General features: G+C 72.9%; 44 protein-coding genes (1 of these 44 running past the window's edge). 20 read left to right on the top strand and 24 right to left on the bottom strand.

What is annotated here, in order from left to right; all coding sequences use genetic code 11:
* Both ACIO9J_RS00870 and ACIO9J_RS00865 read right to left on the bottom strand, forming a co-directional pair.
* Window positions 1-682 carry the 5' end (the start) of an amino acid adenylation domain-containing protein gene (locus ACIO9J_RS00870; protein WP_401990401.1) on the bottom strand. It extends 3,278 nt beyond the left edge of the window, so the window shows 682 of its 3,960 coding nt (coding positions 1-682); the start codon lies at window positions 680-682; the stop codon falls past the left edge of the window.
* 53 nt (window positions 683-735) lie between these two features.
* On the bottom strand, window positions 736-2,037 hold the full coding sequence (locus ACIO9J_RS00865) for an MFS transporter (protein WP_401990398.1): 1,302 nt from the start codon (window positions 2,035-2,037) through the stop codon (window positions 736-738).
* Window positions 2,038-2,204: 167 nt separating this feature from the next.
* Between ACIO9J_RS00865 and ACIO9J_RS00860 the strand changes: the two genes are divergently transcribed.
* Window positions 2,205-3,089: an EamA family transporter gene (locus ACIO9J_RS00860; protein ID WP_401990395.1), complete on the top strand. Its 885-nt coding sequence runs from the start codon at window positions 2,205-2,207 to the stop codon at window positions 3,087-3,089.
* Here ACIO9J_RS00860 and ACIO9J_RS00855 read toward each other — a convergent pair.
* The 4 genes from ACIO9J_RS00855 to ACIO9J_RS00840 all read right to left on the bottom strand — a co-directional run bounded on the left by ACIO9J_RS00855 (window position 3,061) and on the right by ACIO9J_RS00840 (window position 6,966).
* A complete protein-coding gene (locus tag ACIO9J_RS00855; RefSeq protein WP_401990392.1) occupies window positions 3,061-4,137 on the bottom strand; it encodes a bile acid:sodium symporter family protein in 1,077 nt (358 codons plus the stop codon). The genes ACIO9J_RS00860 and ACIO9J_RS00855 overlap by 29 nt on opposite strands.
* Window positions 4,138-4,147: 10 nt before the next feature.
* Window positions 4,148-5,458, bottom strand: a complete 1,311-nt coding sequence (locus ACIO9J_RS00850) for an MFS transporter (protein WP_401990389.1) — start codon at window positions 5,456-5,458, stop codon at window positions 4,148-4,150.
* A 167-nt stretch (window positions 5,459-5,625) separates the two neighbouring features.
* Window positions 5,626-6,102 carry a VOC family protein gene (locus ACIO9J_RS00845; RefSeq protein ID WP_401990387.1) on the bottom strand — a complete coding sequence of 159 codons (477 nt, stop codon included), beginning with the start codon at window positions 6,100-6,102 and terminating at the stop codon, window positions 5,626-5,628.
* 81 nt (window positions 6,103-6,183) lie between these two features.
* Entirely contained in the window at window positions 6,184-6,966 is a 783-nt protein-coding gene (locus tag ACIO9J_RS00840; RefSeq protein WP_401990384.1) for an arylamine N-acetyltransferase, read from the bottom strand.
* Window positions 6,967-7,092: 126 nt separating this feature from the next.
* On the opposite strand from ACIO9J_RS00840, the gene ACIO9J_RS00835 reads away from it, so the two are divergent.
* Together ACIO9J_RS00835 and ACIO9J_RS00830 are read left to right on the top strand one after the other, a co-directional pair.
* Window positions 7,093-9,357 carry an ATP-binding cassette domain-containing protein gene (locus ACIO9J_RS00835; protein WP_401990381.1) on the top strand — a complete coding sequence of 755 codons (2,265 nt, stop codon included), beginning with the start codon at window positions 7,093-7,095 and terminating at the stop codon, window positions 9,355-9,357.
* 361 nt (window positions 9,358-9,718) lie between these two features.
* Entirely contained in the window at window positions 9,719-11,935 is a 2,217-nt protein-coding gene (locus ACIO9J_RS00830; protein WP_401990378.1) for an MMPL family transporter, read from the top strand.
* A 173-nt stretch (window positions 11,936-12,108) separates the two neighbouring features.
* Here the strand turns inward: ACIO9J_RS00830 and ACIO9J_RS00825 are convergent, their stop codons facing one another.
* Complete coding sequence (locus ACIO9J_RS00825; protein ID WP_401990375.1) at window positions 12,109-12,531, bottom strand: winged helix-turn-helix transcriptional regulator; 423 nt, start codon at window positions 12,529-12,531, stop codon at window positions 12,109-12,111.
* Window positions 12,532-12,642: 111 nt separating this feature from the next.
* Between ACIO9J_RS00825 and ACIO9J_RS00820 the strand changes: the two genes are divergently transcribed.
* Window positions 12,643-13,458 (top strand): NAD(P)H-binding protein, encoded by an 816-nt coding sequence (locus ACIO9J_RS00820; protein WP_401990372.1) that lies wholly within the window; start codon window positions 12,643-12,645, stop codon window positions 13,456-13,458.
* Here the strand turns inward: ACIO9J_RS00820 and ACIO9J_RS00815 are convergent.
* From ACIO9J_RS00815 to ACIO9J_RS00800, 4 genes are all read right to left on the bottom strand, one after another.
* Window positions 13,442-16,456 (bottom strand): NACHT domain-containing protein, encoded by a 3,015-nt coding sequence (locus ACIO9J_RS00815; protein WP_401990370.1) that lies wholly within the window; start codon window positions 16,454-16,456, stop codon window positions 13,442-13,444. The genes ACIO9J_RS00820 and ACIO9J_RS00815 overlap by 17 nt on opposite strands.
* 204 nt (window positions 16,457-16,660) lie before the next feature.
* Window positions 16,661-17,677: a zinc-binding dehydrogenase gene (locus tag ACIO9J_RS00810; protein ID WP_401990367.1), complete on the bottom strand. Its 1,017-nt coding sequence runs from the start codon at window positions 17,675-17,677 to the stop codon at window positions 16,661-16,663.
* A 25-nt stretch (window positions 17,678-17,702) separates the two neighbouring features.
* The gene (locus ACIO9J_RS00805; RefSeq protein ID WP_401990364.1) at window positions 17,703-18,110 is read right to left on the bottom strand and encodes a MerR family transcriptional regulator; all 408 of its coding nucleotides are present in this window, start codon (window positions 18,108-18,110) and stop codon (window positions 17,703-17,705) included.
* Between the two features lie 78 nt (window positions 18,111-18,188).
* Window positions 18,189-19,193: a DUF3048 domain-containing protein gene (locus tag ACIO9J_RS00800; RefSeq protein ID WP_401990361.1), complete on the bottom strand. Its 1,005-nt coding sequence runs from the start codon at window positions 19,191-19,193 to the stop codon at window positions 18,189-18,191.
* Window positions 19,194-19,546: 353 nt separating this feature from the next.
* On the opposite strand from ACIO9J_RS00800, the gene ACIO9J_RS00795 reads away from it, so the two are divergent.
* The 3 genes from ACIO9J_RS00795 (at window position 19,547) to ACIO9J_RS00785 (ending at window position 22,350) form a co-directional block, all read left to right on the top strand.
* On the top strand, window positions 19,547-19,894 hold the full coding sequence (locus ACIO9J_RS00795; RefSeq protein ID WP_401990358.1) for a YceI family protein: 348 nt from the start codon (window positions 19,547-19,549) through the stop codon (window positions 19,892-19,894).
* Between the two features lie 67 nt (window positions 19,895-19,961).
* Window positions 19,962-20,741 carry a PTS sugar transporter subunit IIA gene (locus ACIO9J_RS00790; protein ID WP_401990356.1) on the top strand — a complete coding sequence of 260 codons (780 nt, stop codon included), beginning with the start codon at window positions 19,962-19,964 and terminating at the stop codon, window positions 20,739-20,741.
* Between the two features lie 28 nt (window positions 20,742-20,769).
* Complete coding sequence (locus ACIO9J_RS00785; protein WP_401990353.1) at window positions 20,770-22,350, top strand: PTS ascorbate transporter subunit IIC; 1,581 nt, start codon at window positions 20,770-20,772, stop codon at window positions 22,348-22,350.
* Between the two features lie 29 nt (window positions 22,351-22,379).
* Here ACIO9J_RS00785 and ACIO9J_RS00780 read toward each other — a convergent pair whose 3' ends face one another.
* From ACIO9J_RS00780 to ACIO9J_RS00745, 8 genes are all read right to left on the bottom strand, one after another.
* On the bottom strand, window positions 22,380-23,261 hold the full coding sequence (locus ACIO9J_RS00780; protein WP_401990350.1) for an SGNH/GDSL hydrolase family protein: 882 nt from the start codon (window positions 23,259-23,261) through the stop codon (window positions 22,380-22,382).
* 149 nt (window positions 23,262-23,410) lie between these two features.
* Window positions 23,411-25,252, bottom strand: coding sequence for an ATP-binding cassette domain-containing protein (locus ACIO9J_RS00775; protein ID WP_401990347.1), 1,842 nt, complete (start codon window positions 25,250-25,252; stop codon window positions 23,411-23,413).
* Window positions 25,245-27,140 carry an ABC transporter ATP-binding protein gene (locus ACIO9J_RS00770; RefSeq protein WP_401990344.1) on the bottom strand — a complete coding sequence of 632 codons (1,896 nt, stop codon included), beginning with the start codon at window positions 27,138-27,140 and terminating at the stop codon, window positions 25,245-25,247. Before ACIO9J_RS00770 ends, ACIO9J_RS00775 begins: the two co-directional genes overlap by 8 nt.
* A gap of 5 nt (window positions 27,141-27,145) precedes the next feature.
* Window positions 27,146-28,345 carry a lanthionine synthetase LanC family protein gene (locus tag ACIO9J_RS00765; RefSeq protein WP_401990342.1) on the bottom strand — a complete coding sequence of 400 codons (1,200 nt, stop codon included), beginning with the start codon at window positions 28,343-28,345 and terminating at the stop codon, window positions 27,146-27,148.
* 295 nt (window positions 28,346-28,640) lie between these two features.
* On the bottom strand, window positions 28,641-28,844 hold the full coding sequence (locus ACIO9J_RS00760; RefSeq protein WP_401990339.1) for a hypothetical protein: 204 nt from the start codon (window positions 28,842-28,844) through the stop codon (window positions 28,641-28,643).
* 37 nt (window positions 28,845-28,881) lie between these two features.
* On the bottom strand, window positions 28,882-29,067 hold the full coding sequence (locus tag ACIO9J_RS00755) for a hypothetical protein (protein WP_401990336.1): 186 nt from the start codon (window positions 29,065-29,067) through the stop codon (window positions 28,882-28,884).
* Window positions 29,068-29,147: 80 nt separating this feature from the next.
* The gene (locus ACIO9J_RS00750) at window positions 29,148-31,754 is read right to left on the bottom strand and encodes a lantibiotic dehydratase (RefSeq protein ID WP_401990334.1); all 2,607 of its coding nucleotides are present in this window, start codon (window positions 31,752-31,754) and stop codon (window positions 29,148-29,150) included.
* Complete coding sequence (locus ACIO9J_RS00745; RefSeq protein ID WP_401990331.1) at window positions 31,751-32,665, bottom strand: thiopeptide-type bacteriocin biosynthesis protein; 915 nt, start codon at window positions 32,663-32,665, stop codon at window positions 31,751-31,753. Before ACIO9J_RS00745 ends, ACIO9J_RS00750 begins: the two co-directional genes overlap by 4 nt.
* 181 nt (window positions 32,666-32,846) lie before the next feature.
* Here ACIO9J_RS00745 and ACIO9J_RS00740 point away from each other — a divergent pair, with 181 nt between their 5' ends.
* On the top strand, window positions 32,847-33,623 hold the full coding sequence (locus tag ACIO9J_RS00740) for a response regulator transcription factor (protein WP_401990328.1): 777 nt from the start codon (window positions 32,847-32,849) through the stop codon (window positions 33,621-33,623).
* A 34-nt stretch (window positions 33,624-33,657) separates the two neighbouring features.
* Here the strand turns inward: ACIO9J_RS00740 and ACIO9J_RS00735 are convergent, their stop codons facing one another.
* Window positions 33,658-34,545, bottom strand: a complete 888-nt coding sequence (locus ACIO9J_RS00735; protein ID WP_401990325.1) for an alpha/beta fold hydrolase — start codon at window positions 34,543-34,545, stop codon at window positions 33,658-33,660.
* A 57-nt stretch (window positions 34,546-34,602) separates the two neighbouring features.
* Window positions 34,603-36,768: a tetratricopeptide repeat protein gene (locus ACIO9J_RS00730; protein WP_401990322.1), complete on the bottom strand. Its 2,166-nt coding sequence runs from the start codon at window positions 36,766-36,768 to the stop codon at window positions 34,603-34,605.
* 586 nt (window positions 36,769-37,354) lie between these two features.
* Here ACIO9J_RS00730 and ACIO9J_RS00725 point away from each other — a divergent pair.
* On the top strand, window positions 37,355-40,450 hold the full coding sequence (locus ACIO9J_RS00725; RefSeq protein ID WP_401990319.1) for an AAA family ATPase: 3,096 nt from the start codon (window positions 37,355-37,357) through the stop codon (window positions 40,448-40,450).
* A gap of 120 nt (window positions 40,451-40,570) precedes the next feature.
* Here ACIO9J_RS00725 and ACIO9J_RS00720 read toward each other — a convergent pair whose 3' ends face one another.
* Window positions 40,571-41,086 (bottom strand): lytic polysaccharide monooxygenase auxiliary activity family 9 protein, encoded by a 516-nt coding sequence (locus ACIO9J_RS00720; protein WP_401990316.1) that lies wholly within the window; start codon window positions 41,084-41,086, stop codon window positions 40,571-40,573.
* Between the two features lie 182 nt (window positions 41,087-41,268).
* On the opposite strand from ACIO9J_RS00720, the gene ACIO9J_RS00715 reads away from it, so the two are divergent.
* Window positions 41,269-42,045, top strand: a complete 777-nt coding sequence (locus tag ACIO9J_RS00715) for an aminoglycoside adenylyltransferase family protein (RefSeq protein ID WP_401990313.1) — start codon at window positions 41,269-41,271, stop codon at window positions 42,043-42,045.
* On the opposite strand, the gene ACIO9J_RS00710 is transcribed toward ACIO9J_RS00715, so the two are convergent.
* Both ACIO9J_RS00710 and ACIO9J_RS00705 read right to left on the bottom strand, forming a co-directional pair.
* Complete coding sequence (locus tag ACIO9J_RS00710; protein WP_401990311.1) at window positions 42,008-43,270, bottom strand: MFS transporter; 1,263 nt, start codon at window positions 43,268-43,270, stop codon at window positions 42,008-42,010. The genes ACIO9J_RS00715 and ACIO9J_RS00710 overlap by 38 nt on opposite strands.
* Window positions 43,271-43,304: 34 nt before the next feature.
* Window positions 43,305-43,820, bottom strand: a complete 516-nt coding sequence (locus tag ACIO9J_RS00705) for a GNAT family N-acetyltransferase (RefSeq protein ID WP_401990308.1) — start codon at window positions 43,818-43,820, stop codon at window positions 43,305-43,307.
* Between the two features lie 26 nt (window positions 43,821-43,846).
* On the opposite strand from ACIO9J_RS00705, the gene ACIO9J_RS00700 reads away from it, so the two are divergent.
* From ACIO9J_RS00700 to secD, 10 genes are all read left to right on the top strand, one after another.
* Window positions 43,847-44,383 carry a CGNR zinc finger domain-containing protein gene (locus tag ACIO9J_RS00700; protein ID WP_401990305.1) on the top strand — a complete coding sequence of 179 codons (537 nt, stop codon included), beginning with the start codon at window positions 43,847-43,849 and terminating at the stop codon, window positions 44,381-44,383.
* 107 nt (window positions 44,384-44,490) lie between these two features.
* Window positions 44,491-45,801 carry an ABC transporter substrate-binding protein gene (locus ACIO9J_RS00695; RefSeq protein WP_401990302.1) on the top strand — a complete coding sequence of 437 codons (1,311 nt, stop codon included), beginning with the start codon at window positions 44,491-44,493 and terminating at the stop codon, window positions 45,799-45,801.
* Window positions 45,798-46,784, top strand: a complete 987-nt coding sequence (locus ACIO9J_RS00690) for a carbohydrate ABC transporter permease (protein WP_401990299.1) — start codon at window positions 45,798-45,800, stop codon at window positions 46,782-46,784. Before ACIO9J_RS00695 ends, ACIO9J_RS00690 begins: the two co-directional genes overlap by 4 nt.
* A 12-nt stretch (window positions 46,785-46,796) precedes the next feature.
* Window positions 46,797-47,609, top strand: coding sequence for a carbohydrate ABC transporter permease (locus tag ACIO9J_RS00685; RefSeq protein WP_401990296.1), 813 nt, complete (start codon window positions 46,797-46,799; stop codon window positions 47,607-47,609).
* 33 nt (window positions 47,610-47,642) lie between these two features.
* Window positions 47,643-50,828: an alpha-mannosidase gene (locus ACIO9J_RS00680; protein ID WP_401990293.1), complete on the top strand. Its 3,186-nt coding sequence runs from the start codon at window positions 47,643-47,645 to the stop codon at window positions 50,826-50,828.
* 46 nt (window positions 50,829-50,874) lie between these two features.
* A complete protein-coding gene (locus ACIO9J_RS00675) occupies window positions 50,875-52,605 on the top strand; it encodes a class I mannose-6-phosphate isomerase (protein WP_401990290.1) in 1,731 nt (576 codons plus the stop codon).
* Window positions 52,602-53,480, top strand: coding sequence for an ROK family protein (locus ACIO9J_RS00670; protein ID WP_401990287.1), 879 nt, complete (start codon window positions 52,602-52,604; stop codon window positions 53,478-53,480). The genes ACIO9J_RS00675 and ACIO9J_RS00670 overlap by 4 nt, the downstream gene beginning before the upstream one ends.
* A 68-nt stretch (window positions 53,481-53,548) precedes the next feature.
* Entirely contained in the window at window positions 53,549-54,583 is a 1,035-nt protein-coding gene (locus tag ACIO9J_RS00665; protein ID WP_401990284.1) for a LacI family DNA-binding transcriptional regulator, read from the top strand.
* Window positions 54,584-54,751: 168 nt separating this feature from the next.
* Complete coding sequence (locus tag ACIO9J_RS00660; protein ID WP_401990281.1) at window positions 54,752-55,126, top strand: hypothetical protein; 375 nt, start codon at window positions 54,752-54,754, stop codon at window positions 55,124-55,126.
* 89 nt (window positions 55,127-55,215) lie between these two features.
* Window positions 55,216-57,546 carry a protein translocase subunit SecD gene (secD, locus tag ACIO9J_RS00655; protein WP_401990278.1) on the top strand — a complete coding sequence of 777 codons (2,331 nt, stop codon included), beginning with the start codon at window positions 55,216-55,218 and terminating at the stop codon, window positions 57,544-57,546.
* Window positions 57,547-57,671 lie beyond the last annotated feature (125 nt).

Raw genomic sequence — 57,671 nt, 5'->3', positions numbered from 1 at the left:
ACTGGATGCTGCCCGCGCTGTGGGCCGACACGACGGGACGCGGCCGGTCGTAGGGCAGCTCGAGCTCGGGCGGCAGCCCGCTCAGCGCGGACGTCCAGTAGCGCAACTGCCGTGCCTGGAGGCTGTCCTGGTCCTCCGGATCGCCCAGGAAGTCGCGCTGCCACTCCACGTAGTCCGCGTACTGCGCGGGCAGCGGCTCCTCCCAGTCCGGCGCCTCGCCCGCGCAGCGCGCCTCGTACGCCGTGGCCAGATCGGTGGTCAACGGGCCGACCGACCAGCCGTCGGCCGCGATGTGGTGGGAGAGGACGAGCAGCAGGTGGTCGCTCTCGCCGTACACGAACAGCTCGCAGCCGACGGGGAGTTCGGTGTCGAGGTCGAAGACGTGACGGACCGCGGTGTCGAGGTCCTCGGTCAGCCGCGCCGGATCGCCCTCGCGCACCAGGAACACGGGCCGGGCCCGCTCGCCCTCCCGTACCTGCTGGTAGGGCTCGCCGTCGACCTCCAGATAGCCGGTGCGCAGCACCTCGTGCCGCTCGACGACATCGCCGAACGCCAGAACCAGCGCGTCGCGGTCGAGGCGTCCGGTCAGGCGCAGTGCCAGCGGCACGTTGTAGGCGGAACCGTGTTCTTGGAGTCGGGACAGAAACCACAGTCGGCGCTGGGCGTAGGAAAGCGGGATCATTGGTTCCCCTATCCGATGGCGAAATGACGCGTGGTGCTATTGACGCGTTCGTCCTACGGCTTTTCGGCCACCGTTTCGGATTCGGCCTTGACCCGGGGCTCGGGCTCGTTGAGAGGAATGTCGCGCATGCCCCGCAGGGGCGAGAAGAACAGCCAGAGGCCCGCGCAGCAACCACCGATGACGGCGATCCACAAGGTGGTCTGGACGCCGAAGACGGTGGCGAGTCCGCCGCCCACCAGGCCGCCGACCGGCAGGGTTCCCCAGGTGATCCAGCGCGCCGCCGCGCTGACCCGGCCGAGCAGCTCCGGCGGGCAGGCGGCCTGCCGGTAACTGGTCAGCGAGATGCCCGCGACCGTGGAGGAGAAGGTCCACGAGATCCAGCCGAAGCCGAACAGCAGCACCCACCAGCCGGATCCGGCCATCGGGATGAGCAGACCGGGCAGGGACAGGATGGTCATCGAGATCCAGCTGATGCGGGCGGAGCCGAACTTCCGCGCGAGGTGCCGCGCCGCCACACCGCCCGCGACCCCGCCGACGGCCCCGAGCGCGAGGAGCAGCCCGACCAGGCCGGGGCGCAGGTGGAGCGTGCGGATCAGGAACACCGGACCCAGGGTCTCCACGATGATCACGAAGAAGTTGGCGGTGCCGTTGAAGGCCACCGAGTTGCGCAGGATGCGGTCGCGCAGGACGTAGTCGAGCCCCTCGCGGATCTGGGAGCGCATCGTCGGCCGCGGCCCGGGATCGGCCTTGCGGCGCGGTTCGGGGGTGCGGATCGCCGAGAGCGCGGTCGCCGACAGCGCGAAGGAGACGGCGTCGGCCGCCATCGCCCCCGCCGCGCCGACCAGCGTCACCAGGCCGGCGCCCGAGCTGGGCCCGGCGACCTGGGCGACCGAACGGGAGGCGGCGATCTTGCCGTTGCCGTCGAGGAGTTGGCTGTGTTCGAGGACCGCGGGCAGATAGGCCTGGTAGGCCACCGCGAAGAAGACGGACAGCACGCTGGAGACCAGCGCGACGGCGTAGAGGTGGACGAGGGTCAGGGTGTCGAGCATGTGGGCCAGCGGCACCGAGCCGATGACCAGGAAGAGTCCGACGTCGCACCAGATCATCAGCCGTCGCTTGGCGACCCGGTCCACGATGGCTCCGGCCGGCAGGGCGACCAGGAGGTACGCGCTCGTCTCCGCGGCGGCCAGCAGGCCGACCTGGAACGGGGTGGCATCCAGCAGCACGACGGCGACCAACGGCAGGGCGAGGACGGTGATCTGCGTCCCCATCTCGCTGACCGTCTGCCCGCTCCATAACAGCAGGAATTCGCGATTGCGCCAGATCGAGGAATGTTTTCTACTGTCGTCGACCATCCGTCAGATAGTGTCATCAGCCCCAACACATGTCCATGCCATCCTCAGTCGCAGCCGTCACCGAATTCCCCTTTGCCGGGGCCTCGACTCGCGGGTTCACCACCATCGGACGGGCGTGACTATGTGTGCGGACGGGCGTGTCTTCGAGTGCGGGCGGGCGTGACGAAATGGGCGCCACCGATTTCAGCGAGCACGAGGCACCCGTCCGGGGCAGGGGAAGCGCCCTCGCCCTCCTCCTCGGCGCCGATGTGGCCGTGCAGTTCGGGTCGGCGGCGGCCGCCCTGCTGATCCCCAGAGTGGGCGTCTGGGGCGTACTCGTCCTGCGCCTCACCGTCTCCGCGGTCCTGCTGCTCGTGCTCTGCCGCCCCACTCTGCGGGGGCGCGCCTCCGGAGACTGGGCGGTGGCGGGGCTGCTCGGTCTGACGCTGTGCGCCTGGAACAGCTGCTTCTACCTGGCGATCCTGCGCATGCCGCTGGGGCCGACCGTCACCCTGGAGCTGCTCGGCCCGCTGACCCTCACGCTGCTCGGCTCCCGGCGCGCCGCCGACCCGCTGTGGGCGCTGCTGGCCCTCGTCGGCGTGTTCCTGCTCGGCAAGGACGGCTTCAGCGGACTCGCCCCCACCGGAGTGGTGTTCGCGCTCTGCGCCGGGGCGCTGTGGGCCTGCTACATCCGTCTCAGCGCCCGGACGGGCGCGCGCTTCGAGCGGCTCGACGGGCTGGCGGTCGCGATGACGGTCGCCGCCACGGCGAGCGTGCCGGTGAGTCTGGCGTTCGGGCGGGTGACCCTGCCGGAGCCGGGGGACGTCGGCCTCGTCCTCGCGGTGGCCGTGCTCTCCTCGGTCGTGCCCACCGCCGCCGAACTCATCGCCCTGCGCACGATCGCGCCCGTCGTCTTCTCCGTCCTGATGAGCCTCGCGCCGCCCGCGGCGGCGCTGGCCGGACTGCTGGTCCTGGGGCAGTCGTTGGGCCTCGTCCAGTGGCTCGCCATGGCGCTGGTGGTCGTCGCGTGCGGCGGGGCGCTGCTCACTTCCCGCCAGGACCGGCGGCGTTGACGGCCGGAGGGCGCCGGGGCGGTCGTCCCGCCGTGCCCGCCGCCAGCTTCTGGAGCAGGCTGTAGGAGAGGATCGGCAGCAGTACCGCGGCGCGATGGGTGAACGACCCGGCGGCGAGAACCGCCGCCGCGCTGCTGTTGTTCATGCCGGCGGCGAAGGTCAGGGAGATGCCGTCGGGCCGGTCGCACCGCGTCCAGCGGGACAGCCACCGGCCGCAGCAGAAGGTCAGACAGCACACCGCGCCGGACAGCGCGATCGCCGCCGCCAGGAGGTCCGGGTCGGGATGGGCGAGCGCCTGGCCCAGCGCGCCCGAGGCGTTGATGTAGCAGAGCGCCAGGATGTTGAGGAGGTTGAGGGCCTTGACCGTGGGCAGCGTCGCACGGGCCCGATCCTCGCCCAGTACGGTCCGCACGGCGATGCCGGCAAGACAGGGCAGCACCACGGACACCAGCGCGAACAGCCCCGCCCCGGTCCTTGCGACCGTGTCCAGCGTCGTCGTGTCGTCCAGGGCGCCCGCGCCGTAGGGGCCGACCAAGTGGCCGGTCAGCTGCATGCCGAGGGGAACGGTGAGCGGACTGAGCAGCGTGGAGCCGAGCACCATCGCGACGACCAACGGGACGTTGCCCCCGGCGTTCTGCCCCCAGGACACGGCGCCGCCCGCGATCGGCATCGCGAGGACCAGCAGGAGCCCGACGACGAGACCCTCGGTCTCGGCCCGGTCGGGCCAGCCCCGCAGGGCCAGCGCGACACAGGGGAGCAGCAGCACGGGGAGCAGGGCGTTGGCCGCGATGCCGAGGGTCAGCCGCCAGGGCTGGCGCAGCACGACGCGCAGATCGGTGATGCGGACGCCGAGCCCGGCGTTGAACAGCATGACCGCCAAGAGCGCCATGGGCAGCGTCAGTTCGGCCGTGCCCGCCGTACCGACCGGGATCCGGAAGGCCAGCGCGCGCAGCGCCTCGCCGGGGGCGGGGCAGAGGCCCGCGAGTACGTAGCAGCCGAGCATCAGAACCAGGAGCCTGCGCTGCACGGCCGTGATTACTTTCGTCACTCAGCGCAGCCTAGCGATCACACCCGGCCGCGTCCCTCTTTTCGGCCGTGCCGACCCTCAGGGCGGGGTGCGTCACCGCTGCCGACGCGCGCGCCGGAGGCGCCTCCGGCCGCTCCGCCCCCGCTCGCTCCGCCCAGCGCACGGCGGGCCCCATGGCCAGCGAGGCCGCCAGGAAGACGGCACCGAGCAGCAGCCAGCCCGGCATGCCCCACACGACCAGGAGCCAGGTCAGCAGCAGCGGGCCGAGCGTGCGGGCGAGCGGCACGCCCGTGCCGAAGAAGCCCTGGTATTGGCCTACTTGATGGGCGGGGGCCAGCGCGAAGCCGATCTGCCACGAGCCCGCGGACTGCTGCATCTCGGCGATCACCTGCAGCACCGCGCCCGCGACCAGGACCGCGGCGGCCGCCCACGGCGAGAGGCCGGCGGCCGACAGCGCGAAGACCGCGCACGCGACGAACATGACGAGCCCGGAGCGGCGCACGGCGCCGACGGCCGTGCGCGGCCCGGTGACGCCACGGGCCATCCTGACCTGGTAGGCCATCACGGCAAGGGTGTTGAGGACGAACAGCGCGGACACCAGCCAGCCGGGCGCCCGCGTGCGCTCCACGATCCACAGCGGAATCGCCAGGCTCAGCAGCGGCATGCGCAGCAGGAGCACCGCGTTGAGCAGAGTGATCACGGCGTACGGGCGGTCACGGAGCACCGCGAGCCGGGGCTCGCCGCTGGCGCGCGCGGCCGGGGTCCTCGCCACCGAGGGCAGCCGGAGCAGCACCAGCGCGCAGAGCAGGAAGCCCGCCGCGTCCATCGCGAACACCGCGCGGTAGGCCGCCGCGGTGTCGAAGCGCAGCGCCAGACCGCCGAGGGCCGCGCCGACGGCGAGACCCGCGTTGAGCGTCGACTGGAGATGGGCCAGGATGCCCGTGCGGTCGGCGGGTGCCACGAGTCCCGCGAGCAGCGCCTGCCGGGCCGCGGCGAGACCGCACTGGGCCACGGCGTACCCGACCGTCGCGACGAGGAACAGCGGGAAGGAGCGGATGAAGAGGAACGTGGCGACCGCGGCGCAGGTGGCGAGCGCGAGCAGCACGGACGTGCCGCGCGGGCCGCGCCGGTCGGCGAGCGCGCCGAGCGGCACCCCCGCCACCGAGCCGATCGCCCAGGCGACCGTCAGGCCCAGGCCGATCTGGGTGGGGGACAGGCCCACGACGCGGGTGAAGTACAGCGCCGACGCCACGTAGTAGGCGCCGTCGCCGACGGAGTTGCTCAGCTGCGCGGCGGCGAGCACACGCGGTGCCCCCGGCGGCACATGGATACGAATCGACACGACGCTCCCCCTGGTCGGCGGCCGTGCGGCCGCCCCTGGTCCGACGCGTCGAAGGTATGCAGTGGGGGACGGCCGCGACTGGGCCAATCACCCGCCGCGGCCGTGTGCCAATTCGGCCTCTCGCCACCGTGCCGAGGCTCCGCCCGGGCGCCCTGCCCAGGCAGTGCCTACGCCTTGCCGTCGGCCGCCGCCCTGAGCGCGGCCACGTCGAGCTTCTTCATCCCGAACATCGCCTGCATGGCGCGCTGTGCGCGCTCCGGGTCCGGGTCCGCGAGGAGCTCGGGCAGGGCCGCGGGCACGACCTGCCAGGACAGTCCGAACTTGTCCTTCAGCCACCCGCAGGGGCCCTCCTCGCCGCCCTCGGACAGCTTGGCCCAGTAGTAGTCGACCTCGTCCTGGTCGGCGCAGTCGATGGAGAAGGAGACCGCCTCGTCGAAGGTGAACTCGGGACCGCCGTTGAGCGCCAGGTACGGGGTGCCGTCGAGCTCGAACTCCACCGTCAGGACGGATCCCGCGGGGCGCGGGCTGCCCTCCCCGTAGTACGAGATGTTCTTGATCTCCGAGTTCGGGAAGACCGAGACGTAGAACTTGGCGGCGTCTTCGCTCTGGGTGTCGAACCAGAGGTTGGGCGTGATCCGGGGCATGGCTCTCTCCTGTCGTCGGAGCGGCGGTCCTGTCCGCTCTCAGTTAGGACCGTCGCACCGCCCGGAACTCATCGCCACACGTCAGCCGGTTCCGCCGACGACCGGCTCCCGGTCGAGCCGGATGCCGAAGTGCCGGTCGTACGCCGCGAGCACCTCCGCCTCCGATGCCAGCTCGGTGACCTGGCGCTCGCCGTCCATGGTGGTGGTGAGCGTGCGCCCGCCGAGGGTGACGCGGCCGTTCCCGGTGAGCAGGGAGCAGACCAGGGACCGGGTGAAGTGCGATGCGGGCGAGGTGCGGTGGTACCAGGCGCCGATCCGGAAGTCGGCGAGCTCGCGCGGGCGGGTCTCCAGGAGGTACTGGGGCTTGCCGTCCATGCTGACCCGCAGATCGCCCTCCGGGGCGTCCTCCAGAAGGAAGCGGCCGCCCGGATCGTTCTGCTCGCCGCGTTCGCCGAAGGCAAGCGGCAGGTGGCTGTGCGTGCCGAACCCGACGTCCGCCAGCCAGTCGCCGCCGTCCTCGGTACGGACGCGCAGCGCCAGGTGGTCGTACGGGATGCCGGGCTGTCCCGCGTCGTCGCACACCCGGGCCTGGAGCAGCGTGACGCCGAAGCCGAGCGCGCCGAGCAGGGCGCCGAACGCGCCGTTGAGCTCGTAGCAGAAGCCGCCCCTGCCCGCCTCCACGACCTTCGTCACCAGGGCCTTCTCGGTGAGTTCGATGTTCTCGCCGAGGTGGATGGAGAGGTTCTCGAAGGGGACGGCCCGCAGGTGCGCGAGGTGCAGGTCGTGCAGGGCGCGCGCGGTGGGCGCGGCGGGGCGGTCGGCGCGGATGCGCCGCAGGTAGGCGTCGATCTGTTCGGAGTGCATGGGACCAGTCTGGTGGGGGCGGCCGGGGTGCGGCCACGGGCCGTGATGTTCGCGCCTCCATGGAGTCGGGAAGAAAACTGAGTACGGTGTACTCTTTTCCTTCGCCCCATCGACAAGGAGTGCTCAGTGACGGCCATCCCCGCCGACAGCCACCACGTCATCCAGGTGCGCGGAGCCCGCGAGAACAACCTCAGGGACGTCTCCGTCGACATCCCCAAGCGGCGGCTCACCGTCTTCACCGGAGTCTCGGGATCCGGTAAGTCCTCGCTCGTCTTCGGCACCATCGCCGCCGAGTCGCAGCGTCTGATCAACGAGACCTACACGGCGTTCATCCAGTCGTTCATGCCGAGCCAGGGGCGCCCCGACGTCGACGCGCTGCGCAATCTCAGCGCCGCGATCGTCGTCGACCAGGAGCGGATGGGCGCCAACTCGCGCTCCACAGTGGGCACCGCCACCGACGCGTACACCATGTTGCGGATCATCTTCAGCCGCCTCGGCGTGCCGAACATCGGCACGTCGGGAGCCTTCAGCTTCAACCTGCCCGACGGGATGTGCCCCGAGTGCGAGGGCACCGGCGAGGTCTCCACCGTCGACGTCGACCAGGTCGTGGACCGCGGGCTCTCGCTGAACGAGGGCGCGATCGCCGTGCCGTACTACGCGGTGGACTCCTGGAGTTGGCAGATCATGGTCAACTCCGGCTTCCACGACCCCGACAAGAAGCTGAGAGACTTCACCGAGCAGGAGTGGGCCGACCTCCTGCACAAGGCGCCGGTCAAGGTGAAGGTGGGGTCCAATGGCTTCACCTACGAGGGCCTGATCGCCAAGATGCAGCGGACCTGGCTCGCCAAGGACCGGGAATCGCTGCAGCCGCACATCAAGACCTTCGTGGACCGCGCCGTGGTCTTCGCGCGGTGCTCCGTCTGCGAAGGCACCAGACTCTCCGCGGCCGCGCTCTCCTCCAGGATCGGGGGGCTCAACATCGCCGAATGCTCGGCGATGGAGATCAGGGACCTGGCCGAGTTCGTCAGGGGCCTCGACGACCCGGCCGTCGCCCCGCTGATAGCGAGCCTGCGCGAACTCCTGGAGTCGCTCGTCGAGATCGGGCTCGGCTATCTGAGCCTGGACCGCACATCGGGCTCGCTCTCCGGCGGCGAGGCGCAGCGCGTGAAGATGGTCCGCCACCTCGGCTCCAGCATCACCGACGTGACGTACGTCTTCGACGAACCGACGATCGGGCTGCACCCGCACGACATCCGCCGCATGAACGATCTGCTCCTGCGGCTGCGCGACAAGGGCAACACGGTGCTCGTCGTCGAGCACAAGCCCGAGGTCATCGAGCGGGCCGACCACGTCGTCGACATCGGCCCCGGCGCGGGCGAGGCGGGCGGCCGGGTCTGTTACAGCGGCGACGTGCCGGGCCTGCGCGCGTCCGGCACGCTCACCGGGCGCCATCTGGGCCACCGCGCCGAGCTGCGCGACACCGTGCGCACGCCCAAGGGGCAGCTGTCCGTCAAGGGTGCCGACCGGCACAACCTCAAGGACGTCGAGGTCGACGTGCCGCTCGGCGTGCTCACGGTGGTGACCGGAGTCGCGGGCTCCGGCAAGAGCTCACTGATCCACGGCTACCTCTCCGGCAGGGAAGGGGTGGTGGTCGCCGACCAGTCGCCGATCCGCGGTTCGCGCCGCTCGAATCCGGCCACGTACACCGGACTGCTCGGCCCGATCCGCACCGCGTTCGCCAAGGCCAACGGCGTCAAGGCGGCCCTCTTCAGCGCCAACTCGGAGGGCGCTTGCCCGGCCTGCAACGGGCTCGGGCTGCTCTACACCGACCTGGCGATGATGGCCGGGGTCGCCTCCGTGTGCGAGAAGTGCGACGGCGAGCGCTTCACCGCCGAGGTGCTCACCTACCGGCTGCGCGGCAAGAACATCAGCGAGGTCCTCGGGATGTCGGTCGCCGAGGCGTACGACTTCTTCCCCACCGGGCAGGCGCACACCATCCTGAGCCGGCTCGCCGACGTCGGCCTCGGCTATCTGCGCCTGGGTCAGCCGCTCAACACCCTCTCGGGCGGCGAGCGCCAGCGGCTGAAACTGGCCATTCACATGGCCGAGAAGTCCTCGACGTACGTCCTGGACGAACCGACCACCGGACTGCACCTGGCCGACGTCGACAAGCTCCTCGCCCTGCTCGACCGGCTCGTCGACGACGGCAACTCGGTGGTCGTCATCGAGCACCACCAGGCCGTCATGGCGCACGCCGACTGGATCATCGACCTGGGGCCCGGCGGCGGCCACGACGGCGGCCGCGTCGTCTTCACCGGGACGCCCGCCGAACTCGTCGCGGACGGCGACACCGTCACCGCCCAGCACCTGCGCGAGTACGTCGCGGGCTGACCGGACCCCGCCGCCCTCCCGCAGCGGGTCCCGTGAGGGCTCGCGGGAGGGCGGCAGGCCAGCGGCGCCAAGGGCGGGCGGTGAAAGGGATCCAAAGATTCCGGGCTGATGACGTCGAAAGTGTTGACACGTGCCTGCACCTTGTGGCCTAGACGGGGCGATCCCCTCTCCTCCCGGAGGATGACACCTCGCGCGGCGCAGTACAGCGACCGTGGGCCAAGAGTCCGGCTCGCAGGCTGACTTGCCGCACCACATCGGCAGTGACGATGGAGGGGAATCCTGCTGGACCTCCTGACGTGCACCGATGGCACCGCCGGGAGGTCGCCCCTGCCTGCCGAACCCGACGGGAGTCCCTTTCGCCGTGGCTACGTTCCTGTACAAACTAGGCCGACTCGCCTTCCGGCGGCGCCGCTATGTGGCGCTGCTCTGGATAGCACTGCTCGTCGGTGCGAGTGTCGCCGCCTCGGCCGCTCCCACCCCGCCCTCCGACACCTTCTCGATGCCGGGAACGGAGTCCCAGAAGGCCTTCGACGTCCTGGAGAAGCGCTTCCCCGAGGCCAGCGCCGAAGGCGCGAGCGCCCGCGTCGTCATCCGCGCCCCCGAGGGCGAGAAGATCACTTCGGCGAAGCCCAAGGCCGAGGTCGAGAAGATGATCGCGGCCATCGGCAAGGGGTCGCAGGTCGCGAGCGTCGCCGACCCGTACAAGGCGAAGACCGTCAGCAAGGACGGCACCACCGCCTACGCCTCGGTCACCTACAAGGTGGCCGCCACCGAGCTCACCGACAAGTCGCACGACGCGCTGACCAAGGCCACCGACCAGACCCGTGACGCGGGCCTCAAGGTCGAGACCGGCGGCGACGCCGTGATGGCCGAGCAGGAGATGGGCGGCAGCGCCGAACTGGTCGGCATCGCGATCTCCGCCGTCGTCCTCGTGCTGACCTTCGGCTCGCTGGTGGCCGCGGGCATGCCGCTGCTCACCGCCATCATCGGCGTCGGCATCGGCATCTCCGCCATCGGAGCCCTCGGCAGCCTCCTCGACCTCTCCAGCACGACGTCGACCCTGGCGATGATGATCGGCCTCGCGGTCGGCATCGACTACGCCCTCTTCATCGTCTCCCGCTACCGGGCGGAACTCGCCGAGGGCCGCGAACCGGAGGAAGCGGCGGGCCGGGCCACCGGAACCGCGGGATCCGCCGTGGTGTTCGCCGGTCTCACCGTCGTCGTCGCCCTCTCCGGCCTCGCGGTCGTCAACATCCCGATCCTCACGAAGATGGGCCTCGCCGCGGCGGGCACCGTCGTGATCGCCGTCCTCATCGCGCTCACCATGATCCCCGCGCTGCTCGGCTTCGCGGGCCGCAAGGTGCTGAGCCGCAAGGACCGCAAGAAGCCGGCGGGCGCGCTGCTCGACCCGCACGCCAAGCCGAAGCTCGGCACCCGCTGGTCCCGCTTCGTGCTGCGCCACCCGCTCTCCGTGCTGCTCGTCGCCGTCGTCGGCCTCGGCGCCGTGGCCGTGCCGGCCGCGAGCCTGGAGCTGGGCCTGCCCGACGAGGGCACCTCCGCGCCGGACACCACCCAGCGCAAGGCGTACGACATGCTGTCCGAGTCCTTCGGCGCGGGCTTCAACGGTCCCCTGATGGTCACCGTCAGCAAGGACGCCGACGTGGCGGCCGCGGCCAAGACGGTCGGCGAATCGCTCGCCAAGGTCGACGGCGTCGCCGCCGTCACCCCCGCCCAGCCCAACAAGGCGGGCGACACCGCGATCCTGAACGTCGTCCCGAAGACCGGGCCGAGCGACCACAAGACCGAAGAAGTGGTCAAGTCGCTCCGCTCGACCGCCGACGGCGTCGGGGCCGACACGGGGTCCGACGTCCTGGTCACCGGCCAGACCGCGATGACCATCGACTTCTCGCAGACCCTGAACGACGCGCTGCTGCCCTACCTCGCCCTCGTCGTAGGCCTGGCGTTCCTGCTCCTGATGCTGGTCTTCCGCTCGGTCCTCGTGCCGCTCAAGGCCGCGCTCGGCTTCCTGCTCTCGGTGGCCGCCGCGCTCGGCGCCGTCGTGGCGGTCTTCCAGTGGGGCTGGCTCGCGGACATCGTGGGCGTCGACCAGCCGGGACCGATCATGAGCATGATGCCGATCTTCATGATCGGCGTGGTGTTCGGTCTCGCGATGGACTACGAGGTCTTCCTCGTGACGCGGATGCGTGAGGCGTACGTCCACGGGGCGCGCGCCGACGAGGCGGTCGTCACCGGCTTCACGCACGGCGGCCGGGTCGTCGCGGCGGCCGCGATCATCATGATCAGCGTCTTCTCCGGCTTCATCATGGAGAACGACGACATGATCAAGATGATGGGCTTCGGTCTCGCCATCGCCGTCCTCTTCGACGCCTTCGTGGTCCGGATGGCCATCGTGCCCGCGGTGCTCGCACTGCTCGGCAAGTCCGCCTGGTGGCTGCCGGGCTGGCTGAACAAGATCCTGCCGAACGTCGACGTGGAGGGCGAGAAGCTCCACAAGAACCTCGGCGACGACATGAACTCCGGCACCCCGCAGGAGCGGGAGCTGGAGAGCGTGCGCTGACGCCGACGCGCCGATAACCCCCGAGTACGGGGAGGCCGGGCGGGCCGGTCGGGACACCCTTCGGGGCGGGTCCCGGCCGGCCCGCCCGGCCGTTTCTCGGTGGCGCGGGGGACGGCGGTCTCGAAGGGGATCGGAGGAGCGGCCGCGTGGGGGAGCGGGCGAGCCGTCCGCGCCTATGCGTCCTGAGCCTCGTCGTAGGAGGCGCGGGCGTTCGCGATCGCGGGCCGGTGAGCGATCGACCAGTCGGCCAGCTCCTTCACCAGATGGGTGAGGCTGTGCCCCATCTCGGTCAGCTCGTACTCGACCTGCGGCGGAATCGTCGGGTACACCGTCCGCTTCACCAGACCGTCGCGCTCCAGGCGGCGCACGGTCAGGGTGAGCATCCGCTGCGATATCCCGCCGTGGATCCTGCGCTGCAACTCCTTGAACCGCAGGACGCCCGAGGCGAGTTCGACCACCACGTACACCGACCACTTGTCGCCGAGCCGGTCGAGGACGTCCCTGACCCCGCACTCTTCCTGCGGCGTCTCGCAGCTGATCACCGGCTCACCGTCCGCCGCGCCGCCGGTGGTTACCGCGGTGTGCCCTGCTGACATGAAAGTGCCTCCTTATGCGGCCCGGTGCCGCGGATCATGATGGTTCCGCAGCCACCGCCCGCTCCACGGGCGCCACCACGGCGCAACCACCGACCACGGAGGAACCTTCCCATGCTCATGATCACCGGCGCCACGGGCGCCCTCGGACAGCTCGTCACCGCCCGCCTCGCCGACCGTGACGACGTCGTACTCGGCACCAGGAACCCGGCGCCCGGAGAGCGCCGCATCGACTTCGACGACCCGGAGGCCCTCGACTTCAGCGGCGTCGACACGCTCCTGATGATCTCCGCGGGCGCCGCGGAGGACGACGTCGTCGCCGCCCGCCACGAGGCCGCGATATCCGCCGCGGAGAAGGCGGGGGTGCGCCACCTCGTCTACACCAGCCTCAGCGGTGACGGCGACCACCTGACGTACGCCCTCGCCCACCGCTGGACCGAGCGAAGACTGCGCGCGTCCGCACTGAACTGGACCGTGCTGCGCAACGGCCTGTACGCCGAGTTCCTGGCCGCGATCGCCGCGCCGGGCCCGGACGGGACGATCGCCGCACCGCTGGGCACCGGCCGCCTCGCCGCGGTGGCCCGCGAGGACCTCGCGGAGGTGGCCGTACGGGTCGCGACCGCGCCGGACGCACACGCGGGCCGCACCTACGAACTCGTCGGCGAGCAGGCCCTGGGCGGCGCGGACCTGGCGGCGGCGCTCGGCGGCACCTACGAACCGGGCGCACTCGGCGAGACCCGCGCCGCGATCGCCGGAGCGGGCGAGGCGCTGCCCTTCCAGGTGCCGATGCTGCTCAGCACGTACTCGGCGATCGCCGGGGGGTTCATGGACGGGACGTCGGTCGGGGAGAACGCGCTGCGCGCGTTGCTGGGGCGGGCGCCGCGGTCGGCGGTGGAGGCGTACGCGCGGGCGGTCAGCGGTCGAGAATGAGGCGCTCGTGCAGGTCGGGAGCGTGGACCTCGATGTGGCGGAGGACCTGGTCCGCGAACGCCGTGCCGGCCTCGTAGGACAGCGAACCGATGAGCGCCTGGGCCTCCACCGGGCTCAGTCGGGGCAAGTCGCGCGCGAGCAGGGGGAGCAGCAGCGAAGTGAGGCGCTCGGTGACCGCGTCACCCGGGACGAGGATGTTGAAGACCATGCCGACCCGGGTGTACAGAACATAGATCTCCTCCTTGGGTATCTGGTGCGAGTCCGCCAGCATCAACCGCAGCAGATCGTGCGCCGCGGAGGTGGCCTGCTGGGTCCCGCCGCCGTTGAAGAAGGTGATCAGCGGCCCCAGGTGGTCGAAGAGCGGACGCAGCGCCTGAAGGGCGGAGCCGTCGTTCGTCCCGGACGAGACGTCCATCTTGTGCCAGATCTCTTCCCAATAGGGGCGGTACCAGAAGACGTCCTTGTCCTCCCGGGGGACGCGGTAGAGCCAATGGCCGTCCACGAGCTCTGGAGCGGTCAACTCGCCTTCCCTGAGCATGATCTCCACATCGCGCCGTCGGCCGTCGCGCGTGTGCCGCACGACCAGCGGCAGCGCGAAGTCGGTCCACTGCGACTCCTCGAAGGACGACCGCCACAGGAGAGCGTGCCGGTGCCACGCACTGCCCGGATCGCTCGACGAAGGGAAGAGGGCACCGGCGCTCGTGCCACCGGTCAGGAGCAGTGTGAGTACCACGAGGTTCGCGCTGTAGATCCCGTGCCGGGATGCGGCACGGGTCCGCCGGGGGAGGTACGCCGGATGAGGCTGGTCGGCGCGGAGTTCACGTTCGCCGAGCACGCGCACGACGAGTTGGGCCAGGCTCTCCCGCTCAGCCTCGGAGAGCCGCTCGACGCGGGCCCGCGCGAACCGCAGCAACTGCCGTGAGGAGAGCGGCGCGAAGGACAGCAGGGCGAACAGCAGGTCGTCGTTGACGGGTTCGCTGCCCATCGACAGGACGGGCCGGTGGCCGAGGAGCCGCGTCACGAGCTGCACGGTGAGGCGGACCGTCAGGTACTCGCCGAACGTGGCGTGCAGGAACGCGTAGGTGGACAGGCGCTGCCCGTCGCGGATCGACTGGGCGCGCTGGACGAAGAAGAAGCGGCCCAGGGCGACTTCGGCCTGTCCCAGCGGTGCGCGGAACCCGGACTGCCGCGCGGGGGCGGCCCGGCCCAGGAGCGCCGCCAGATCGTCGTCGAGTTCGGCGGTCGAGACCCACTGGCGTCGTCGGTTGTGCATCGCGAAGGCGACCAGCGAGAGCCGCTCCAGCTCCTGTTCGACGCACTCGTCCAGCTGGGTGGCCGACGCCGTCTCCCTGGCGTCCTTGCCCACCTCGCGGCGGGCGAACGAGCTGAGGAGCGCCTCGTAGATGTCGGCCTCGCCCAGCGGGCGTTCGTCGGCGCCGCGCAGGTCGCTCCCCGCCGCGTGGTACAGCGCGAGCATCGTCAAGAGGAGGGGCTGCTCGGCCAGGTACCCGTGCGGTTCGATCTCCTCCCAGGTGAGCGGGGACAGGCCCATGGCCGCGAAGTTCAGGGCGTTGGCCAGGTTCCAGTAGTGCAGCCACGCCTGGATCTGCACGGGCCTGAAGGGTTCGAGGCGCAGGGCGACCGTGCCTTCCGGATAGCGTGTGCGGTCGGCCACGGCGGTACGGCTCGTGACGACGGCGATGACCGGGCGTCCCTGCTCCCGCTCCCTCTCCTGGAAACGGGCCACCCGGACCAGGAAGTCGTTCTGGTGCACCCCCGTGGTCTGGAGCAACTCGTCGAACCCGTCGAGCAGGATGACCGGCATGGCGGAGCCCGCCGACCGCACCACCTCCGGCCAGGTGGTCTTCTCGCCGGTGTCATCACGGATGGCCTGCTCGATCTGGTCCTGGATCTCGTCGTCCGCGCGTACGTCTCGCAGCGCCACCCGCACCGGCAGGAACCCCGCGGTGGGCAGCCGCGCCGCGAGGATGCGCACCAGCACGGACTTGCCCGCGCCCGGCTGCCCGAGCACCAGCAGCGGGGCCGTCGTGAACCCCTCCGAGGTCAGCGCACCGGCCAGGTAGTCCGTGAGGTCCTCGCGCACCGGAGTCCGCGCCCACCACTCCTCGTTCGCCGGGCTGCTCTGCCCGTCCACGGCGTGCACGCGGAAGTCCGGGTCCAGATACACCTCGGCCAAGGTGGGGACCTGTATGCCCTCCGGGGTCGAATCGGCGTCCAGGACGCGGCGGGTCAGCGCCGAGCGGTGCGCCCGAGCCAGGGCCGCGGCGATGTCCACCGGCCGCCGGTGCAGCGCGGCGGAAGCGGCGAGCAGCGTCTCCAGTCCGGCGAGGGCGCGGCGCAGCTCGGCGCGGGTGGCCTGGTGCTCCATCTGGTCGGACCAGAAACGGAATTCGGGCGCTTCGGCGGCGAGCCGGGCGTATAGGGCTTCGTACAGCTCGACGGCGTGCCGGGGCACCGACCCGCGCACGGTCTCCGCCGCCTCCTGGCGGCGGGTGTCGTTCAACCGGTCCCAGACGGCGAGGCCCTGGAGGAAGTCGTGCACGCGGGACGCCAGATGCCGGTACCAGTCGCGGAGCGCGGCGAGGTGTTCCTCGTAGGGGAGGTGCGGCGCCGGACGCGGCGCGTCCACCCGGACCAGGGCGTGCACGAACCCCTCGTCCGACGGGAGCCGACCGCCCGCGAGGACGATCTGCTCCCGGCGGGTGATCTCCAAGTCGTCCAGGGATACGGGCAGTTCCGCCTGCTCCAGGGCCTCGAAGAAGGCGATCACCACGATGACGGTGTGGGCCGCGTCCAGGACCTGGGCCCGGTCGGCCCGCCCCTCGGTGCGCCCCAGCCGCTCGCCCAGACCTTGAGCGGCAGTGCGGCCGAGGCTCAGGACGCTCCCGCGCTCGTTGAGCATGCCGAGCACCCCGCTGCTCAGGCCGCCGGTCGCCAGGTCGAGCGCGCCGCCGAGCACCCGGTCCAGCGCAGCCATGGCGGGAGGGTCCCCGCCGAGCAGCACCAACGCGTCTCCGTACGACAGCAGTCTGCGTGGTCCCACAGCGCCCCCCCAAGACCGTCATGGCCGTGCACTCTCCAGGAGTGTCAGCGTGGCACGAGCGGAGTGCCCGCGAACTGCCTTTGCGCTGGCTCAACTTGTCGAATTCATGGATCGCCTCGCCGGTCCCGAGCGGGCGCGTCAAAAGGCCCAGGGGTCGAGGGCGAGCTTGCCGTGGGTCAGGCCCGCTTCGAGGTCCCGCAGCACCGCGGGGCCTTCGGCCAGTGGGCGGATCAGGGGCGTGCCGGGCGGGTACACGCCCTGGGCGATGAGCGCGTCGAGTTCGTCGAGCAGTGAGCGGTAGACGGCGGGGGCCGCCTCCGCGAGGGCTCCGATGTGCAGGCCCTTGATCTGGACCCGGTGGGTGAAGATCAAGTCGTGGGTGCTGAGGTGCGCGTCACCGGAAGCGGCACCGAACACGACGAGGCGGCCGGTGAAGGGCCTGGCCACCGAGAGGCTGACGTCGAAGGTGGCCCGGCCCACCGATTCGAGGACCAGGTCGACACCGCCGGTGAGACGGGTGATCTCCGCGGCCAGATCGGGGCGCCGGCCGTCCAGGACCACGTCGGCACCGAGCGCCTCGACGACGTCGTGCTTGGCCGGTGACGCGGTGGCGATCACGCGCGCGCCGTAGTGACGGGCGAGCCGGACGGCTGCCTGCCCCACGCCTCCGGCGGCGGCGTGCACCAGCACCACCTCACCCGGCGCGACCTCGCCCAGGGGCTTCAACGCCGCAAGGGCGGTGGCCCAGTTCAGGACCAGGCCGAGCGCCTGCGCGTCGCTCCACCCGGCCGGTACGGGGACGACGCCCGTGGCGGGCATCGTCATGTACTGCGCGAAGGCGCCGGGGCCGGTGCCGACGACGTGGGTGCCCGGCGGCAGTTGAGCGTCGATGCCAGGACCGGCGCCCACTATCTCGCCCGCGGCCTCGAACCCCGCCACGTAGGGCGCCCGCGGCCCGCCGCCGTAGGCGCCGTGGCTCTGGGTGACGTCGGCGAAGTTGACGCCCGCCGCGCCGACCCGGACCAGGTACTCGCCCGGCCCAGGGGTGGGAAGGGGCCGGGTGCCGAGCGTCAGGTCCTCGGGGCCGTCGTGCGAGGTCTGGACGAGGGCGCGTACCGATTGCGTGCTGTTCTGCTGCTGTCCGTCGGTCTTCATGCACCGGACGGTAAGAGCTTCACATCTACGGCAAGGTCAAGTCGCGGGCAGCCGAAGGCTCTTGAGGTCGCGTACCGCCCTCGTCGGCCGCGCGAAGGTAGGCGTCCAATGCGGCCTGCTGTTCGCTGAGACCGGCGATCCGCGCGGCGAGCCGGTCGCGGTAGTTCCGTACCTCGTGCAGGAACTCGGCGCACACGTCGTCCGGTCCGGCGGCGGCACCGGCCCCGGTGTGCGGCAGGACCTCCCTGATCAGCCGCACGGGCAACCCGGACTCCAGCAGCGAGCGCACGACTTGGACGCGGTGGAGGGTGGTCGGGCAGTAGTCGCGGTAGCCGTTGCCGCACCGGCCGGGCACGATCAGGCCCTCGTCCTCGTAGTACCGCAACGACCGCGCGCTCACGCCGCTGGCCCGGGAAGCCTCACCGATCCTCATGTCCGAGGACAACGCCCGTGCGGCCGGGGATCTTCCGCCGCGCCCGGGGCGCGGCGGTGAACCCGCTCCGGCGAATGGTCAGCGCCGGTCCGCGTACACCATCCACACCTGCCCCGGCGCGAACGGCATCCGGTGGCCGTCGGCCAGGGTGAAGGACGTGCCGCCGGTCGCCGACGACCGCTTCCAGCGCGTGGCGTAGGCCTTGCCGTCGCGCAGCACCGTCGCCTTGCCGCTGCCGACCGTCTCGATGTACGGCGTCACCGCGCCGTTGACGTCCTTGTAGCGCGAGGGGCGCATGGTGACGTGCTGGATCACGATGGTCTTCGCGCCGAGCCGCTTCCCGGACGTGCTGCGCGCCGGGGAGCCGTCGAAGGACGCCAGCCAGCGGCCCTGCCGGGCGGACCAGCGGAAGGAGTGGCTGGCCGACGGGTAGGTGACGGTGCGCCGGTCGGTGCGGGTGCCGCCCGCGGGGGCCGGGCCGAAGCGGAAGCCGATGTCGGCGGGGCGGCTGGCGTGGGGCGCCGTGCGCAGCAGGGCCGCGGGGCGCAGGAAGAGGTTGTGCGGGGCGGTGCGGTAGCCGTTGCGGAAGTAGGCGCCGGGCACGCTGCCGTGCGGGCGGGCGTAGAGCGGGGACTTCTTGAGCACCTTCTGCAACGAGTGGCGCACCCCCGAGTAGGCGAGGGCGGGGCGGCCGAACTGGCGGAGCAGCTCGATGTCGGACTCGCGCGCGCTGCGCACGGGGCCGACCGTCGTGGGCAGCTTGCCGGAGAACACGCCCATCAGACGGCTCATGCCGCCCTCGACCTTCTCGACGTAGACGATGTCCGCCTGGTCGAGCCCGGTGTGCGGGCGGGCGCCGCGCGCGTTGTCGAACTTGACCGCGAGGACCCGGCCCTGAGCCGCCGCCAGGCCGGTGAACGGGGAGGTGGCCCGGTGTGGTGCGCCCTCTCCGTCCGCCGGGGCGGCCACGGGGGCGGTCGCGTGGGAGGGGGCACCCACGGCGAGCGCGGCCGTCGCGGCCAGCGCGAGTACCGTCGCCCGGAGCCGGGTGCTGCGGGCGGCCCGTCTTGTCGTCGCTGCCATCGCGGCGTCTCCATTCGTGTCCGTACGGGGCCCGGCCGGTGTCTACGGGTCCGGACGGGGCCTTGCGGGGAACCTGTCGTCGCCGCGGTGCGGCAGGCGCAGTACTACCTCGCGAAGGCCACCCGCCAATCACCACTGGGGCCATCCAACCGGCGCGCGTCACTCTTTCCGGGGCACGGCGCGTGGCCCGGCCCCCGGCCGCGGTGACATTTTTCCCGGCGGAAAGGGGGCATGCGGATCTGCCGCCGACCGCGCGCGCGGGGCCAGGATGAGCGGCGGGCACCGGAGCGGGGACGGCGGCAGCGGCCGCCGCGGCAGCCGGTCGCCCCGGGGACGGGGAGGGCGTGGCAGCCATGGACGCACCGAAGACACCGAAGACACCGAAGACACCGAAGACAGGGACACTGGACGTGCCGGGGGCCGGTACGTACGTCATCGACGCGGCCGCGCACCCCGAGATCGTCTTCCACGGCCACCGCATCCGGTACACGGGCCAAAGTGCCGTACTGGAAGGAGAGTTGACGGTCCGCGGGGTCGGCGCGCCCGTCGAGGTCGGCATCGAAACGGTCACCGTCGACGCGCGACGGCTGACCGTCCGGGGCACGGCGACCGTCGACCGGTACGCGCTCGGCATCACCACGGCCAAGGGCATGACGGGCCGCCGGCTCCGGATCGAGCTGGACGTCCACGCGACCCGCTGAACGGGTCCGGGCCCCCGAACGGCGCCCAGGAAGTGCCGAGCGCCGTGCGTCCGCGAGAATCATCGGCATGGCAGCGCTCAGCGAACTCCTCCCCGTGGCGGCCGTGGCCGTCGACGCCCCCGCCGCCGACTGGCGCGAGGCCGTGCGGCGCGCCGGTGACCTGATGGTCGCGACGGGCGCCGCCACGGATACGTACACCGCCGAGATGATCGAGAACGTCGAGCAGAACGGGCCCTACATCGTCATCGCGCCCGGACTCGCCTTCGCGCACGCCAGACCCTCGCCCGCCGTCCTGGAGACCGGCATGTCCTGGGTGCGCCTGGCCAGGCCCGTCGCGTTCGGGCACGAGAGCAACGACCCCGTCGAGCTGGTCGTGGGCCTCGCCGCCAAGGACGCCTCCGAACACACCGCGGCGATGGGCGCGCTCGCCCGGCTGCTCGCCGACCCGGACACGGCACGCGCGCTGCGCGACGCACCCACCGCGCAGGCGGTGCACGACATCCTGAAGGGCGGTCAGGAGCCCGCGGCGCCGAAGCGGGCGGCGGCACGCGGCGGCGGCGACCTGCACAAGATCCTGACCGTGTGCGGCAACGGCGTCGGCACCAGCCTCTTCCTCAAACAGACCGTCGAGGGCGTCCTGGACCACTGGGGCTGGGGCAGATACGTCACCGTCGAGGCCACCGACACCATCTCGGCCAAGGGCAAGGCGAACGAGGCCGTCGCCATCCTCACCTCACGGGAGATCGCGCGGACGCTCGGCGACGTCGGCGTACCGGTGAAGGTCGTCGAGGACTTCACCAGCGCGGCCGAGGCCGACCGCGTGCTCAGAGACACCTACGACGTCTGACGGCACGGGCAAGGAGAAGAACACCACCATGGACTGGCTCGTGTCGATCGCGGAGTTTCTCGTCAACGAGATCCTCAGCCAACCCGCCTACCTCATCGGCCTCATCACCGCCGCCGGCCTCATCGCCCTGAAGAAGTCGGCGGGACAGGTCGTCGGCGGCGCCATCAAGGCGACGCTCGGCTTCCTGCTCATCGGGGCGGGCGCCACCCTCGTCGTCGGCGCCCTCGCCCCGCTCGGCGAGATGATCCAGGGCGCCACCGGTGCGCACGGCGTGATCCCCACCAACGAGGCCATCGTCGGCATCGCGCAGGAGCAGTACGGCGCCCGCGTCGCCTGGCTGATGATCCTCGGCTTCGCCATCAGCCTCCTCCTGGCCCGCTTCACGCCGCTGCGCTACGTCTTCCTGACCGGTCACCACATGCTGTTCATGGCCACGCTGCTGACCATGGTCCTGGCCATCGCGGGCCAGCCCTCGTGGATCGTCGTCGTGGTCGGCGGCGTGCTGCTCGGCATCCTGCTCGTCGCCATGCCGGCCTTCGCGCACCCCTGGACCAAGCGCGTCACCGGCAACGACAGCGTCGCGATCGGCCACTTCGGCACGGCCGGATACATCGCGGCCGGTGCCACCGGACAACTCGTCGGCCGCCGCAGCCGCAGCACCGAGGAGATGAACCTGCCCGAAGGGCTGCGCTTCCTGCGCGACTCGATGGTCGCCACGGCGCTGTCCATGGTCCTCATCTACCTGATCATGTCGCTCGTCTTCCTGGCCAAGGTCGGCAAGGAAGCGGCGTTCAAGGCGTTCGGCGAGGGCGGCGCGGCGGGCGCGACCGGCGTCGGCGACTACGTCATGCAGTCCGTCATGCAGGGGTTGCAGTTCGGCATCGCGGTCGCCGTGATCCTCTTCGGCGTCCGGACGATCCTCGGCGAGCTCGTCCCCGCCTTCCAGGGCATCGCGCGCAAGCTCGTGCCCGGCGCCGTGCCCTCCCTGGACGCCCCGATCGTCTTCCCGTACGCCCAGAACGCCGTCCTCATCGGCTTCATCTCCAGCTTCGTCGGCGGCCTGATCAGCCTCGGACTGCTCGCCTGGGTCTTCCACCCGGCCTTCGGGCTCGCGCTCGTCCTGCCCGGCCTCGTACCGCACTTCTTCACCGGTGGCGCCGCGGGCGTCTACGGCAACGCGACGGGCGGCCGGCGCGGTGCGGCGCTCGGCGCGTTCGTCAACGGCGTCCTGATCACGTTCCTGCCCGCGCTGCTCCTCAAGGTCCTCGGCGCGTTCGGCGACGAGAACACCACCTTCGGCGACGCGGACTTCGGCTGGTTCGGCACGCTCATCGGCTACTCGGCGAAGGCGGGCGACGCGGTCGGCATCGTCCTGATGCTGCTGATCGGCGCGGCCATCCTGCTCGGCGCGATCGTCGTGCAGAAGCGGGTCGTGGAGACCGGCTGGGACCCCGGTGCCCGGCGCGACGCGCTGCTGCCGCCCGCCGAGGCGCTCACCCCGGCGGCCGCGAGCGCCACGGCGGACGGCGCCCCGGTGACGTACGCGAAGATCGCGCCGCCGCGCGGGGCACCGACACCGCCCCCGCCGCCGGGCGACGACAGGGGCTGAGCCGGGGTCAGCGCAGGCCGAGGACCTCGTCAGCGCAGGCTGAGGACCTCGGAGGTCCGCGCGGCCATGCCCGCCTCGCCAGCGGCGTTCGGGTGCACGGGCACGAAGTTGGTGCCGAACAGGACGGGCTCGATCCACCGCTCGTTCGCCGGACGGCAGGCGTCGTGCGCGTCGGAGGCCTGCGCCATGTCGACGAAGGTCGCGCCGGTCTCGGCCGCGGCCCGCTGGGCCGCGCCGTTCAGGGTGGCCTGGAGGTCGCGGAGATAGGGGACGTCGCCCTGCGCGATGGGCATCTTCAGGAAGCAGCCGGGCACCGCCTTCGCCGGGGTGATCCACGGATAGCCAAGGATCGCGACCTTCGCCTTCGGCGATCTGGCCTTGATCTGGTTCAGCGCCGACCTGATCGCCGGATAGGTCTTCGTCTCGACCTGGTCCTTGAAGGTGTTGCCGTAGAGGGTCTTGCAGGGGCTGCCCTGGCCGCCCGTGGCGACGCCCGCGCTGCCGCAGGCGAGGATCGCGTTGATGAAGGTGCTGTTGTCGTTGCCGCCGATGGTGAGCGTCACCAGATCGGTGTCGGCGCTCAGCGCGTCGAACTGCGGGGCGACGCCCGGGTACTGGGCCTGGGTGAAGTCCTTGGTCTGGGCGCCGCCGCAGGTCACGTCCTTGAGCGTGGCGCCGAGCGAGGCGGCCAGGAGATGCGGGTAGTTCTTCGAGGTGCGGGCGCAGAGCAGGGGAGCGCCGGGGTCGAGGGGCAGTACGCCCGATCCCGCGCTGTAGCTGTCGCCGAGGGCCACGTAGCGCAGGGGGTCGGCCGTCCCGGCGGCGGCCGGTGCCGCGCCGAGGCCGAGAGCGGCGAGCGAGACGGCGGCCACGGCCGCCGCCGCGGCGCGATGCTGTGCGGGCATCCGCATGAGCGTTCTCCTCCGGGCGGGATCGGAAAGGGATCCGGGGCCCGGCACCGTAGTTCACCCTTGGACCGCTCACTACGCCCGGAGATGCGTGTCCTCGTGACAGGAATTGGCATTGGAGTGACAAGCGGGTCGCGACGGCGCGACTCCGGTCAGGAGTTCCCGCGCGTGCCGAGGCGGTACAGCTCCGCGTAGAGCCCGTCGCGCGCCATCAACTCCCGGTGGCCTCCCACCTCGTGGACGCCCGCGCCGTCGAGCACCACGATCAGGTCGGCCGCGCGCACCGTCGCGAAGCGGTGCGAGACGAGGACGGTGACGGGCGGCTCGGGGGAGGTGCGGGCCGCGGCGGTGAAGCGGCCGAACAGCTCGTGCTCGGACGCCGCGTCCAGGCTCGCCGTCGGTTCGTCGAGGACCAGCAGCGCGGGCCGCTCCCGCATCGTCGTACGGCTCATCGCGGTCTTCTGCCACTGCCCTGTCGACAGGTCGACACCGCCGGGGTAGGTGGGGCCGAGCTGGGTGTCGAGGCCCTGGGGCAGCCGCCCGGGAAGCCCCGCGCCGCCGCCCCTGGCGAGGGCCCCCGCCACCGCGCCCGGCGCGTCGGCGCGCGGCAGGTCGCCGATGCCGACGGCCGTGCGCAGGGTCAGCTCGAAGCGCTGGAAGTCCTGGAAGCACGCCGTGAGGGCCTGCCGCCAGGCGCGCACGTCCAGGGTGGCGATGTCCTCGCCGCCGTACGAGATGGTGCCCGAAGTCGGCTCGTACAGGCGGCACAGGAGCTTGACCAGGGTGGTCTTGCCCGCGCCGTTCTCGCCGACGAGCGCCACGACCGTGCCCGGGGGAATACGCAGGCACACGTCGCTCAGGACGGGACGTGGTGCGCCCGGGTAGGTGAACGACACGTGATCCAGGACGAGTTCGGCCCCGGGGCGCGGTGGTGGCGCCGATCCGGTGGCCGGCCGGACGGGGGAATGCTCCGGCAGAGCCGCGTGGTCGGAGAGCCAGAGGAAGTGGCCCGCGGCGCGCAGGGCGTGCTGGAGCCAGGAGCCGAGCGCGACCAACCCCGAGACGGAACCCAGGAGTTGGGCGCCCAGGACCAGGGTCAGGACCACGTCGCCGGGGCTGCCCTCGCCCCGTGCCACCGCGGCCAGGGAGAGCAGGGTGCCGCCCAGATAGCCGACGGCGAAGACCAGCCAGCCGCCGCCCGACCACATCGCGGCCCGTGCGTCGGCCCGGTCGCGGCCGCGCCGGACGGTGTCCTGGAGGGCGTCGTGGCGCCGGGTGAGTTCGTCGGCCAGGCCGTAGACGCGGATCTCGCGGGCGGCCGCGGGGGAACAGGACAGTTCGAGGAGGGTGCGGCGCAGCCGTTCCTGCTCGGCCGTGGCGCTCTCGGCGCGGCCGATCAGGACGTTCCCGCGGTGGGCCGCGACGACGGTGGGCAGGGCGAAGAGCGGCAGCGCGAGCAGCGCGGGATGGACCGTGACGAGCAGCGCCAGGGTGGTGCCGAGGCCGAACAGCGCCCGCAGGTTCTCCACCAGGGCGCCGAAGGCCCCGCCCAGCTCGCCGCGGTGGGTGCGTAGCAGCTCCATGCGGTCCAGGTAGTCGGGGTGTTCGTGAGGGGTGAGCGTGGGGATGCCGCCGGTCAGCTCCATGAGCCCGCGGTCCAAGAGCAGCCCCACACGCTGCTGGAGGTGGATGCGCAGGACGGACACGACCGCGCCCGCCGAGTACGTCGTGACGACCGCGGCGACGAGCAGCGCGGCCGCCGTCAGGGCCGCCCCGATGTCGTGACGCAGCGCGGCGTCGGTTGCCGAGCGGATGGCGAGCCCGCTGACGACCCCGCAGCCGCCGACGACCGGGGCGAGCACCAGGACGAGCAGCGCCCTTCGGGCGTCGGCGCGGAACGCGGCGGCGATCAGAAGTGCGGCGGCCCGCGCGGGGACGAACGGCCCGCGCCCGGGTTCCGCCGGTGCGGGCCGGGACTCTCGTGCCTCACGCATGCGTTCCTCCGGCGTACGCGGCGCTCTGCAGGGCGAAGGCCCGTGCGTAGCGGCCGTCCTGGGCGATGAGTTCGTCGTGGGCGCCCTGTTCGACGACGCGGCCGCCCTCGACGTAGCAGATGCGGTCGGCGAGCCGCACGGTCGCGAACCGGTGGGAGATCAGCACGGTGGTCAGACCCCTGGTGAGATCGAGGAACCGCTCGTACAGATCGGCCTCGGCCCGCACGTCCAGGTGGGCGGTGGGCTCGTCGAGGACCAGGACGCGCGCCCCGTGCTCCACCGCGTACAGCGCGCGGGCCAGCGCGAGCCGCTGCCACTGGCCGCCCGACAGGTCGGTGCCGTCGGTGAAGCGGCGCGACAGCGGTGTGTCCCAGCCGTTCGGGAGCGCGGCGAGGGCCGGGTCCAGACCGGCCAGGCGGGCGGCGCGCGCGAGGGCCTCGTCGTCCTGTGGCGCGCGCACCGCGCCGAAGCCGACGTTGTCCCGCGCGGCAAGCTCGTAGCGGACGAAGTCCTGGAACACGACGGCGAGTTGGTGACGCCAGGCGGCCACGTCCAGGTCGCGCAGATCCGTGCCGTCCACGGTGACGCGCCCCGCCGTGGGGTCGTAGAGCCGGGCGAGGAGCTTGACGAGGGTGGTCTTGCCCGCGCCGTTGGCGCCGACCACGGCGAGCGAACCGCCCGCGGGCAGCCACAGGTCCAGCGCGTCGAACACCGGCCGGCGGCTGCCCGGATAGGCGAACACCGTCCCCTCGAAACGGATCCCGGACGCGGGCAGACCGGCCGCGGGAAGCGGACCGCTGACCACCGTGTCCCGCTCGGCGAGCGCGGCCACCTCCAGAGCGGGCGGCACGGCGGAGCTCGCCTTGGCCAGCGTCCACCGCAGATCGCCCAGCCAGCCGAGCGCCGCGGTGCCGACGACGGCCTGGAGATACACGGTCGTGCGGGCCACCCCGACCCCGCCGTGCGCGGACTCGACGGCCAGCGGCACCAGGACCGCGGCGTGCGCGGCGACGAGCAGCACACCCGCGACCACGTCACGGGCCACCGCCCCGCGCCGGTCCGCGCCGAGCCTGCCCACCCCCGCCAGCCACGCCTGGGTGAACCGGTCCACCAGCCACGGCGCGAGCCCGAACACCCGGATCTCCTTGGCGGCTCCGCCGTCGAGCGCCACCGCGCGCAGATACTCGGCACGCCGCAGCTCCGTCGTCGAACCCGCCTGCACGTCCACCGCGCGCCGCACCTCCCTGTCCCGCCAGACGCCCGACACCGTCCAGGCGGCGAGCAGCGGCAGCGGCGCCCACCAGTGGAAGCCGAGCAACAGCACGGCCGACGTCGCCCCCGCCGCCCGCGCCGAGAACAGCGCGGGCAGCGCGCTCACCGCCCGCGCGACCGGCAGCATCCCGGTGCCCTGCCCCTGCGCGAGGGTGAGCCGGTCGGCCACCGAGGGATCGTCCAGGGCGGCGATCCCCGCGGGGCGCAGCGACCCGTGCAGGAGGAGCTGCGCGGTACGCGCGGAGACCCGCCTGCCGAGCCGTCCCGCGACGGTCTGGACGGCGGGTTCCACGAGGAGACCGGCCACGTAGACGCCGCACAGCACGGCGAACGCGGTCAGGACACCGTGCCCGGCGGCCGAACCGAGCCCGGCACCCGCATCGGGCAGCCGCCCCACCAGGACACCGACGCTCAGCATCAGCGCGGGCGCCAGCGCGGCGTCGAGCAGCGCGAGCGCGGTGAGCACGGCGGTGAGCGGCAGGGAGGCCCGGGGGAGCAGGCGCAGGAGGGCCGGTACCGGGGCGGCGGACCGGGCGCGCCCGGTGCGCGTGGTTCCCGGTTCTCCTCGTGTCCCCGGTATCCCCGGTATCCCCGATATCCCTGGTGTCCCGGTCATCTCCCTCACCGCAGTCCGAACGCGGCCAGCCAGGACCGGTCGCAGGACGCCCCGGACTCCAGGGTGAGCAGCGCGGCGCAGGCCCCGGTGGCGCCGGTCAGCAAGGTGCCGTCGTCCGACGCCAGGTCCGTCACCTCGTCGAGCCGCTCGTGGAGACGTTCGACGAGCCGGTCGCGCAGCTCGGCGGCCCTGGTGAGGCCCGCGTGCCGGTCGAAGGCGTCGCACACCAGGGCGAGACCGGACAGCCCGTGACAGAGGCTCAGGTCGGGCCGGTCGGCCGTCTCGTCGTAGCCGTTCAGGAACGAGTTCGCGCTGTGCAGCGCGAACTCGCGCAGCGGCGCGTCGTCGAGGACCCGGCCGGTCTCCCAGAGCGCCCAGGCGATGCCCGGTGTGCCGTAGCACCACGTCAGGGGGCGGCTCGGCAGATGCGTCATGTCCCCGGCGGGCGGCCAGACGACGACGGAGCGGGTGCCCGTCTCGTACCGCTTCAGATACCAGGACGCCAGACGGTCCAGGGACGCGGCGATGTCGTCCGTGAGGCCGGTCGCGTCGGCGGCCCTGCACAGGGCGACGGCCACCCCGGCCGCGCCGTGCGCCGCACCGGAGTTGACGCGGCCGTGGTTCCAGCCGCGCATCTCCTCGTCCTTGTACCGGCCCACCCGCAGCCGCCGCAGATCGGCGTCCGCGCAGAGTGTGGTGAGGTGTCCCACCGCGTACGCGAGGTCCTGCCGGGTGCACGCCGGGTCCGTGGCGAGGGCGAGCAGGCTGCCCGCCGCCCCCGTCACCAGGTCGTAGTCGTTCCAGGCGAGCCCCTCCGTACGCCACCTCCCCGTACAGGCGGCGAGTTCCCTGAAGGCGGTGCCCGCGAGCCCGCCGAGTCCCGGCCAGGCGGTGGTCGCGGTGCGCAGGCCGAGCAGATAGCCGCCCAGACCCCAGCCGAACAGGCCCGGGTGGGTGCAGCCCTGCCGCAACTGCCGCAGCCAGGCCGCCACGGCGCGCGTCGCGGGAGGGGGCGGCGGTTGCCCGGGGCTCGCGGTCGCGGCGCTGAGCGCGGCGAGGACGGCGGGGCCGAAGTCGACGCTGTACTCCGCGCCCCGCGCACCCATCGGGGCGAGCTCCGCGAAGGTCGTCAGGACGCGGGCGGAGGTGGCGGCGGCACGCGACGTACCGGGGGGCGGGGACGGGACACGGTGGGTGGTGGCCATCGGGCGGCTGCCTTTCGTGGTGGCGTACGGGCTGAAGGAGTGGGCCGGATCGCGGAGTCGATGAATCGCGAGGTGGAGAAGTCGAGAGATGGAGAGAGCGCGAAGTCGAGAGGTTGAGAGGTCGAAGAGACGATCAGTCGACGTGTCGCCCGGTCGGCGAAAGGGAACGGGCCGCCGGCGCCGCAGGCATGAGCGGCTCCGACGGCCCGCGGTGGGCGGGGTGGGGAGGTACGGACGGCCACTCCGGCGTGGGCCGACGGGTCACCCCGGCCTGGAAGGACAAGTCACCTTGTCGTTACTGGTTGCACGGGCAGGAGCCGGTGCACTTGGTGGCGGCGGTGCACCCCTGAGTGGTGCCTATGATGCCGACCGCGAGAAGCCGCGACTCGTCGAACTGGGTCTCCAACTGCTCGATGAGCGCGTCCACGTCGTCCACGTTGTCCAGGCTGTCCATGGTCTTGGGCACGAGGCCCTCGATGCTGTTCGTCATGTTGTCCATTGCTGTCACCTCCCTTCTGCCATCGGGAACCACGTGCTTACTGGGTGCACGGACAACTGCCCGTGCAGCCACCGACCTGGGTGCATCCCTGGGTCGTGCCCACGATGCCGACCGTGAGCAGCTGCGAATCGTCGAACTGGGTCTCCAGCTGCTCGATCAGTGCGCCGACGTCGTCGAGCTCGTCGACGGCGTACGTGTCGGCGGCGGTCATCTCACCGTCCATCACCTTCACCTCCCTTCACTGTGAGCGGGGTCGGGGAGCTGCCACCGGTGTGCGCGTGACAGCGATCGAGGGGGCGTGGGTCACGTGGACCGGGGGATGCGGACCATCAGCTCCGCGGCCACGGGACCGCCCTGGGGATCGGCGAGGTCGGCGACGGTCAGTTCGGCCGGGGACGGGAGCATCTCCTCGGCCACCACGGCGGGGACGCCCGCCGCGAAGGCGAGGTCGCCCGTCCGCTCCAGTACGGACAGTGCGTGCAGGCTCGCCAGGTCGCACGGCAGCGGCGAGTCCGCGCCGGGCGCCGCCGAGAGGAAGGCCCAGCGCGGCAGCCCCGTCCGGGTGCGCAGCCGCGTCAGTTGCCCGGCCCTGTCCAGTTCGGCGGCGCCCCTCAGGGGCAGCGCGGTGACGGGCAGCCGCCACTGGGCGGCGGAAAGGACGAGCGACCCCGCGACGGTGATCCGGGGCACGTGGTCCCGCTTGGGCAGCGCCGTCAGGGAGTGCCGGAGCCTGCGGCGCCGGGCGGCGTGCTGCGGCGAGCCGCGCAGCAGCAGGGATGCCACCTGGTCCCAGGGGCGCGGCGCGTTGCGGGCCGAGTGGTAGAGCGGGCGGACGGGCCCGGCACGGTCACTGATCACGACCCGGCCGCCCGTCCACCGGGCGCTGAGTTCGTCCAGCGGCACGAAGCGCGGATGGCCGCCGTGCGCCCCCTCGCAGTACCCCGGCAGATCCGGATCGCCCGTCCACGCACCCGTGTAGAGCGGCCTGCGGACGGCGTTGGCGGCGAGCCGCGACAGGGCGGGGAAGAGCAGTTCGACGGAGGGCACACCGCTCTCGCGGTCCAGGCGCCGCAGGAAGTCGCGGTAGGCGTCCACGTGCGGCAGCGGTCCGTGCAGCCGTTCCAGGGCGCCGATGAAACGGGCGTCGTAGACCCCGGCGGGAGCGACGATGTCCAGCACCCAACGGCGGCCGGGCAACGGTCGTACGAGGCAGTCGAGCGGCCAGTCCGGACGCACCTGCGGGGCTCCGAAGCGGTCGAGCACCGCGGCGTCGATGTCGATGGCACGGGCGTCCGGCGCGGCGTCGATGCGGCTGTCGAGCCAGTCGACGAGCCTGGCGTACCCCGACCCGGGCGAGCGGGGCTCGGGCCACTCGGCGGCGGGGACGTGCGGGCTCAGCGGGGCGTCGCCCTGGGCGGTGATGCGGTCGCGCAGGATGTCGAGGACAGGACGGTCCCGCCCGGACAGGAACGCGGGCGCGCTCCGGTCCTGACCTGGCGCCGCGTCGTCGTCGATCAGCGCGTGCAGCCGAAGGGCCTGCCCGATCGCCGCGCGCAGGACCGTCAGATGGGTGGCGCGCAGCGTGTCCGTGGTGCGGCGGTAGACGTCCAGATAGCCGCCGTCGACGCGCTCCGGCGACGCGGCCTCCCCGGCATCCGTGCCCGGACCGTGCCACCCGGACCGCCGTTGCCGTGCCGGCCGCCGCAGTTGCAGCACGCCCAACTCTCCGAGCCGCAGCAGGAATTCACGCAGGACGTCGGGCCGGATGCCGTCGCCGACGGGCGGGGCGAGCAGGGCCTCCAGTTCGCCGAGGGACAGCGCGCCGCCGCTGAGCGCCTCGTGCAGGCGGCGTACGAGTGGCGTGCGCCGGATGCTGACGGGCGTGAGGAGGGTGTCGGTGCCGGTCTCCAGCGCGAGGGCCTTCAGGCGGTCGGCCGTTACGTGCAGGAACGGGTTGAAGGAGACGCGGGTCGTGGGGGTCAGGGGGAGTGGGTGCGCGGGGCTCCCGTTCTCCGTGCGAGCGTTCTCCGCGCGAGCGGTGGCCGGGGTGCCGTCGGTATCGGCCGACGCCGACGTGTCCGCCGGGCCTCGCGTGTCAGCCGGTCCTCGCGGGTCCGTCGCGAACGCCCCCGCCCCCTCCTGAATGTTCTCCGTCCAGTCCGTGGCCACCTCGTCGGTGAGCGTGAGCGGGCGGACAGGCGGGGCCTGACCGTCCGTCACGCTCACCACGGCCACCTGGCCCAGCCAGCCGCGCGGGGTCACCTTCACCGCGCCGCGGGCGATCATCCGCCACAGGTAGTCCGCGCGCTTGCGCATCTGACGGTCCGTCCAGGGACGTCCCGCGGCGAGTCGTTCGGCGATCTCGGCACCGACCGGCAGTGTGCCGTCGCGCAGGGCGCGGTCGCCGACGGGGGAACCTGACAGGAGCGTATGGCCCGCCGGGGCCAGCCGGCGCTTCTCCTCCTCGTACCGGCGCGCGACCGCGAGCCTGGCGTGCCGCAGCCCGGTCGCCGACGCGTGGGCGCCCGTGAGCACCTCGGCCAGGGAGCCCCCGGGCGCCACGCGTCGGGCGACGGCGACGAGCCGCCGGTGGTCCGCGTCAGGGAGGGGCCTGCCGCGGTGCAGCCGTCGCCGTGCGGAGAGCGCGAGGCGGCGCTCGGGCACCGTGAGGGCCGGGTCGGGGACCAGGACCGCGCCGACGACGTCGGCGAGGCGCGCGCTCATCCGGGCGAAGTCGCTCTCGGTGCGCTCCAGTTCGGCGACGAGCCGGAACAGGCCGGGGGAACCGCCCGCGCACCACAGCCGCATCGGCAGGCCCGCCGTACGCAGCAGCACCGTGTCGTCCTGGGGCCGCTCCGGCTCGCACGGCGCGTACGGTTCGTACGGTTCCCGTGTCTCGTGCGCGGTCACCGTGCCTCCCCTCCGGGGCGCGCCGTCAGCGCCTCCGCGATGAGCGTCTGGCGCAGCACGGAGAGGCCCGCCCGGTTCCAGTGGAAGACGATGACGAACGCGGCGGCCTCCCGCGGTCCGATGAGCGCGTCACCCGCGGTGAAGTACGTGCGCAGCCACTGTTCCCCGGTGCGCGCCACGGTCACCCGGTACTCCTCGGCGTGCCGCCGCGCGGTGTCGGGCAGCGCGGCGGCCAGGGACCCCGGGTCCGCCCACGCGGCACGGAGCGCGGCCTCGATGCGGCCGACCTGCGCCGCGGGGCCCGCCGTGCCCGCCGTGCGCAGATCGGCCGCGTACCGGCGCCCCGTCTGGCGGCGCAGCCGGTCCCACACGTCGAGGTCCTCCCAGCCGACGACCTCCAACGCGTCGAGGAGCGCGCGCACCATCAGGAGCGACATGGCCCACGCCGGGCGGACTCCCGCGTCCTCCCGCCCGGCGTGGCCGTCGTGCGGCTCGCTGTGGAAGCCGAGCCAGGCCAGCGAGTCGGCGGTGAAGACCCGGTGGACGCTGCGCATCGAGACCGGACCGCCGAACAGGTACTCCTCCGGCTCGTACACGCCGGCGTGCCACGCCTCGACCAGGCCCTCCTGCTGCCAGGCCACCAGCCGCTGCCGCACCAGGCCCTCGACGTCGGCGCGGTGCGGCGGGGCCGCCTGCCAGCGCACCCGGAGCCCGGGGTGCTTGTGCAGGAAGAAGAACTCCTGCACCCGGCCGTCGGCGAGCAACTCCCGTGTCAGGGCGTGCAGTTCGGCGTAGAGCTGCCGTTGTCCGCGCCGCGCCGGCGTCACCCCGAAGTGCAGCCAGGCGCCGGGGTGGCGCCGTACGACCGGTGTCACGATGTCCGGCGTGCGCAGACAGCCGATCTCGTCCATGCCCTCACCCCCGTGAGACGGAACGCGGCGCTCTTCCGGCCGCCCTGTCAGCGTGCCGTCGAGCACCTCGCGGGCGATATGCGTACCTCTGCGTAGCGGGCGGGCCGCACCGGTGCTTGACAGGCCGGGGCCCGCTCCTCTAATCCGGAGATGCGGAGGGAGGGGGCTTTCCGTGACCTGCATGTCCGCACACGACTACCAACGGGTGCTCGACCTGACCGTCGCCATCCTCAACAGCCGCCAGGCCACGCTGCCCTGGGAGCTCGTCAGGGCCGAGCTTGGCGATGTCCTGGACAGCCCGGCGAAGGTGCTGTTCGCCTCGCGGGGCTGGCCGGACACGCCCGTGCCCTGTCCGCCGCCCTCGGCCCCGGTGGACCCGAGAATGTGCGCCCTCGACCAGTCCCTGCACGAGCATCCGCTGGTGCGCCACTACCGGCGCACGGGGGACAGGTCGCCGCTCACCGACCGGCAGCCGCAGGGCGCGCCGCCCTGGCCCGACGAGTCGGCACGACACACCTTCGAGGGGGCGTTCGAGGCGGACCACCAGATGGCGCTGCCGCTGCCCGCGCCCCGGGGAGCGAGCCATCTGATCATGCTGGGCAGACCGGGTGAGCTGTACGGCGAGCGCGATCTGGAGGTCGCCCGCCGTGTCCAGCCGCTGCTCGCGGCCGTCGTCGAGCACATGTCCCACGCAAGCCGCCTGCCACCGCCGGCTCCGGGCGACAGCCCCGAGGACACCCTCGACCGGGCGGCCGAGTACGGCCTCACGCCGCGCGAGACGGTGGTCCTCACGCTGCTCGCGCAGTCCCTGACCGCCGACACCATCGGCCGCAGACTCGGCATCTCGCCCCGCACCGCGCACAAGCACCTGGAGAACGTGTACCGCAAGCTCGGTACCGCCGACCGCCTCGCCACCGTGCTGCACGCGCGGGACGTCGGGCTGCTGCCCGGCGTCTGAGGCGATGTCCGTGCCGCGCGGGCGAGGCGCCGGATCAGGTCCGGTCGGTGTGGGCGACCAGGGCGTCGATGATCTCGGGCCAGAGTTCCCTGGGGCGGTCGTGGCCCATGTCGGGGATCAGCAGGAGTCCCGCGCCGGGCACCAGCTCGGCGGTGCGCTCGCCGCCGCTCGGGTCGATCAGGGTGTCGTCCAGGCCGTGGATCACCAGGGTCGGCACGCGCAGCTCGCGCAGGGCCTCGGCGCGTGAGCCGCCCAGGACCATCGCGCCGATCTGCCGCCCGACACCGGCCGGGTGGTGCGCGCGGTCGTAGCTCGCGGCGGCGAGGTCGCGCAGCGCCACCGGGTCCCCGTACCGCTTGGAGGCACACACCATGTCCCGCTCGGCCGCCGCGACGTACCCCTCGCGGTCGGCGGGCCTGGGGCCGAGGAGGACCGCCTGCGCCTCGGGGCTGGACCCGCCGTACCCGGGCTCGCCGGTCGAGGACATCATCGACGTCAGGGTGAGCACCCGCGCGGGATCGGCGATGGCCATCGTCTGGGCGATCATGCCGCCCATCGAGGAGCCGACCACGTGGGCCCGTTCGATGCCGAGCGCACCGAGCAGGCCGAAGCCGTCGTCGGCCATGTCCCGCAGCGAGTAGGGCACCATCGCCAGGGCGGCGGGGATGTCCCCCGCGCTCACGGTGGCGATGAACCGGCCCATGTCGACCGGGTGCTCGTCGAACTTGGTGGACAGGCCGCAGTCGCGGTTGTCGTACCTGATCACGTAGCGCCCGCGGGCCGCGAGGGCGCGGCAGAAGTCCTCGTGCCAGGAGATCAGCTGGGCGCTGAAGCCCGCGACGAGCAGGACGGCCGGATCGTCGGGAGCGCCGAAGGTCTCATGGGCGAGGGACACTCCGGGCGAGGATTCGATGATCGGCATGTCCGGAGTGTCCAGCATTCTCCGCGCGTCCGCACCTGGATTCCCCGGCGGCGGGGATCACGGCCTTCGGTCGCACTCCTCGATCCGTTCCCGCAGGCCCGCCACGTCCGCGCCGGGCAGCAGGAGCGCCGCCGCGTAGTCGGCGCGGGCGGCGGACGGGCGGCCCGCCTGCTGGTGGGCGTAGCCGCGGTTGTAGAGCAGGTCGGGGTCGGCGGGCTCCAGGGCGATGGCCCGGGTGAGGTCGGCGACGGCCGCGCGGTCGTCGCCCGCGGCGTGGGCCAGCGTGGCGCGGCCCGCGAGCGCGCCGACCAGGTGCGGGGCGACGGCCAGCGCCCGGTCGAAGTCCGCACGCGCCGAGGCGTCGGCGCCCTCGCGCTGCGCGATCAGGCCCCGCGCGCAGAGCAGGTGCGCGTCGTCGGGACGGTGGCGCAGCCCCTCGGTCACCTGCACCCGTGCGTCCGACAGGTCCCCGGCCCTGAGCAGCGTCCCGACCAGGCTCGCCCGGATGTCGGCCCGGTCCGGCTCCAGCGCGGCGGCGCGGCGCAGATCGGCCAGCGCCCCCGCGAGGTCGCCCGACTCCAGGCGCAGGTCGGCGCGGTTGAAGTGCAACTCCCAGTGCGGCGGCGCCAGTTCGATCGCCCGGTCGTAGTCGGCGAGCGCCCCCGCCGGGTCGCCGAGGTGGCGCCGGACGTCGGCCCGGTCGAAGTAGTGCTCCGGGTGGTGCGGATCCATCGCGACGACGGTGTCGTGGTCGGCGAGCGCCAGGTCGGGCCGCCCGAGCGCGGTGTGCACCTCGGCCCGGTTGCGCAGCAGCACCGAGCGGTGCAACAGGTGCGCGTCGTCGGGGAGGTGGCGCCGCATCCTGTCGAGTCCGCCCTCGATCAGGCGCAGCGCCGCGGCAGGATGGCCCAGGCGCAGCTCGGTGAGGGCGAGGGCGTTCTCCTGGAACGTGGTGTGGAAGGCGCGCTGTTCGGGATCGGGCAGTCGGGAGGCGAGCGCGACCGTGTGGGTGAGCAGGGCTTTCGCGGCGCCGAGGTCGCGGCGCTCGGCGGGGTGGAAGCGGGTGTGCAGCATGGCCAGGGCGTAGCCGGTGAGCAGCCGCACCAGTGGGTCGGGATGACGCTCGCGCATCCGTAAGTGCAGCCGTTCCGCCTCGTCCGTGTCACCCGACAGGGCCAGCGCCGTGGTGAGTTCGGTGTGCAGGGCGAGATGCGTGCTCAGCGGCGCGTCGTTTGGCGTGACGGCCTGCGCGCGCCGGGCGAGGTCGAGCAGTGCGGGGTAGCAGCCCGTCGTGAGCGCGTGCTCGGCGGCGGCCGTGAGCACCGGGGCGGCCGCCGCGGGGTCGCTGCCACGCTCCAGGTGGTAGGGGAGGGCGCCGAGCCCGAGCGTGAACTCCCCCTGCTCCACCAGCGAGCGGAGCTCGGCGGCCCGCGCGTCGTGCAGGCGCGCGCGGACGTGCGCGTCCGCCCTCTCGTACGCGGCCGACTCGGCGGGATCCACCGAGGTGCCGTCGCTCGCGACGAAGGCGCGCACCAGGGCGTACGGATGAGTGCGGTGTCGAAAACGACGGGGGGCGACGGCGGGCAGGGCCCGGCGCCGCGTGTGCCGGAGCAGTGTGGCCGCCAACTCCTCGTCGAAACAGTCCGGTTCGCCGTCGCGCGTGTGGACGAAGACGGTGATCCGGTCCGGTTCGGCGCGGCGCAGCAGCAGCGCGAGGAACTCCTGGTCGGTCGGATCGGCCTCGCAGACGCGGGTGAAGTCCAGGACCAGCGGCCGTGTGCGGCCCGGTGCCGAGGCGTACGCGAGGAGCAGCTCCACGATGCCGTGCGCCAGGCGCCGGGTGCGGGTGCGCGGATGCAGCCGGGTCCGTTCGGCGGCGCTCGCGCGGTCGGCGAGCGTCGCGGGCGGCGGGGCGACCAGGGCGCGCAGCTCGGGCGCGACCGCGTGGATCTCCACGCGGTGCCGGTCCGGCAACTCCGGCTGTTCCCGGCGGACATGGGGGAGCAGGGCGCGCAGCAGACTCCCCGCTCCGGTGTAGGGGCCGCGCAGCCGCCGATGGCAGTCGACCGTGAAGTCCGGCTCCGGCTCCGGCTCCGGTTCCGCTCCCGGCTCCGGCCGTGGAGCGGGCCTCGGGCCCGGCCTCGTATCCGGCGTGGCGCCCGGCGCTGGCAGGTGTGCCGGTTCCGGTCCGGTGAGCCACAGGTGTGCGCTCGTCGTGCTCATCCCGCTGGTCCTGTCCCGATCTGTCCTGAGCAGATCTGTTCCGATGTGAATCGTGATGCCGATGTGAATCGTGACGCCGAGTTCCGCCCCCGAGAGACGGATGGGATTGCGTGTGCGTACGTCGCCTGCCGTGAGGGACGGGGTGCCGGGGCCCGCCGCGGCGCCCGGCGCCCCGGTCACCCCAGGGGCAGGACGTACGCGGCGTACGAGCTGAGCCGGATCGTGCTGCCCGGACGGTACGGAGTGATCAGCTTCATGACGGGAGTCCCTTCTCTTTCCTGGATCGCGCCGCCTCGACGTGCCGTTACACGAAGGGCCGCGCTGTCGTGGTGGCCTCCGGGAGAGGTCCACCCGCCGCAACAGTGGTGGGGTGCGGCTCGGCGCGGCATGGGGGCGCGACCCCCGGATTCCCCGGGGCGACCGGACCGACGACCTCCATGACGTGCCCCGTGCGGAAATTGCTGCCGGAAATACCGGAACCGCTGAACGCGCGGGCCTCGTCACTCGTATCCACTCAAAGGCGTCCGGGCGAGGATGCGGCTCGGGCGAGGGGTCGTGCTGGCAGGAACACGGGGGACAGGACGCCATGGACACACACGACGAGACGGACGAGCGGACATCGATCATCGGGAGGGAACGAGAACTCGGCGCGCTGGAACGGGCGTTGGCCGCTGCCCGGTCCGGCGTGGGACGGGCCGTCCTGCTCACGGGCGAGGACGGGGTCGGCAAGTCGAGGCTGGCCGCGGAGGTCGCCGAGCGGGCGGCGGCCCGGGGGATGCGCGTCATCCGGGGGCGCGCCAGCGCGATCGGGCAGCGCGTGCCTTGCCGGCCGCTCACCGAGGCCCTGCTCGAACTCTCCCGCGACCGGCGGCTCGGACCCGGCGCGGCGGCGCTGTGCGGGGCGGCCCTTGCCGGGCTGACCGCGCTCCGCGAGCCGGGACCGCCGCACGACGCCACGTCCTGTGCGGCATCGCTCGTCGTCCTCGGCGAGGCCGTGCTGCGCGCGGTGGCGGCGGCGGGACGCGACGGCGGCTGTCTGGTGGTCCTGGAGGATCTGCACGACGCGGACCCCGGCACCCCGGCGCTCGTCGAGTTCCTCGCCGACAACATCGCGCGCGAGTCCGTGACGCTGCTGGTCACCTTGCGCGACGAACCGTGCCAGGCGCTGGAGTTGGCCCGCGCCCTCGCGAGGCGCGGCAGCGGCACCCTTGTCGCACTCGACCGGCTCGGGAGGTCCGACGTGCGCGCGCTGGTCGCCGGACAACTGGCGGTGGGCCCAGCGGAGTTACCCGAGGGGCTGGTCGGCCGCCTCTGGGAGGAGAGCGACGGAAATCCCTGGTGTGCACAGGAGTTGCTGACCGACATGGTCGACGAGCGGTTCCTCGTGCGCGACTCCGACGGCTGGCGCCTGTCCGGACGGCCCTACGCCGCGACGGTGCCCGACGCCCTGGTCGCCGGTTTCGCGCGGCGCGTGGACCGGCTCGGACCTCGCGGCAGGGAGCTGCTCGCGGCAGCCGCGGTCGTCGGCACCCGGTTTCCCGCGCCGGTCGTCCAGGCGGCCACCGGCATGGCCGACGACGAGGCGCTCGGTCATCTGCACGCCGCCCTGGCCGGTGGGCTGATCGCCGCCACGGAGCCGGCGCCCGACTGGTTCGCGTTCCGGCACCCGCTGACGGCGCGGGCCCTGCTGCGCACGCTCGCCCCGAAGGAGCGCGCGCGGACCGCCCGTGACTGCGCGGGCGCCGTGGCCGATCTGCATCCCCAACTCCCAGCCGACTGGTGCCTGGTGGCGGCGCGGCTGTGGGAGACGGCGGGGGAGCGGGACACCGCGGCAGGGCTGTACGCGCGAGCCGGGTCCCGCGCGCTCGCACAGGGCGCGGCGGTCGACGCGGCCGACGCCCTCGACCGGGCCCGCGCACTGCTCGCCGCGCAGGACGCGACGGCCGCGGCGGGACCCGCGGACCCCAGGCACGTCCCGCTGTACGCCCATGTACTCGACTCCCTCCTTGCCGCGCTCACCGAAGCGGGCGAGGGTGAACGCGCCTGGGGGCTCGCCGGGGCGGTGGACGGTGTGTGCCCCGCCGCGGCCGGTCCGGAGCGCGCCGCCGCCCTGCACGTACGCCTCGCGCGGGCCGCCTCGGTGACCGGAAGGACGGACGAGGCACGCGCCCAACTCAGCGAAGCGCGCCGCCTCTTGGGGCCGGAGGCGGAGGCGGGCGGCGCCGTCGACGCGGCCGGTGCCGTGCTCGCCCTCCAGTCGGGTGCGGTGTCGGCACAGGAGGAGGCGCGGGCGCGGCGGGCCGCGGCGGCGGCCGAACGCGCGGGAAACCCGGAGGCGGCCTGCCAGGCGTGGGACGTCCTCGGCGTCCTGGCGAGGACCCGTGACGTGACCGAGGCGACCAGGTGCTTCGACCGGGTCCGCACCATCGCCGAACGGCACGGCATGCCGTTCTGGCGGCTGCGCGCGCTGTTCCGGCTCGGCGGCGACGACTGGCTCACCGAAGGGGACGTCGCGCGGCTCGAACACGCGCGGCGCGAGGCGGCCCGGCTCGGCGCGGCGGACATCGGCGGCGCGGCGGAGGCCGATCTCGCGCTGTGGCTGGTGCTCAGCGGCAGGTTCGGCACCGCGGCCCAGCTCATCGACGCCTGCTGGACCCGGCAGTCCGGGCTGCGTGACGCCGACCGGGCCAGGCAGCTGCTCGCCGCCGAGGCCGTGCTCGCCGCGCACCGGGGCAAGCGGGCGCGGATGGAGCAGGCCGTCGCCGAGTTCCACCGCTGGGACGGCGAGGGTTCGCCGCTGGCCACGCTCACCACCGGACTCGCCAGGACGTTCTGCGCCCTCCTGGAGGAGGACCGGCCACGGGCGCACCAGGAACTGTCCCTCCTCGCCGCGCCCGGCACGGTAAGCGCGGGGCACGCGCTGGACGGGCGGCACGGGCTACTGCACCTGCTCGACGCGTTGAGCGGGGACGCGCCGACGGAAGCGCAGGGGACGCGGCCCGCGCTCGCGCCGAAGCCGGGGCCACCGTCGAAACCGTGGCCGACGCCGATGCCGCTGCCGATCCCCATGCCGACGCCGACCGAGCACGGGGCCCGTCACGGTGACCACAGGGACGACGAAGTCCCCCTCGCCCGGCTCCGCTGGAACCGTCACTTCGTCCTGCTCGCCCGCGCCGTCCGCCTCGGCGGGGCGGGCCGCGGCGACGACGCGGTGGCGGTCATGCGGGCGGCGCGGAACGTCGCGTCGCCGTTCCCCGTGGCGTACCACCTGGGGCTGCGGCTCGTCGCCGAGGCCGCCCACCGGGACGGCTGGGGAGAACCTACGGAGTGGCTGCACCGGGCGGAGGAGTACTTCCACCAGGCGTCGGTCCCCGCGGTGGCGGGCGCCTGCCGAGGGCTGCTGCGCAAGAACGGCGTGCCGGTGCAACAGCGGCGCAGGGGAGCCGAGTTGGTGCCGCGACCGCTGCGTCAGCTCGGTGTGACGGTCCGGGAGTACGAGGTGTTCCGGCTGATGGCGCCGCGGCCGGCCAACCGGGACATCGCCGACCGTCTCTACATCTCGCCGCGCACCGTCGAGAAGCACGTGGCGAGCCTCATCCTCAAGACCGGCAGGTCGAGCCGCGCGGCCCTGAGCGAGCTGGCGTCGACCGTACTGCTCGACGACTCGGCCGACGGGGCATGAGTGCGGGGGGAGCAGGGAAAAGCCCGGCCCGCCGGACCGTGTGCGGTCCGGCGGGCCGGGTGAGGCGGCGTGTGTGGGGGTCCGCCCCGGTGCTCGCGTGAGGTTCCGGCAGTCGGGACCTCAGCCGGTGATGTTGACGTCGATGCAGGCGTAGAAGGCGTTGGTGGTGTCGGCGATGTTCCACACCGCGAGCACCTTCTGCTTGCCCTTGAGCCCGCCGAAGTCGACCTTGTGCGTGACGGTCGAGCCTGGCTGGGCGCCTCCGTCGTCGACTTCGGCGATCTTGTTGCCGCCGACGAAGTACTGCCAGGTACTGGTGCTGTGACGTGCCGTCAGCTTCCAGCTGAACTCCTGGGAGGAACCGACGTCGGTGGTCCGCCAGCCCTTGCTGTCGTCGTCGAGCTCGGCGAACCGCTCGTTTCCGCCGCTACAGGTGGTCTGCCCCTTGGGGCCTTCGACGCTCTGCGGCTCATGGGTGATCTCGCCGCACGAGACGGTGCCCGCGGCGCACTGCGCCTGGCGGCTCGGCGGGGTGGAGACATAGCCGTGCGCACCGGCCGGGGTGACCGAGGCGAGGACGAGCACGGGCGCGATTCCCGCGCCGACGACGGCTGCCAGCTTCCGCTTCGAATGCATCTCTGCTTCCTCTGGGGTGGGGGGACGAGGGCAGAGGCAACCGGGCGCCTCGGTCGACTCATTGGCCTAGACCTTACGCGTTGAACGAACTCCGTCAACCCTTCAAGTGATGTTCGCGTGACGGGTGTTGTGGATGAGAAGCTGCCCGCATCCATCCGAGAACGACCCGAAACGGAGCGGCAGTGACCCAGACCGACGCCGTCGTCCGCCTGGTCCGCGACGTGCTCGAACCGGACGGCCTCACCGGCGCCTACCTGCACGGATCCGCCGTACTCGGCGGTCTGCGCCCGCACAGCGACATCGACATCCTGGTCGTCGTGCGGCGCCCCACGGCACTCGCGCGGCGTCGGGCCCTCACCGAAGGCCTGCTGGCGGTCTCCGGGCACCCGGACCACGACACGCCCCTGCGGCCCGTCGAGCTGACGGTGGTGGTCCAGGACGACATCCGCCCCTGGACGTACCCGCCCAGGAGCGCCTACCAGTACGGCGAGTGGCTCCGCGACGCCTATCTGCGCGGCGAGACGCCCGGACCAGGACCGAGCCCCGACCTCGCGCTCCTGGTGACCATGGTGCTCGCGGGCCGCGCGCCGCTGTTCGGTCCCGCCCCTGACGAGGTGCTCGACGCGGTCCCGGCCGCCGACCTCACCCGCGCGATGACCGCCGGCCTTCCGGAACTGCTCGCCGAACTCGACACCGACACCCGCAACGTCCTGCTCACTCTCGCCCGCGTCTGGACGACCCTGGCGACCGGGGACATCAAGTCCAAGGACGCGGCGGCCGATTGGGCCCTGGAGCGGCTGCCCGCCGAGCACCGCCCCGTGCTCGCGCGCGCCCGAGCCGTCTACCTGGGGGAGGAGTGGGAGCGCTGGGACGACCTGCTGCGCCGGGTGGCGCCGCACGCCGCGTACGTCGTCGGAGCGATCAACGAACTCGTCCCGGACGCGAAGCCCGCTCCATGAGGGTCATGACCGTCAGTGCGGTGGCGGTCAGTACGCAGAGTAGACCCCAGGCCGGGGCGAAGCTGTGCGTCACGTCCCTGAGCAGGCCGAGTGTGGGCGGCATCACGACGATGGCGATCTGGTTGACGGACATGGCGAGCCCGATGGCGAACCCCGTCCTGCCCGGCGGCGCCGACTCGGCGACGTGGGTGACCCAGGGGCCGTACCAGCCGTAGCCGAAGAAGCCGAGCCAGCCGAACAACAGGCAGGCCGCCCAAGGTGATTGGCCCAGCGGCGTCATCAGCGCCGCCATGCCGACGAGCACCGCGGCCATGCAGGTCATGACGGTCCGCTGCCGACTGGACGCGGCGCGGTCGCTCCACGCGGCCAGGCAGACGCGCCCGACGACACCCGCCCCCTGCGCCGCCACGAGGACCAGTGCCGCGGGGCCCGCTCCCAGCGACGTCGTGTCGTGCAGGTACAGCACGGTCAGGACGAGCACGCCGCACTGCACGGAGATCAGACTCGTACCCGCCAGCATGATCCGGACCATGGACGGCTCGCGCATCATGGCGAGGCGGCCCGAGAGCTGCGATGCCACCGAAGTGGTCGAGGTGACCGGGGCCGGCGAGGTGACCGAAGTGACCGGAGCGGTCGTGGTGGGCGGCGGCCGGTACCAGATCAGGAACACCGCCCCGCCGAGCAGCGCGACGAGCCCGCCGGTCAGCAGCGTCGCCCGCCAGCCGAACGCCACGGCGACGACCGGCAGTACGGCCGCCGAGAGCGCGCCGCCCAGTGGCAGTCCCGCCTGCCGTACGCCCATCGCGACACCCCGCCGCGACGTGTCGAACCAGGCCGCCACCGCCTTGCTGCCGCCGGGCTGGGCGGTGCTGTACCCCGCGCCGACCACCAGCAGGACGAGCAGCAGCGAGACGTACCCGGGTGCGGCGGCGCCCGCGCACAGGGCCGCCGCGACCAGGCAGGCCCCCGCGCCGACGACCCGGCGCTCGTCGAAGCGGTCCAGGAGTTCCCCGGCCACCGGAAGGCCGATCAGCGGGACCAGTTGGGCCGCCGAGAGAAGAAGGCCCAACTGGGCGTTGCCGATGTCCAGATCGTGCCGGAGACGGACCCCGAGCGCCCCGATGCCCTGCACGAAGAACCCGGACGCGGCCTGGGTGAACGTGGCGATCCCGAGGATCACCCACCGGTAGCGCGAGGCGCGGTGCGCGAGCGTGTCCACGCTCATCCGCAGCCCGACCCGGGCGCGGCGGCGACCCGCCTCACGGGCGTCCGCACAGGGCGGGGTCGGGGTGCGGCACGAAACCGAGCGCGCGGTACAGGGGTTCGCCGTCGTGCGAGGCGTACAGGTCCACGCGGGGCACCTCGCGGTCCCGGAACCAGTCGAGCAGCCCGTGCATGATCGCGCGGCTGTGGCCGCGCCGCCGGAACGCCGGATCGGTGACCACACCGGTCACATGCCCGCCGAGGCCGTTGGGCCGGTTGGGGCCGGGGAGCCGCTGCTCGACGAAGCCGAACCCGCAGGCGGCGAGGCCGTCCCCGCCGTCGACGACGAGGATCCGCACGGTGTCCGCCGTGAGCTGCTCCTTCAGGACCGTGGCGAGCGAGTGCCGCCAGTCGTCGCCCGTCGGCGGCGAGGTGAAGAAGTCTCCTTCGAGCGTCTCGAAGAGCAGGGCCCGAAGGCGTACGAGCTCAGCGATGTCACGCTCTTCGGCGGGTCGTACGACGGTGTGGGGGTCGGTGTGCGCGGGGGACTGTCGTGCGGTGTGCTGTGTCATGCGGATGAGCCTGCTGTAATGGTCTTATGCACCTCAACCCTTACGGCGAAGACGCCGTGAACCTGGCCGCCGACCTCGCCAACCGGCCCCCGCGGAGCCCCGACGAGCTCGCGGACCGCTGCCGCACTGCGGGTCTGGTGCTCGAACACCCCACCACGGAGGCGGACTTGGCCCGCGCCCTGACCGCCCTGGACGCGTGGGAGAAGGTCGTCGACGCCGCCGAGGAGGCTGAGCGTGCCGAGCAGGTCAACGCGATGCTGGCCGCGGCCGCCGCCTATCCGCGTCTGACCGACCACGCGGGCAGCGGCTGGCACCTGCACTACCGCGACGACCGCCAGCCGCTCGGTGCCCTGCTGTTCTCCCTCATCGCCGTCGGCACCGCCCTTCACCTGGCGGGACGCGGCATGCACCGGCTGCGGCGCTGCGACGTCACCGAGTGCACCACGATCTTCGCCGACACCTCCCGCACCGGACGGCAGCGCTACTGCTCGCAGCGGTGCGCCAACCGCGACGCGGTCCGCAGGCACCGCGCGAACCGGGAGGCTTCGAAGGCTTCGGCGTAAGGCCCGTTTCCCCGCGCCCCATTGACATCCCGCGCGTGCGCCGTGAAGCTCCATGACGCCCGTGGTAACGCTAACACCGGGCTGAGGCACACCTGAGGGAGTCATCCATGTCAGGTAGTCGTCACCCGTCGAAGTCGCGCCGCCCCCTGCCGTCGATGGACCGCCGTACGCTGCTCGTCACCGCCGCGGCCGGCGCGCTCGCCACGGCCTGCGGCACCGCCGAAGGGCTGCCCGCGGGCCAGGTCGCCGTGCTCGGCGACAGCACCGCGTGGGAGAAGCCCATGACCGCGGCGGGCGCGGCCATGAAGTCCGTCGACGCGCTCCGCCTGGTCCCCGAGGTCAATCCGTCCCTGGAGTCGTTCGAGCAGATCGTGCGCTCCTCGCTGCGCACCAACAAGACGCCGGACATGCTCAAGTACTGGTCGGGCTACCGGCTGCAGGACCTGGCCCGCACCGGCGGCGTCGAGGACCTGACCGGCCAGTGGGACGACGCCGTCGCCAAGGGCTGGGTCGACCCCTCGCTGCGGGAGGCGTTCACCTACCGGCGGCGGGTCTACGGGCTGCCGATGAACCTCGCGTACTGGGTGATGTTCTACAACCCCCAGGTCTTCCGCGAGCGCGACATCAAGACCCCGGAGACCTGGGACGGCTTCCTCACCGCGTGCGCGCGCCTGAAGAAGGCGGGCATCACACCGCTGCACGGCACCGCCGCCGACCGCTGGCCGTCCTTCATCTGGTTCCAGGAAGTGCTGAGCCGTCAGGACCCGCGCTTCTACCAGGACTTGATGAACGGCCGCGAGCGGTACACCGACCCGCGCGCCGAACGGGCGCTGCGGACCATCGCGTCCTTCTTCGACAAGGACTGGTTCACGCCCATGGACATGAGCCACACCGATGCGGCCGCCGCCCTGGTGCGCGGCAAGGTCGGCATGGTCGCCTGCGGCACCTGGCTCGGCTCGACGCTGGCGGGCGCGGGCGGCAAGCCGGGCGAGAACGTCGGCGCGTTCGTGCTGCCGATGGCCGACCCGAAGGCCCGCCCCAGCGTCGTCTTCGAGTCCAGCGCGCTCGTCGCCACCGTCAAGGGCGCCGACCACGACGAGGCGGTCAAGGCCGCCGGGGCCTGGCTGCACCCCTCGGTCATGCGGGCCTTCTCCGGCGCCCTCCAGGACGGCTGCCCCAACCCGAAGGTGAAGGCCGCCAACCCCGTCATCGCGGGCCTCGCCGAGAAGGTGCGCGGCGACAAGCTGTGGCTGCTCAACCGCTTCTGGGAACAGGGCCCGCCCGAACTCGTCGAGGCGACCGTCGACGACCTCGCCGGTTTCCTCCTGAACCCCTCCTCGTACCGCAAGACCCTGCGCACCATGCAGGACCGCGCGGACGAGGCGTGGAAGGTGTGGCGGGAGGCGGAGAAGACATGACGGGGACCGCGACACCGGCGCCCGGCGCGGCCGAGCCGACGCATCTACGCCTACGACGCGGGGTGCCCGTGCGCACCCCGCACCAGGCCGCGAAGGCGGGCGGCGGCAGGCTCGGCGGCCCCCTCGCCGCCCTGCCCTGGGCGCTGCCCGCCCTCGCCTTCGTCGGCGTGCTGCTCGTCTATCCGTTCTTCCGCAGCGTGTACGGCAGCTTCTTCGAGGACAACGGCTTCACCAGCAGCTTCACCGGACTCGACAACTACACGCGGCTCGCCGACGACCCGATCTTCGGCCGGTCGCTGCTCAACACCCTGATGTGGGTCGTGGGGACGCTGCTGCTTCCCGTGCTCGCCGGGCTCCTGATAACCGTCGCCACGCACCGCATGCGGTTCGGCGGGATCGCGCAACTGATCATCGTGCTGCCGTTCGCGATCTCCGGCGCCGCCACCGCCGTCCTGTGGAACTTCATGCTGACCTCCGAGGGGGCCGTCAACCAGGTCCTGCGCGGCGTCGGCCTGGACGGCTGGGCGCAGACCTGGCTCCTGGAGTGGCCGCAGAACACCCTCTCGATGATCGTCGCGAGCACCTGGCAGGCGACCGGCCTCAACGTGGTGCTCTTCGCGATCGGCCTGCGGGCCATCCCGCGCGAGACCGTGGAGGCCGCCGAGCTGGACGGCGCGAGCGGCTGGCGGATGTTCCGGTACATCACCCTGCCCCAACTGCGCGCGGTCTCCGTCGTGGTGGTCGGCATGGCCATCGTGAACAGTCTCAAGGCGTTCGACATGATCTGGATCCTCACCAAGGGCGGCCCTTCCCGCTCCTCGGAAACCCTCGCCCTGAGCATGTACCGGGAGACCTTCCGGCTCTTCCACGTCGGCTACGGATCGGCCATCGCACTCGTGCTCTCGGTCATCGTCGTCGCCTCGTCCTGGATGTATCTGCGCCGCCAGATGCCCGACACCGCCACCACCGCCGCGCAGAGCTGAGGGGGACCCGCCGTGGGACGCACAGTGCGCAATGTCTTCGTCGCCGGATGCGTACTGCTCTGGCTGGTCCCGCTCTATCTGCTCGTGGTCAACGCCCTGACCCCGGCGGCCGAGTACGCGGGCAAACCCGAGTGGACCGTCCAGGGCTTCGCGCTCCTCGACAACCTGGACACCGCCTGGGACGTCGCGGGGATCGGCGACAGCTTCCAGGCCTCGCTGCTCTACGCCGTCGTGTGCGGTCTGGTCGCAGTGCTCGTCGCGGCCATGGCCGCGTTCGCCGTCGTCGTCCTGCCGATCCCCAGGCCCGCCTTCTGGTTCTGGCTGATCTACTCCGGCACGCTCTTCCCGCTCCAGATGTTCCTCGCGCCGCTCTTCGGGATGTACGCGGACGCCAACCTGTACGACACAAGGATCGGCCTGATGCTGGTGTACGCGGCCTGGGCGGTGCCCTTCGCGTTCTTTCTGATCCGCAATCAGATGACCACGATGCCGCCGGAGTTGACCGAGGCGGCACTGATCGACGGCGCGTCCTTCCGGCGGATCTTCTGGCGCATCCACGTACCGCTGATGAAGGCGGGCCTCGGCGCCGCCTTCATCTTCCAGTTCACGGCCGTCTGGAACGACCTTCTCCTCGGCATCACCCTCAGCCGCAGCCCCGACGTCCAGCCGGTCATGGCGGCCCTGACCACGCTCAACAACGCCTACTCGTCGGCGGGTCCGCCCGTCATCCTGGCCGGCGCGCTCATCGTCTCCGCGCCGACCCTCGTCCTCTTCCTGGTGTTCCGCGGCCTGTTCCTGCGCGGCGTCACCGCATCCGCCCGCTGACCGACCACCCACGTCCTCCAGGGAGAGATCCGCATGACGACACGGGCACTGGTCCGCACCACCGACTGGGACAACGACCGGATCCGCGACAGCCTGCGCTCCAGCGTGGTCGGCGCCGAGGGCAGCCTCGCGGACGGCACCGCCCTGCGCCTCACCGAAGAGCCCCTGCTGCGCCGCGCGGGCGACGGCACCCTGCTCCAGTCGCTGCGGGTCGAGCCCGTCAACGGGGCGGGCCCGCCAGCGGAGTTGACCGTACGGACGGAGTCCGGCACCGCGCTGCCCGTCGAGCGCATCGCCGGCCCCGGCCGCTCCGTACGCCTCCTGCTGCCCGCCGTGGAGACGGCCACCCGCGTCACCGTCGGCCCGCCGGCCGGGACCGACGGGCCCGAAGCGGCGGACGGCATCGAGATCCGGCTGACCCCACAGCGCCGGTGGACCCTCCACCTGGTCCACCACTCGCACCTCGACATCGGCTACACCGACCCCCAGGGCCACGTCCTCGCCGAACACCTCTCCTTCCTCGACTCCTGTCTCGAACTGACCCGGGCCACCGACGACTGGCCCGCCGAGTCCCGGTTCCGCTGGTGCGTGGAGTCGCTGTGGTCCTTCCGGCAGTGGGCCGACGCGCGCCCCGCCGAGCAGGTCGAGGAGTTCGTGCGCCGGGTCCGCGAGGGCCGCATCGAGCTCACCGCGCTGCCGTTCAACCTGCACACCGAGACCTGCTCCACCGACGAACTCCACGAACTCCTGCGCCTGGCCCACGACATCCGCGACGAACACGGCGTCGACTTCACCTCCGCCATGCAGACCGACGTGCCCGGCGCGGTCGTCGGACTCGTCGACGCGCTCGCGGCAGCGGGCGTCAAGTACCTCTCGGTGGCGCACAACTGGGCCGGGCGCTCGGTGCCCCACCTGGTCGGCGGCGAGAAGCTGCCCCGCCTCTTCCGCTGGCGCGCGCCCAGCGGCAACAGCGTCCTGGTGTGGGTGACCGACACCCCGCACGGCCTCGCCTACATGGAGGGCCCGCTGCTCGGCTTCGACACGGACTACGCCGACGTCGACGACCTGCTGCCCGCCTATCTGACCTCGCTCGCCACCCACCCCTACCCCTACCGCGGCGGCATCTTCGGCTGGGCCATGGACCAGACCGAGATCAAACGCGAGCCCTACCCGTGGGACATCCTCCACCTGCGCGTCCAGGGCAAGTTCGGCGACAACGCGCCGCCCCGCCGCATCATCGCCGACACCGTCCGCCGCTGGAACGAGACCTGGGCCTACCCCCAGCTGCGGCTCTCCCGCAACGAGGACTTCTTCACCGACGCCGAGGCCAGGCTCGGCGCCGAGATCCGCACCTTCGAGGGCGACTGGACCGACTGGTGGGTCGACGGGGTCGGCTCAGGGGCACGCCCGTTGTCCCTGGCCAGGACCGCCCAGTCCGTGGTCGCCGACGCCCAGACCATCGGCACGTTCGCCGCCCTCCTCGGCGCCACGGGGGCCGAGGGCGACGGCAAGGACGCCGCCGTGGTCTACGAGGCGGTGTCGCTCTTCGACGAGCACACCTGGGGCGCCGGCGACCCGTGGACCCACGGCGACGAGGGCGGCCATTCCGGCGAGCAGCAGTGGCACTGGAAGTACGGCCAGGCCGTGCGCGCCCACGACGAGGGCAACGCGCTGCTCGCCAAGGCGAGCGCCCGCCTCGGCCAGCGGCTCACCGCACCGCCCGGCGCCGCAGCGGCCTACCACGTCGTGAACACCTGCTCCTGGCCGCGCACCGACGTCGTCCACGTCTTCCTGCCGGAGAGCACCGTCCCGCTGGAGCAGCCGGTCACCGTGACCGACGCACGTGACGGCCGCGCGCTCACCCACGAGGAACGTCCGCAGACCAACGACGACCACCGCGACGCGGGGCGCTTCCTCCTGGTCCGCGTCGACGACGTGCCGCCCGCGGGATCGGTGCGCCTGGACATCACTGCGGACCCCGCGCGGACCGGCGCGGAGCAGGACACCACCACCGTCAAGGCCGCCACCGGCTGGAACCCGACCGGCGGCACCGAACGCGAGGACCCGGCGGAGACCGCGGCCGAAGCGCTCGCCCACCCCGACCCGACCCTCCTGGAGAACGAGCACCTCGCCGTCCGCGTCGACCTCGCCCACGCCTGCGTCGCCTCCGTCGTCGACAAGGCGACAGGACGCGAACTCGTCCGCGCGGACGCCGTCGTCGGCTTCAACGGCTACGTCCACGACAGCTACACCACCGCCGGTGCCTTCAACCACAACTCCAGCCGTACGACGGGGTCCGAGCGCCTGGAACACCTCGGTGCCCGCGCGGTGGCCCCGCCCGCCGCACTGATCGCCCGCCGCTCCACGCCCACCGCCGAGTCGATCACCTACGAGACCCGCCCCGCGGGCGCCAACCGGCTGCGCACCACGCTCACCCTGGCGCACGGCGTCGCGCGCCTCGACATCGAGAACCGGCTCGACAAGGACGCCACGCTCGGCAAGGAGAGCGCCTACTTCGCGTTCCCCTTCTCCTTCGACGACCCGGTCGTCCGGATGGAGGCGTCCGGCGGCGCGACCGGCAGCGGCCTGCCGGTGGTGCCGGGCTCCGCCCTGCACATGCGGGCCGTGCGGCGCTGGGTGACGCTGCGGGACGAAGGGCTGGCGGTCGCCTGGTCCAGCCAGGACGCGCCGCTCGTGCAGTTCGGCAACATCGCCCTGCCCTACGCGCCGTTCCCCAGGACCATGGGCCACGACGAGCCCGCCACCGTCTTCTCCTGGATCCACAACAACCTGTGGGACACCAACTTCCCCAGCGAGCAGGGCTTCGAGTTCACCTACCGCTACAGCCTCGCCTGCGCCCCGTCCGCCGACGGCCTCGGCCCGCGCACCGCCGCGGCCTGGAGCCGACCGCTGCGGGCCGTACGGGCCCGCGGCCCGGTGGGCGACGCGCCGGACCGGCACGCCTTCGCCGAGGTGGGCGACGCGCGCGTACGCCTGGTGGGCGTCACCACGCCCGGACCGGGCGAGGTCCTGCTGCGCCTCCAGTCGTTCGCCGAGGAGGCGGTGGCCTGCCGGGTCCGCGCCCGCTTCCCGGTCGCCGCCGCACACCGCGCGACGTTCCTGGGCGCCGCCGGACACGAACTGCCGTGCACGGACGGCGAGGTGACGGCCCACATCCCGCCGCTCGGCACCACCGGCGTCCTCTTCGTACGCCCCTGAGACGCCTCGGCCCCTCCGTACGTCCTGTCCGCGCGAAGGAGAACGTGTGTACCGGCTCGACCCGCGCCACGCCCCGGCACCGGGGACCGTCCTTGCCACCGGCTGGCAGGCCGTGGTCGCCCGACTGCCCCGCGGTCCCGTCACCGTCGCCGTGGAAGGACCGCCGACCGCGGACTGGGACGGCCTGGCCGCCCGGCTCACCGAGGAACTGGGCGCCCACGGCACCGCCGTCGTCCCGCTCGACCTGCGCGCCCACCACGCACCGCCCGCAGAGGTGCGCCGCCGCACCGACGACCCCGACCAGCCCCGCGACCCCTACTTCTGCCGACTCGCCGACAACACCCTGAGGGAGCTCTTCGACGACCTGCCGACGCCGCCGCGTCCCGGGGCGCGCCAGCTGGTGCTCGTGTACGGGCCCGGTGCCGCGCTCCTTCCGCACGACGTGCTCTGGTACGCCGACCTGCCCAAGCGGTACGCCGAGGCGGCCGTCTCGGCGGGCGCCGGACGCAATCTCGGACTCCCTTATGAACGCGGCGACTTGAGGCGGCTCTTCTACATCGACTGGCCCGTCCTGGACCGTCACCGCGACACCCTGGCCTCCGGGGTCGACGGCTGGCTCGACGTGCAGGAACCCGAGCGGCCCACCTGGATCGACGGCGCGGGGCTCCGCGCCACCCTCGCCGGCCTCGCCCGCCGCCCGGTGCGGACCAGGCCCTACTTCAACTCCACGCCCTGGGGCGGACATTGGGCGCAGCGGGAACTCGGCTTCAACCCCGGAGCACGCAACACCGCCCTCGGCTACGAACTCATCGCCCCCGAGGCGGGCGTCCTCATCGGCCCGCACGAAGGCCAACAGGCCGAGATCCCCTTCCAGTTGCTGTGCGCCCTGCACCCCGACGCGCTGCTCGGACCCCAGGTGCGCGCCCGCTTCGGTACCTCCTTCCCGATCCGCTTCGACTACTTGGACACCGTGGAAGGCGGCGACCTCTCGGTGCACTGCCACCCCAAGGAGCCGTACATGCGCGAGCGGTTCGGCTGGACCTACACCCAGCACGAGACGTACTACATGACCCTCGGCTCCCCGGACACACGTGTCTTCCTCGGCCTGCGCGAGGACGCCGACACCGACCTCTTCCGCAAGCAGATCGAGAAGGCCGCGCACGACGGCGTACCGATGGACCCGGCCGACCACGTCCTGACCTTCCCCGCCGAACAGGGCAGGCTCTTCATGATCCCGGCGGGCACCCCGCACGCCAGCGGCGCAGGCAACCTCGTCCTGGAGATCAGCGCGACCCCCTACCTCTACAGCCTCCGCTTCTACGACTGGCTGCGCCCCGACGCCGACGGCAACCCGCGTCAACTCCCCTACGAACACGGCCTGGCGAACCTGGAGACCGGCCGCCGCGGGGACGCCGTCGCACGCGACCTCGTCCAGGAACCGCGCACCCTGCGGCACGGCACGGGCTGGCGTGAGGAACTCATCGGCGCCCTGGACGAGATGTTCTACGAGGTGCGCCGTCACGTCCTGGACACCGACGCGGAGCTGCCCGACGACACTGCGGGCCGCTTCCACGTCCTGAACGTCGTCGAAGGTGAGGGCGTGCTGCTGCGCACGGCGGCCGGGGAGCGGCTCACCCTCGCGTACGCCGAGACGCTGACCGTGCCCGCCGCGGTCGGCCCCTACCGGCTGACCGCGATCGGCGACGCCCCGGTCAAGGTCGTCAAGGCGCTGGTGCGCCCCGACGCCGGAGCGCCCCGACCCGCCACCGCCACATGAGGCGGGCGGTCCCCGGGCGCCTGTGGGCGGTCGTCGAGCTCGGCGGCACCCATGTGACCGCGGCCCTCGTCGACCCGGGGACGGCGACCGTCGCCCGGACCGTCCGGCGCCCGCTGGACGCCCGCGGCCGCGCCGAACACATCCTCGGCGCGGTCGTCCGCTGTGCCACCGACCTGGCGGCTCCCGAGGGCCTGGTGTGGGGCGTCGCCGTGCCCGGACCCTTCGACCACGACAAGGGCATCGCCCGCTTCGCCGGGGTCGGCAAGTTCGACGACCTGTACGGCATCGACGTACGCGCGGTGCTCCTCGACGGGGTGTGGCCGCGCCCCGCCCACGCCGTGTTCCTCAACGACGCGCACGCCTTCCTGCTCGGCGAATGGCGCTCGGGCGCCGCACGCGGACACGAACGCTGCGCGGGCATCACCCTGGGCACCGGCGTCGGCTCGGCCTTCCTCGTCGGCGGCGAACCGCGCAGGGAAGGCCCCGGCATCCCGCCGCAGGGACGCATCGACCTCGTCCAGGTCGGCGGGCGTCCCCTGGAGGACGCGGTGTCACGCCGGGCCATCCTCGCCCGCTACGGCGACCTCACCGTGGACGTCAGCGACATCGCGGAGCGCGCACGGGCCGGGGAGCGGCACGCACGCCACGTCCTGGAAGGCGCGTTCACCATGCTCGGCGCGGTCCTCGCCCCGCGCCTGCGCGACTTCGGCGCCACCGTCCTCGTCGTCGGCGGCGCGATGGCCGCCTCCTGGGACCTGCTGCGACCCGCACTGCGCGCCGGACTGGGGGATACTCCCGTCACGCTGCGCGCCGCGGGGCTCGGCGAGCACGCGGCACTCGTCGGAGCGGCGGCCCACGCGGCCGCGGAGGGCTGACGGGCGACGGCGGACACGGGCCCGAGCACGGGAAGGCACGCCGGACGGAACGGAAGGACACATCCACCATGCCCGGACCGCACCCCAAGGGCGGGCAGCCCACCCTGCGCGACGTCGCGGAGCGGGCCGGAGTCAGCGCGATGACCGTGTCGCGGGCGCTGCGCGACGATCCGCAGGTGCTGCCCACCACGCGCGAGCGGGTGCGCGCCGCGGCCGCCGCGCTCGGCTACCGGCCCAACGAGGTCGCCCGCAGCCTGCGCCTGGGCCGGGGGACCGGCCTGGTCGGACTCGTCGTCACGAACCTGGCCAACCCCTTCTACTCGCGTCTCGCCCTCGGCGTCGACTCCGTCGTCGCACGCGACGGCCTCAAGACCGTCATCGGCAACACCGCGCAGGACCCGGACGCCGAGCGGGAGTTGGTCGCCGACCTGGTGGCCCGCCGGGTCGACGGGATCATCGCGGTGCCCGCGGGCGCCGACCAGCGCCACCTCGCGGCGGCCGCGGCGGACGGGGTCCCCGTGGTCCTCGCCAGCAGGCCGCCCGAGGGCTTCCCGGCCGACTGCGTCCTGGTCGACGACTTCGGCGGCGCCCGCGACGCCACCGCCCGCCTCCTGACACGCGGCCACCGCCGCATCGGATTCCTCGGCTCGCCGCCCGCCGTACACACCGGCACCGAACGCCTGCGCGGCTTCCACGCGGCGCTGGCCGCGGGGGGCCTCGCCGCCGACGCCCGCCACATACGCCAGGGCCAGACCGAACCGGCGGAGGCCACCCGCGCCGCCGCCGAACTGCTCGCCCTGCCCGAGCCGCCCACCGCGCTGTTCTGTTCCAACAACCGCAACACCATCGGCGCGTTCCGCGCCATCCGCGCGTCCGGCGCCGACATCGCCCTCGCGGGCTTCGACGACTTCGAACTCGCCGACGCGCTCGGCCTCGCGCTCACCCTCGTCGCGTACGACAGCGACGAGCTCGGCCGCGCCGCGGGCCGCCTCCTCGTCGACCGCCTGCACGAGCGCAGGACCGGCGCGGACGACGAGACGGCCGAGCCCGGGGCCGCCCGGCAGATCGTGGTGCCGACCAGCCTGGTGGAGTACGGGGCGTGAGGCGTCCGCAGATCTTCGTGGATCTCTGTGGATCTTCGTGGTTCGAGGAACGGACCGGGATGCCCGTACGTTGAGCGGGGCGAACGCACCCGGGGCCGAGGGACCCGGCGGATCAAGCGGATCGTGCGGATGCAGTAGATGCAGTAGATGAAGGGGACGGGGGCACGCGTGGCGCAGCAGACCCGTTCCGCGCGCCTCGCCGCGTCCGCGCTGGCCCTCGTCGTCAGCGTGCTGGCCTTCTTCGTCCCCGCGGCCACCACCGCGTACGGAGCGTCGGGCGACGCGCCGAGCGTCCCCCACCTGACCGTCGTGCACGACCGGAGCTCGGTCTCCCCGGACGACGTCCCGGCACTCCGCGTCGCCGCCGCGCACCGCGTCGACGCCCACATCCCGGGACCCGGGCCCGCGGGCCCGGCGCGGACGTCCTTCGACGCGGCGCCGCACCGCGCCTGCGGCGGTCCCGACGCCCGCACCACGGGCGTCGTGGCGCCGCCGTGTCACGCCGTCGCGGCCGCCGCGCCGCGCGGCCCGCCCCACCGATGAGCACATAGCAGACCGTCCCCGACGCCTGACCAGGAGCGCTCCGCGCCCGGCCGGGTGTCCTTCCGTCCTGCCCTCATCGTGGAGACCCCATGAAACGCGCGCCCTTGTGGCGGGCGATCGTCGCGCTCGCCGTCGTCGCCCTGTCCTTGTACGTCGCCCTCACCCAGTCCGCCCGCCTCGGCCTCGACCTGCGCGGCGGCACCCAGATCGTCCTGGAGACCAAGAACTCACCCACCGTCAAGGCCGATGCCGCCTCCACCGACCGTGCCCTGGAGGTGCTGCGCCAGCGCGTCGACGCGCTCGGCGTCGCCGAGCCGAGCATCGCCCGCTCCGGCGAGAAGCGGATCATCGTCGAGCTGCCGGGGCTCCAGGACCCGCGCAAGGCCGCCGAGGTCATCGGCCGCACCGCCCAGCTGACGGTCCACCCGGTGACGGGGGAGTCGGCGGAGAAGGGCAGCGTCAAGCCCGCCGCCGACGGGTCCCGCACCCTGCCCGACCCCGACAGGACCGGCAGCCACCTCGTGCTCGGCCCCACCGCGCTGACCGGCGAGGGCGTCAAGAACGCCGAGGCGGTCCTCGACCAGCAGTCCATGTCGGGGTGGACGGTCTCGCTCGACTTCCGCAAGGCGGCGGGCGACACCTGGGCCCGCGTCACCGGAGAGGCGGCCTGCGCACCGCAGGGCTCGCCCGAGCGCCGCGTCGCCATCACCCTCGACGACAAGATCATCTCGGCGCCCGGCGTCAACGAGGGCGTGGCCTGCGGCACCGGCATCACCGGCGGTGCCACCCAGATCACCGGGGGCTTCGACCAGCAGGAGGCCAAGGACCTCGCCGCCCTGGTCAAGGGCGGCGCCCTGCCCGTGCCCGTCGACGTCGTCGAGCAGCGCACGGTCGGCCCGACGCTCGGGGCCGACGCCATCGCCGCCAGCACCCAGGCCGCACTCATCGGCATCGCGCTGACCGCGCTGTTCATCACCGTCGTCTACCGGCTCATGGGCGCGCTCGCCGCGCTCGCCCTCGCGCTGTACGGCCTCATCTCGTACGCCGCCCTGGTGGCCCTCGGCGCCACCCTCACCCTGCCCGGACTCGCCGGGTTCGTGCTGGCCATCGGCATGGCGGTGGACGCGAACGTCCTTGTCTTCGAACGCGCGCGGGAGGAGTATCTCGGCGCGCGCACGACCGACCTGGCCAAGCCGGTCCGTACCGGTTTCGCCAAGGCGTGGAGCGCGGTCGTCGACTCGAACGTGACGACGCTGCTCGCCGCCGGACTGCTGTTCTTCTTCGCCACGGGGCCGGTCAAGGGCTTCGGCGTGACCCTGTCCATCGGCGTCCTCGCCTCGATGGTCACCGCTCTCGTGATCACCCGCGTGCTCGCCGACTTCGCGGTCGCCCGGCGCTTCGTGCGCAAGCGGCCCGCCCTGACCGGCATCGCGTCCACGGGCCGCTTCCGCACCTGGCTGTCCCGCCGCGACCCGGACCTGGTGCGCCACCGCAGGCGCTGGCTCGGCGCGAGCGCGCTCCTGGTCGTGGTGGCCGTCTCGGGCATCTTCCTGCGCGGCCTGGACTTCGGCGTCGAGTTCACCGGCGGCCGCCTCGTCGAGTACAGCACCAGCAAGCCCGTCGACGCCGACACCGCCCGCGACGCCGTGTCCGACGCGGGGTTCCCGCGCGCGGTGGTGCAGGAATCGGGCGAGGGCGACATCACCGTACGCACGGAGAAGCTGACCGACGCGGAGCAGCAGCGCGTCAAGGCCGCTCTGGAGAAGCCGGGCGGCACCGTCACCGTCGAGCGCGACGAACTGATCGGGCCGAGCCTCGGCGACGAACTGCGGCAGAAGGCGCTGATCGCCCTCGGCATCGCGGTCGCGGCCCAGCTGATCTATCTGAGCGTGCGGTTCCGCTGGACGCTCGCCGCGGCGGCGGTGACGGCGATGGTCCATGACGTGCTGCTCGTGGTCGGCCTGTTCGCCTGGCTCGGCAAGCCGATCGACAGCGTCTTCCTCGCCGCGGTGCTCACCGTGATCGGCTACTCGGTCAACGACACGGTCGTCGTCTTCGACCGGGTGCGGGAGGGGCGGCGCCGCGATCCGCGCGGCGACCTGGCGGCCACGGCCAACCGGGCCGTCGTGCAGACGCTGCCGCGCACCGTGAACACGGGCATGGGCGCGCTGTTCATCCTGAGCGCGCTCGCCGTACTCGGCGGCGACTCGCTGGCCGACTTCTCGCTGGCGCTGATCGCCGGTGTCGTGGTCGGCATCGCCTCGACCGTCTTCACGGCCGTGCCCCTCGCGGTCGCGCTGGAGGACCGCAACCCGGCGCCGCCGCCCGCACGCCCCGGCCGCAAGCGTGAAGTGCCGGACGGGTACAGCCCGTTGGAGGCGCGCAGGAAGAAGGAGCGCGGAACGGGGGCGGTGGTCTAGCCACGAGCCCGACCCCGTGGCGGGGGGGGGGCCCCCCCCCCCCGGGGGGGGGGGCCCCCCCCCCCCCGCGGGCCGCCCCCCCGGGGGGCGGGGGGGGGGGGGGGGGGGGGGGGGGGGGGTTTTGG

Source organism: Streptomyces sp. NPDC087300 (assembly GCF_044744425.1).
Taxonomy (GTDB): domain Bacteria; phylum Actinomycetota; class Actinomycetes; order Streptomycetales; family Streptomycetaceae; genus Streptomyces.
The sequence above is the reverse complement of the archived record's forward strand: the minus strand, read 5'-3'. Positions and strand labels throughout refer to the sequence as shown.

Excerpts from the sequence above, each read along its gene's own strand:
- ACIO9J_RS00865 (WP_401990398.1), bottom strand. The coding sequence starts at position 2,037 with ATGGTCGACGACAGTAGAAAACATTCCTCGATCTGGCGCAATCGCGAA.
- ACIO9J_RS00860 (WP_401990395.1), top strand. The coding sequence starts at position 2,205 with ATGGGCGCCACCGATTTCAGCGAGCACGAGGCACCCGTCCGGGGCAGG.
- ACIO9J_RS00845 (WP_401990387.1), bottom strand. The coding sequence starts at position 6,102 with ATGCCCCGGATCACGCCCAACCTCTGGTTCGACACCCAGAGCGAAGAC.
- ACIO9J_RS00840 (WP_401990384.1), bottom strand. The coding sequence starts at position 6,966 with ATGCACTCCGAACAGATCGACGCCTACCTGCGGCGCATCCGCGCCGAC.
- ACIO9J_RS00825 (WP_401990375.1), bottom strand. The coding sequence starts at position 12,531 with ATGTCAGCAGGGCACACCGCGGTAACCACCGGCGGCGCGGCGGACGGT.
- ACIO9J_RS00820 (WP_401990372.1), top strand. The coding sequence starts at position 12,643 with ATGCTCATGATCACCGGCGCCACGGGCGCCCTCGGACAGCTCGTCACC.
- ACIO9J_RS00815 (WP_401990370.1), bottom strand. The coding sequence starts at position 16,456 with ATGGCTGCGCTGGACCGGGTGCTCGGCGGCGCGCTCGACCTGGCGACC.
- ACIO9J_RS00810 (WP_401990367.1), bottom strand. The coding sequence starts at position 17,677 with ATGAAGACCGACGGACAGCAGCAGAACAGCACGCAATCGGTACGCGCC.
- ACIO9J_RS00805 (WP_401990364.1), bottom strand. The coding sequence starts at position 18,110 with ATGAGGATCGGTGAGGCTTCCCGGGCCAGCGGCGTGAGCGCGCGGTCG.
- ACIO9J_RS00800 (WP_401990361.1), bottom strand. The coding sequence starts at position 19,193 with ATGGCAGCGACGACAAGACGGGCCGCCCGCAGCACCCGGCTCCGGGCG.
- ACIO9J_RS00795 (WP_401990358.1), top strand. The coding sequence starts at position 19,547 with ATGGACGCACCGAAGACACCGAAGACACCGAAGACACCGAAGACAGGG.
- ACIO9J_RS00790 (WP_401990356.1), top strand. The coding sequence starts at position 19,962 with ATGGCAGCGCTCAGCGAACTCCTCCCCGTGGCGGCCGTGGCCGTCGAC.
- ACIO9J_RS00785 (WP_401990353.1), top strand. The coding sequence starts at position 20,770 with ATGGACTGGCTCGTGTCGATCGCGGAGTTTCTCGTCAACGAGATCCTC.
- ACIO9J_RS00780 (WP_401990350.1), bottom strand. The coding sequence starts at position 23,261 with ATGCGGATGCCCGCACAGCATCGCGCCGCGGCGGCGGCCGTGGCCGCC.
- ACIO9J_RS00775 (WP_401990347.1), bottom strand. The coding sequence starts at position 25,252 with ATGCGTGAGGCACGAGAGTCCCGGCCCGCACCGGCGGAACCCGGGCGC.
- ACIO9J_RS00770 (WP_401990344.1), bottom strand. The coding sequence starts at position 27,140 with ATGACCGGGACACCAGGGATATCGGGGATACCGGGGATACCGGGGACA.
- ACIO9J_RS00765 (WP_401990342.1), bottom strand. The coding sequence starts at position 28,345 with ATGGCCACCACCCACCGTGTCCCGTCCCCGCCCCCCGGTACGTCGCGT.
- ACIO9J_RS00760 (WP_401990339.1), bottom strand. The coding sequence starts at position 28,844 with ATGGACAACATGACGAACAGCATCGAGGGCCTCGTGCCCAAGACCATG.
- ACIO9J_RS00755 (WP_401990336.1), bottom strand. The coding sequence starts at position 29,067 with ATGGACGGTGAGATGACCGCCGCCGACACGTACGCCGTCGACGAGCTC.
- ACIO9J_RS00745 (WP_401990331.1), bottom strand. The coding sequence starts at position 32,665 with ATGGACGAGATCGGCTGTCTGCGCACGCCGGACATCGTGACACCGGTC.
- ACIO9J_RS00740 (WP_401990328.1), top strand. The coding sequence starts at position 32,847 with ATGTCCGCACACGACTACCAACGGGTGCTCGACCTGACCGTCGCCATC.
- ACIO9J_RS00735 (WP_401990325.1), bottom strand. The coding sequence starts at position 34,545 with ATGCCGATCATCGAATCCTCGCCCGGAGTGTCCCTCGCCCATGAGACC.
- ACIO9J_RS00730 (WP_401990322.1), bottom strand. The coding sequence starts at position 36,768 with ATGAGCACGACGAGCGCACACCTGTGGCTCACCGGACCGGAACCGGCA.
- ACIO9J_RS00725 (WP_401990319.1), top strand. The coding sequence starts at position 37,355 with ATGGACACACACGACGAGACGGACGAGCGGACATCGATCATCGGGAGG.
- ACIO9J_RS00720 (WP_401990316.1), bottom strand. The coding sequence starts at position 41,086 with ATGCATTCGAAGCGGAAGCTGGCAGCCGTCGTCGGCGCGGGAATCGCG.
- ACIO9J_RS00710 (WP_401990311.1), bottom strand. The coding sequence starts at position 43,270 with ATGAGCGTGGACACGCTCGCGCACCGCGCCTCGCGCTACCGGTGGGTG.
- ACIO9J_RS00705 (WP_401990308.1), bottom strand. The coding sequence starts at position 43,820 with ATGACACAGCACACCGCACGACAGTCCCCCGCGCACACCGACCCCCAC.
- ACIO9J_RS00700 (WP_401990305.1), top strand. The coding sequence starts at position 43,847 with ATGCACCTCAACCCTTACGGCGAAGACGCCGTGAACCTGGCCGCCGAC.
- ACIO9J_RS00695 (WP_401990302.1), top strand. The coding sequence starts at position 44,491 with ATGTCAGGTAGTCGTCACCCGTCGAAGTCGCGCCGCCCCCTGCCGTCG.
- ACIO9J_RS00690 (WP_401990299.1), top strand. The coding sequence starts at position 45,798 with ATGACGGGGACCGCGACACCGGCGCCCGGCGCGGCCGAGCCGACGCAT.
- ACIO9J_RS00680 (WP_401990293.1), top strand. The coding sequence starts at position 47,643 with ATGACGACACGGGCACTGGTCCGCACCACCGACTGGGACAACGACCGG.
- ACIO9J_RS00670 (WP_401990287.1), top strand. The coding sequence starts at position 52,602 with ATGAGGCGGGCGGTCCCCGGGCGCCTGTGGGCGGTCGTCGAGCTCGGC.
- ACIO9J_RS00665 (WP_401990284.1), top strand. The coding sequence starts at position 53,549 with ATGCCCGGACCGCACCCCAAGGGCGGGCAGCCCACCCTGCGCGACGTC.
- secD (WP_401990278.1), top strand. The coding sequence starts at position 55,216 with ATGAAACGCGCGCCCTTGTGGCGGGCGATCGTCGCGCTCGCCGTCGTC.